Source organism: Serpentinicella sp. ANB-PHB4, from assembly GCF_031432315.1.
In the GTDB taxonomy this organism is placed as follows: domain Bacteria; phylum Bacillota; class Clostridia; order Peptostreptococcales; family Natronincolaceae; genus Serpentinicella.
The window spans coordinates 57,672-115,342 of the sequence record NZ_JAVKGO010000005.1 but is presented as its reverse complement, the minus strand read 5'-3'; the positions used below and the strand labels follow the sequence as shown (position 1 = coordinate 115,342).

Annotated in this window: 67 protein-coding genes (2 of these 67 cut by a window edge); 48 read left to right on the top strand and 19 right to left on the bottom strand. The window is 31.2% G+C overall.

The window, feature by feature from the left end; genetic code table 11:
* On the top strand, positions 1-529 hold the end of the coding sequence (locus RH915_RS06045) for a hypothetical protein (protein WP_310478594.1). 1,172 nt of this gene lie to the left of the window's left edge; only the last 529 of its 1,701 coding nucleotides appear in the window; its start codon lies beyond the left edge, outside the window; it ends in the stop codon at positions 527-529.
* A 62-nt stretch (positions 530-591) separates the two neighbouring features.
* On the opposite strand, the gene RH915_RS06040 is transcribed toward RH915_RS06045, so the two are convergent.
* The 4 genes from RH915_RS06040 to RH915_RS06025 form a co-directional block, all read right to left on the bottom strand.
* Positions 592-1,263, bottom strand: a complete 672-nt coding sequence (locus RH915_RS06040) for a DUF421 domain-containing protein (RefSeq protein ID WP_310478592.1) — start codon at positions 1,261-1,263, stop codon at positions 592-594.
* A gap of 154 nt (positions 1,264-1,417) precedes the next feature.
* Positions 1,418-2,311: a glycine betaine ABC transporter substrate-binding protein gene (locus RH915_RS06035; protein WP_310478591.1), complete on the bottom strand. Its 894-nt coding sequence runs from the start codon at positions 2,309-2,311 to the stop codon at positions 1,418-1,420.
* 22 nt (positions 2,312-2,333) lie between these two features.
* Positions 2,334-3,185 carry an ABC transporter permease gene (locus RH915_RS06030; protein WP_310478590.1) on the bottom strand — a complete coding sequence of 284 codons (852 nt, stop codon included), beginning with the start codon at positions 3,183-3,185 and terminating at the stop codon, positions 2,334-2,336.
* Entirely contained in the window at positions 3,172-4,368 is a 1,197-nt protein-coding gene (locus tag RH915_RS06025; RefSeq protein WP_310478589.1) for a quaternary amine ABC transporter ATP-binding protein, read from the bottom strand. The genes RH915_RS06030 and RH915_RS06025 overlap by 14 nt, the downstream gene beginning before the upstream one ends.
* Before the next feature lie 373 nt (positions 4,369-4,741).
* Between RH915_RS06025 and RH915_RS06020 the strand changes: the two genes are divergently transcribed.
* On the top strand, positions 4,742-5,791 hold the full coding sequence (locus RH915_RS06020; RefSeq protein WP_310478588.1) for a mechanosensitive ion channel family protein: 1,050 nt from the start codon (positions 4,742-4,744) through the stop codon (positions 5,789-5,791).
* Positions 5,792-5,796: 5 nt separating this feature from the next.
* Here RH915_RS06020 and ligD read toward each other — a convergent pair whose 3' ends face one another.
* Genes ligD through RH915_RS06000 form a run of 4 tightly spaced genes read right to left on the bottom strand, consistent with a single transcriptional unit; the run spans position 5,797 to position 9,240 of the window.
* Positions 5,797-6,708: a non-homologous end-joining DNA ligase gene (gene ligD, locus RH915_RS06015; protein ID WP_310478586.1), complete on the bottom strand. Its 912-nt coding sequence runs from the start codon at positions 6,706-6,708 to the stop codon at positions 5,797-5,799.
* Positions 6,709-6,723: 15 nt separating this feature from the next.
* The gene (locus tag RH915_RS06010) at positions 6,724-7,566 is read right to left on the bottom strand and encodes an ATP-dependent DNA ligase (protein WP_310478585.1); all 843 of its coding nucleotides are present in this window, start codon (positions 7,564-7,566) and stop codon (positions 6,724-6,726) included.
* A gap of 4 nt (positions 7,567-7,570) precedes the next feature.
* Positions 7,571-8,398 carry a non-homologous end joining protein Ku gene (gene ku, locus RH915_RS06005; RefSeq protein ID WP_310478584.1) on the bottom strand — a complete coding sequence of 276 codons (828 nt, stop codon included), beginning with the start codon at positions 8,396-8,398 and terminating at the stop codon, positions 7,571-7,573.
* A 32-nt stretch (positions 8,399-8,430) separates the two neighbouring features.
* Positions 8,431-9,240 carry a dimethylarginine dimethylaminohydrolase family protein gene (locus RH915_RS06000; RefSeq protein WP_310478583.1) on the bottom strand — a complete coding sequence of 270 codons (810 nt, stop codon included), beginning with the start codon at positions 9,238-9,240 and terminating at the stop codon, positions 8,431-8,433.
* 164 nt (positions 9,241-9,404) lie between these two features.
* On the opposite strand from RH915_RS06000, the gene RH915_RS05995 reads away from it, so the two are divergent.
* The 10 genes from RH915_RS05995 to RH915_RS05950 all read left to right on the top strand — a co-directional run bounded on the left by RH915_RS05995 (position 9,405) and on the right by RH915_RS05950 (position 15,667).
* Positions 9,405-9,704, top strand: a complete 300-nt coding sequence (locus RH915_RS05995) for an MTH1187 family thiamine-binding protein (RefSeq protein ID WP_310478581.1) — start codon at positions 9,405-9,407, stop codon at positions 9,702-9,704.
* A gap of 32 nt (positions 9,705-9,736) precedes the next feature.
* Positions 9,737-10,426: a DNA/RNA nuclease SfsA gene (sfsA, locus tag RH915_RS05990; protein ID WP_310478580.1), complete on the top strand. Its 690-nt coding sequence runs from the start codon at positions 9,737-9,739 to the stop codon at positions 10,424-10,426.
* Between the two features lie 44 nt (positions 10,427-10,470).
* The gene (locus RH915_RS05985; protein ID WP_310478578.1) at positions 10,471-10,932 is read left to right on the top strand and encodes a hypothetical protein; all 462 of its coding nucleotides are present in this window, start codon (positions 10,471-10,473) and stop codon (positions 10,930-10,932) included.
* Between the two features lie 39 nt (positions 10,933-10,971).
* Positions 10,972-11,688 (top strand): HAD family hydrolase, encoded by a 717-nt coding sequence (locus RH915_RS05980; RefSeq protein ID WP_310478577.1) that lies wholly within the window; start codon positions 10,972-10,974, stop codon positions 11,686-11,688.
* Between the two features lie 4 nt (positions 11,689-11,692).
* Positions 11,693-12,187, top strand: coding sequence for a flavodoxin family protein (locus RH915_RS05975; RefSeq protein WP_310478575.1), 495 nt, complete (start codon positions 11,693-11,695; stop codon positions 12,185-12,187).
* A gap of 9 nt (positions 12,188-12,196) precedes the next feature.
* Positions 12,197-13,294 (top strand): tRNA 2-thiouridine(34) synthase MnmA, encoded by a 1,098-nt coding sequence (gene mnmA, locus RH915_RS05970; RefSeq protein WP_310478574.1) that lies wholly within the window; start codon positions 12,197-12,199, stop codon positions 13,292-13,294.
* Between the two features lie 201 nt (positions 13,295-13,495).
* Positions 13,496-14,065: a hypothetical protein gene (locus tag RH915_RS05965; RefSeq protein WP_310478572.1), complete on the top strand. Its 570-nt coding sequence runs from the start codon at positions 13,496-13,498 to the stop codon at positions 14,063-14,065.
* 520 nt (positions 14,066-14,585) lie between these two features.
* Complete coding sequence (locus RH915_RS05960; RefSeq protein ID WP_310478570.1) at positions 14,586-14,813, top strand: spore coat associated protein CotJA; 228 nt, start codon at positions 14,586-14,588, stop codon at positions 14,811-14,813.
* Positions 14,810-15,070 (top strand): spore coat protein CotJB, encoded by a 261-nt coding sequence (locus tag RH915_RS05955; protein ID WP_310478569.1) that lies wholly within the window; start codon positions 14,810-14,812, stop codon positions 15,068-15,070. The genes RH915_RS05960 and RH915_RS05955 overlap by 4 nt, the downstream gene beginning before the upstream one ends.
* Before the next feature lie 24 nt (positions 15,071-15,094).
* On the top strand, positions 15,095-15,667 hold the full coding sequence (locus tag RH915_RS05950; RefSeq protein WP_310478568.1) for a manganese catalase family protein: 573 nt from the start codon (positions 15,095-15,097) through the stop codon (positions 15,665-15,667).
* 354 nt (positions 15,668-16,021) lie between these two features.
* Here RH915_RS05950 and RH915_RS05945 read toward each other — a convergent pair whose 3' ends face one another.
* From RH915_RS05945 to RH915_RS05920, 6 genes are all read right to left on the bottom strand, one after another.
* Entirely contained in the window at positions 16,022-16,606 is a 585-nt protein-coding gene (locus RH915_RS05945; protein ID WP_310478567.1) for a hypothetical protein, read from the bottom strand.
* A gap of 194 nt (positions 16,607-16,800) precedes the next feature.
* Positions 16,801-16,959 (bottom strand): hypothetical protein, encoded by a 159-nt coding sequence (locus RH915_RS05940; protein WP_310478566.1) that lies wholly within the window; start codon positions 16,957-16,959, stop codon positions 16,801-16,803.
* A 119-nt stretch (positions 16,960-17,078) separates the two neighbouring features.
* Positions 17,079-17,255 carry a hypothetical protein gene (locus RH915_RS05935; protein ID WP_310478565.1) on the bottom strand — a complete coding sequence of 59 codons (177 nt, stop codon included), beginning with the start codon at positions 17,253-17,255 and terminating at the stop codon, positions 17,079-17,081.
* A 307-nt stretch (positions 17,256-17,562) separates the two neighbouring features.
* Positions 17,563-18,297 carry a hypothetical protein gene (locus RH915_RS05930; RefSeq protein WP_310478564.1) on the bottom strand — a complete coding sequence of 245 codons (735 nt, stop codon included), beginning with the start codon at positions 18,295-18,297 and terminating at the stop codon, positions 17,563-17,565.
* 236 nt (positions 18,298-18,533) lie between these two features.
* On the bottom strand, positions 18,534-19,154 hold the full coding sequence (locus RH915_RS05925) for a hypothetical protein (protein ID WP_310478563.1): 621 nt from the start codon (positions 19,152-19,154) through the stop codon (positions 18,534-18,536).
* A gap of 744 nt (positions 19,155-19,898) precedes the next feature.
* Positions 19,899-20,264 carry a hypothetical protein gene (locus RH915_RS05920; protein WP_310478561.1) on the bottom strand — a complete coding sequence of 122 codons (366 nt, stop codon included), beginning with the start codon at positions 20,262-20,264 and terminating at the stop codon, positions 19,899-19,901.
* A gap of 67 nt (positions 20,265-20,331) precedes the next feature.
* Between RH915_RS05920 and RH915_RS05915 the strand changes: the two genes are divergently transcribed.
* The 9 genes from RH915_RS05915 to RH915_RS05880 all read left to right on the top strand — a co-directional run bounded on the left by RH915_RS05915 (position 20,332) and on the right by RH915_RS05880 (position 25,498).
* Positions 20,332-20,745, top strand: coding sequence for a hypothetical protein (locus tag RH915_RS05915; RefSeq protein ID WP_310478560.1), 414 nt, complete (start codon positions 20,332-20,334; stop codon positions 20,743-20,745).
* A 331-nt stretch (positions 20,746-21,076) separates the two neighbouring features.
* Positions 21,077-21,427, top strand: coding sequence for a hypothetical protein (locus RH915_RS05910; protein WP_310478559.1), 351 nt, complete (start codon positions 21,077-21,079; stop codon positions 21,425-21,427).
* Between the two features lie 339 nt (positions 21,428-21,766).
* Entirely contained in the window at positions 21,767-22,762 is a 996-nt protein-coding gene (locus tag RH915_RS05905) for a DUF6731 family protein (protein WP_310478557.1), read from the top strand.
* A 26-nt stretch (positions 22,763-22,788) separates the two neighbouring features.
* The gene (locus tag RH915_RS05900; RefSeq protein WP_310478555.1) at positions 22,789-23,442 is read left to right on the top strand and encodes a hypothetical protein; all 654 of its coding nucleotides are present in this window, start codon (positions 22,789-22,791) and stop codon (positions 23,440-23,442) included.
* 32 nt (positions 23,443-23,474) lie between these two features.
* The gene (locus RH915_RS05895; RefSeq protein ID WP_310478554.1) at positions 23,475-23,600 is read left to right on the top strand and encodes a hypothetical protein; all 126 of its coding nucleotides are present in this window, start codon (positions 23,475-23,477) and stop codon (positions 23,598-23,600) included.
* Between the two features lie 58 nt (positions 23,601-23,658).
* On the top strand, positions 23,659-23,970 hold the full coding sequence (locus RH915_RS05890; protein WP_310478553.1) for an HNH endonuclease: 312 nt from the start codon (positions 23,659-23,661) through the stop codon (positions 23,968-23,970).
* A gap of 124 nt (positions 23,971-24,094) precedes the next feature.
* The gene (locus RH915_RS11510; protein ID WP_442985501.1) at positions 24,095-24,310 is read left to right on the top strand and encodes a P27 family phage terminase small subunit; all 216 of its coding nucleotides are present in this window, start codon (positions 24,095-24,097) and stop codon (positions 24,308-24,310) included.
* 292 nt (positions 24,311-24,602) lie between these two features.
* Entirely contained in the window at positions 24,603-25,130 is a 528-nt protein-coding gene (locus tag RH915_RS05885; protein WP_310478552.1) for a DUF4352 domain-containing protein, read from the top strand.
* 113 nt (positions 25,131-25,243) lie between these two features.
* A complete protein-coding gene (locus tag RH915_RS05880) occupies positions 25,244-25,498 on the top strand; it encodes a manganese catalase family protein (RefSeq protein ID WP_310478551.1) in 255 nt (84 codons plus the stop codon).
* A 123-nt stretch (positions 25,499-25,621) separates the two neighbouring features.
* Here RH915_RS05880 and RH915_RS05875 read toward each other — a convergent pair whose 3' ends face one another.
* On the bottom strand, positions 25,622-26,518 hold the full coding sequence (locus tag RH915_RS05875) for an HNH endonuclease (protein ID WP_310478549.1): 897 nt from the start codon (positions 26,516-26,518) through the stop codon (positions 25,622-25,624).
* A gap of 784 nt (positions 26,519-27,302) precedes the next feature.
* Between RH915_RS05875 and RH915_RS05870 the strand changes: the two genes are divergently transcribed.
* The 3 genes from RH915_RS05870 to RH915_RS05860 all read left to right on the top strand — a co-directional run bounded on the left by RH915_RS05870 (position 27,303) and on the right by RH915_RS05860 (position 28,732).
* Positions 27,303-27,440 (top strand): hypothetical protein, encoded by a 138-nt coding sequence (locus tag RH915_RS05870; protein WP_310478547.1) that lies wholly within the window; start codon positions 27,303-27,305, stop codon positions 27,438-27,440.
* 76 nt (positions 27,441-27,516) lie between these two features.
* Positions 27,517-27,762: a hypothetical protein gene (locus RH915_RS05865; RefSeq protein WP_310478546.1), complete on the top strand. Its 246-nt coding sequence runs from the start codon at positions 27,517-27,519 to the stop codon at positions 27,760-27,762.
* A 259-nt stretch (positions 27,763-28,021) separates the two neighbouring features.
* A complete protein-coding gene (locus tag RH915_RS05860) occupies positions 28,022-28,732 on the top strand; it encodes a PrsW family intramembrane metalloprotease (RefSeq protein ID WP_310478545.1) in 711 nt (236 codons plus the stop codon).
* A 17-nt stretch (positions 28,733-28,749) separates the two neighbouring features.
* On the opposite strand, the gene RH915_RS05855 is transcribed toward RH915_RS05860, so the two are convergent.
* Positions 28,750-29,157 carry a hypothetical protein gene (locus RH915_RS05855; RefSeq protein WP_310478544.1) on the bottom strand — a complete coding sequence of 136 codons (408 nt, stop codon included), beginning with the start codon at positions 29,155-29,157 and terminating at the stop codon, positions 28,750-28,752.
* Positions 29,158-29,429: 272 nt separating this feature from the next.
* Between RH915_RS05855 and RH915_RS05850 the strand changes: the two genes are divergently transcribed.
* From RH915_RS05850 to RH915_RS05770, 17 genes are all read left to right on the top strand, one after another.
* Positions 29,430-29,786: a monothiol bacilliredoxin BrxC family protein gene (locus tag RH915_RS05850; protein WP_310478542.1), complete on the top strand. Its 357-nt coding sequence runs from the start codon at positions 29,430-29,432 to the stop codon at positions 29,784-29,786.
* Between the two features lie 81 nt (positions 29,787-29,867).
* Complete coding sequence (gene lepB, locus RH915_RS05845) at positions 29,868-30,392, top strand: signal peptidase I (protein WP_310478540.1); 525 nt, start codon at positions 29,868-29,870, stop codon at positions 30,390-30,392.
* A gap of 125 nt (positions 30,393-30,517) precedes the next feature.
* Positions 30,518-30,946: a CBS domain-containing protein gene (locus tag RH915_RS05840; protein ID WP_310478538.1), complete on the top strand. Its 429-nt coding sequence runs from the start codon at positions 30,518-30,520 to the stop codon at positions 30,944-30,946.
* A gap of 131 nt (positions 30,947-31,077) precedes the next feature.
* Positions 31,078-32,748 (top strand): nucleoside kinase, encoded by a 1,671-nt coding sequence (locus tag RH915_RS05835; protein ID WP_310478537.1) that lies wholly within the window; start codon positions 31,078-31,080, stop codon positions 32,746-32,748.
* 118 nt (positions 32,749-32,866) lie between these two features.
* Positions 32,867-33,343, top strand: a complete 477-nt coding sequence (locus RH915_RS05830; RefSeq protein ID WP_310478536.1) for a DUF456 domain-containing protein — start codon at positions 32,867-32,869, stop codon at positions 33,341-33,343.
* Between the two features lie 69 nt (positions 33,344-33,412).
* Positions 33,413-35,713 carry a Lon protease family protein gene (locus RH915_RS05825; protein WP_310478535.1) on the top strand — a complete coding sequence of 767 codons (2,301 nt, stop codon included), beginning with the start codon at positions 33,413-33,415 and terminating at the stop codon, positions 35,711-35,713.
* Positions 35,714-35,738: 25 nt separating this feature from the next.
* Positions 35,739-36,926, top strand: a complete 1,188-nt coding sequence (locus RH915_RS05820) for a glycine C-acetyltransferase (protein WP_310478534.1) — start codon at positions 35,739-35,741, stop codon at positions 36,924-36,926.
* Positions 36,927-36,954: 28 nt separating this feature from the next.
* Positions 36,955-38,139 carry an MFS transporter gene (locus RH915_RS05815; RefSeq protein WP_310478533.1) on the top strand — a complete coding sequence of 395 codons (1,185 nt, stop codon included), beginning with the start codon at positions 36,955-36,957 and terminating at the stop codon, positions 38,137-38,139.
* A 162-nt stretch (positions 38,140-38,301) separates the two neighbouring features.
* Entirely contained in the window at positions 38,302-39,432 is a 1,131-nt protein-coding gene (locus tag RH915_RS05810) for an efflux RND transporter periplasmic adaptor subunit (protein WP_310478532.1), read from the top strand.
* On the top strand, positions 39,419-42,502 hold the full coding sequence (locus RH915_RS05805) for an efflux RND transporter permease subunit (protein WP_310478531.1): 3,084 nt from the start codon (positions 39,419-39,421) through the stop codon (positions 42,500-42,502). The genes RH915_RS05810 and RH915_RS05805 overlap by 14 nt, the downstream gene beginning before the upstream one ends.
* Before the next feature lie 16 nt (positions 42,503-42,518).
* Entirely contained in the window at positions 42,519-42,800 is a 282-nt protein-coding gene (locus tag RH915_RS05800) for a DUF503 domain-containing protein (RefSeq protein ID WP_310478530.1), read from the top strand.
* Positions 42,801-42,829: 29 nt separating this feature from the next.
* Positions 42,830-43,468 carry an endonuclease III gene (nth, locus tag RH915_RS05795; RefSeq protein ID WP_310478528.1) on the top strand — a complete coding sequence of 213 codons (639 nt, stop codon included), beginning with the start codon at positions 42,830-42,832 and terminating at the stop codon, positions 43,466-43,468.
* A gap of 66 nt (positions 43,469-43,534) precedes the next feature.
* Entirely contained in the window at positions 43,535-45,541 is a 2,007-nt protein-coding gene (locus RH915_RS05790) for a cell division protein FtsA (RefSeq protein WP_310478527.1), read from the top strand.
* Positions 45,542-45,763: 222 nt separating this feature from the next.
* Positions 45,764-47,356, top strand: coding sequence for a VanW family protein (locus tag RH915_RS05785; protein ID WP_310478525.1), 1,593 nt, complete (start codon positions 45,764-45,766; stop codon positions 47,354-47,356).
* Between the two features lie 140 nt (positions 47,357-47,496).
* On the top strand, positions 47,497-48,177 hold the full coding sequence (locus RH915_RS05780; protein ID WP_310478524.1) for a DUF2225 domain-containing protein: 681 nt from the start codon (positions 47,497-47,499) through the stop codon (positions 48,175-48,177).
* Positions 48,177-48,680: a methylated-DNA--[protein]-cysteine S-methyltransferase gene (locus tag RH915_RS05775; RefSeq protein ID WP_310478523.1), complete on the top strand. Its 504-nt coding sequence runs from the start codon at positions 48,177-48,179 to the stop codon at positions 48,678-48,680. Before RH915_RS05780 ends, RH915_RS05775 begins: the two co-directional genes overlap by 1 nt.
* 85 nt (positions 48,681-48,765) lie before the next feature.
* Positions 48,766-50,076, top strand: a complete 1,311-nt coding sequence (locus RH915_RS05770) for a lipase family alpha/beta hydrolase (protein ID WP_310478522.1) — start codon at positions 48,766-48,768, stop codon at positions 50,074-50,076.
* Here the strand turns inward: RH915_RS05770 and RH915_RS05765 are convergent.
* The gene (locus RH915_RS05765; protein ID WP_310478521.1) at positions 50,073-50,516 is read right to left on the bottom strand and encodes a Fur family transcriptional regulator; all 444 of its coding nucleotides are present in this window, start codon (positions 50,514-50,516) and stop codon (positions 50,073-50,075) included. The two genes, RH915_RS05770 and RH915_RS05765, sit on opposite strands and share 4 nt — an antisense overlap.
* Positions 50,517-50,880: 364 nt before the next feature.
* Between RH915_RS05765 and RH915_RS05760 the strand changes: the two genes are divergently transcribed.
* The 3 genes from RH915_RS05760 (at position 50,881) to RH915_RS05750 (ending at position 53,132) form a co-directional block, all read left to right on the top strand.
* Positions 50,881-51,660, top strand: coding sequence for an ABC transporter substrate-binding protein (locus RH915_RS05760; RefSeq protein WP_310478520.1), 780 nt, complete (start codon positions 50,881-50,883; stop codon positions 51,658-51,660).
* A gap of 79 nt (positions 51,661-51,739) precedes the next feature.
* Positions 51,740-52,402, top strand: a complete 663-nt coding sequence (locus tag RH915_RS05755) for an amino acid ABC transporter permease (protein WP_310478519.1) — start codon at positions 51,740-51,742, stop codon at positions 52,400-52,402.
* A gap of 4 nt (positions 52,403-52,406) precedes the next feature.
* Positions 52,407-53,132: an amino acid ABC transporter ATP-binding protein gene (locus RH915_RS05750; RefSeq protein WP_310478518.1), complete on the top strand. Its 726-nt coding sequence runs from the start codon at positions 52,407-52,409 to the stop codon at positions 53,130-53,132.
* Positions 53,133-53,202: 70 nt separating this feature from the next.
* Here the strand turns inward: RH915_RS05750 and RH915_RS05745 are convergent, their stop codons facing one another.
* Positions 53,203-54,054 (bottom strand): DegV family protein, encoded by an 852-nt coding sequence (locus RH915_RS05745; protein WP_310478517.1) that lies wholly within the window; start codon positions 54,052-54,054, stop codon positions 53,203-53,205.
* A gap of 91 nt (positions 54,055-54,145) precedes the next feature.
* Entirely contained in the window at positions 54,146-54,898 is a 753-nt protein-coding gene (locus RH915_RS05740; protein WP_310478665.1) for an NRDE family protein, read from the bottom strand.
* 135 nt (positions 54,899-55,033) lie between these two features.
* Here RH915_RS05740 and RH915_RS05735 point away from each other — a divergent pair, with 135 nt between their 5' ends.
* From RH915_RS05735 to RH915_RS05720, 4 genes are all read left to right on the top strand, one after another.
* On the top strand, positions 55,034-55,498 hold the full coding sequence (locus tag RH915_RS05735) for a hypothetical protein (RefSeq protein WP_310478516.1): 465 nt from the start codon (positions 55,034-55,036) through the stop codon (positions 55,496-55,498).
* A 231-nt stretch (positions 55,499-55,729) separates the two neighbouring features.
* On the top strand, positions 55,730-56,629 hold the full coding sequence (locus RH915_RS05730; protein ID WP_310478514.1) for a diacylglycerol/lipid kinase family protein: 900 nt from the start codon (positions 55,730-55,732) through the stop codon (positions 56,627-56,629).
* 36 nt (positions 56,630-56,665) lie between these two features.
* The gene (gene trmL, locus RH915_RS05725; protein WP_310478513.1) at positions 56,666-57,136 is read left to right on the top strand and encodes a tRNA (uridine(34)/cytosine(34)/5-carboxymethylaminomethyluridine(34)-2'-O)-methyltransferase TrmL; all 471 of its coding nucleotides are present in this window, start codon (positions 56,666-56,668) and stop codon (positions 57,134-57,136) included.
* Positions 57,137-57,190: 54 nt separating this feature from the next.
* A protein-coding gene (locus RH915_RS05720) for a DegV family protein (RefSeq protein WP_310478511.1) crosses the window boundary here: on the top strand, positions 57,191-57,671 show its 5' portion. 368 nt of this gene lie beyond the right edge of the window; 481 of the gene's 849 nt are visible here — the first part of the coding sequence; the start codon lies at positions 57,191-57,193; its stop codon lies beyond the right edge, outside the window.

The window sequence follows — 57,671 nt, the reverse complement described above, 5'->3', positions numbered from 1 at the left end:
ATTAATGGATTTCTCATATCTTGAACCAAGATTGCCTGGGAAAAACAAAAAATTTGTTGAATCTAAACCTTTAAACATAACGAAAGAAATGGGTAGGGAAGATATTATCGCTTATTTAGAATCAATTAAAGAGGAAAATATAACAGCAGATTTAGCTTTTTATGCATATCGAGACTTTTCACGAATGTCTTGGGAACCTTTTATTAAGGCAGCATTTGAAAGAAACCCTGTTGCAATAGAAGAGACTAAGGATTATTCTATTAATGAGATTATACAAAAATTAGAATCAATGTCAGATAAGTCTATTTACAGTGAAAAAAGAATTGCACAACCGGATGAAGTATGGAATTTTCAACGAGGAGATGGTCTTGAGAAAGCCATATGTCTGGCTAATATTTATAAAAACAGATCTGAAAATGTTGAGGGTGAAATTATTGTGCAGCAAAATAAAGTAATAATTAAATTAAATGAAATGACTATAGAGTGGCCTTCAAGTAAGGGTCTAAATGGTAAAATTATAATAAAGTAAATATTAAATAAAATAATGAGCTATAGAATTAAATATTCTATAGCTCATTATTTTACAAAGTTTTATTCTTTAAAACTTGGGATAATTCTTAAAGTCAGTGTAGAGTCGTTTATGGAAGCATAAAGCACCTCTTTAAAGTTAGAATAACCTAAGTATGTAAGCTCATTTTTTAACCATTGTATATCTTTACCTAATGACTTCAAATTTTTGTGTTGAACAACGCCCTCTACAATTATGGCGACTGGTTGACCCATATTTGTTGTTTCAATATTTAAATGTTTGGGTGTAAGGGGAGCCACATCTTTTTTAGGTAAAATACTTAGTTCCCCATTAGGTTCTAATATAGCATAATGAATGTCCTTTAAATCAGGATAACCGAGAACCCTAGCAGCAGATAAAAGTTCTATTAAGGGGTATCTGGCTTTTTTTAGGTTATTATAAAGTATTTCCCCATTTTTTATAATAATAGTTGCTTCACCAACAATAAGTTTATTAAATGTTGGAATTGTACTTATCTTAGAAATAATTATATAAATACACGCAATAACTACCATTCCAGTAATAGACTGATGTATTCCTTGAATGTCTATTGGTGAAAAAGCTAAGTAAGCCAAAAAAACAATTGTTAGAAAATCGTGGGGTGTAAGTTGCGCCAATAATGATTTTCCTAAAAGACGAATAATAATAATTAAAAGGAGAAACATGAAAGTTAATGTGGTTAAGAAGATGACCATCTAAACACCTCATGACATTTTTGTAACGAATAGTCTATAATATAATCTTAACCAATTTTAATAGATCTTATCAGAGAAGATACGTAGATCAAAAAGAAAAGGTAGGAACATTTTTTGTTCCTACCTTTTTAAAAAGTTTGCTTATTTAGCTATTTTAGTTTAACCACTCAGCAACTTTATCTTGATTTTCATCAACCCATATACGTGCAGATTCATTAGGGTCCATACCTTCTGAATTCATATCCATTACAGTTGCAATGTCAGTATCTTCCCAGTGGAAGTTGTTGATAATGCTATATGCCTCAGGCATATCTTCTGCTAATCCTTGTCTTGCTAAAGTATGAATATCTTCGATTGCACCAAGAGACTCTTTTGGATCTTCTAACATTTTTAGATCCCAACGTCCGAATTTCCAGTGTGGAGACCATCCAGTAACAACGATTTCTTCTTCATTGTCGATAGCATCACTTAAAGCAGCGGCCATTACAGCGTCACTACCTTCTAGCAACTCATAATCTAGCCCATAGTCTTCAATAAGTGCTTCTGTAGCACCCATGATACCAGCACCAGGATCTATTCCAGTAATTACGCCATCTGCAATATCTCCATCTAGATCTTCAATTGAATCAATATCCATGTATTCAGGAACAACTAGTGCAAGTACTGCATCTCCACCAAAGTTAGAACCTAAGTCATCAATTTGGTCACCGTATTGCTCCATATAGTTACCATGTGTAAATGGTAACCATGCTGTTGTAATAAAGTCTATGTCATCTTCTGCAAGACCTTGATATAAAAGAGCTGCACTAGGATCTAATAGGTTTACTGTATAACCTGCATCCTCAAGTACTGTTTTCATAACATGTGTACTTGCAATAGCACAATCCCATGGCACATAACCAATTGTTATTTCTTTACTTTCTTCTGCGCCTCCAGTTGTTTCTTCAGCGTCTCCATTAGTGTCTGTTCCACCACAACCTACAAGAAATATCATTGCGGCTACTAACAATAAAGCTAGTACGCTTTTACTTTTCAAACTACTAAACATCAAAAAACCTCCCATAAAAATTTTATTTATTTTTAGCTATGTTCTGTGTAAGTTTATCAAGAATCATAGCAAGAATAACAACAGCTAAACCAGCTTCAAAAGCTGTTCCAACTTGTAGTCTTTGTATACCATTCCAAACCTCTCTACCTAGACCTCCAGCTGCAATCATAGCTGCAATAACTACCATTGATAAAGATAGCATGATAGTCTGATTAATACCAGCCATAATCGTTTCTTTTGCTAAAGGAATTTGAACCTTAACAAGTTTTTGAGTACCAGTTGAGCCAAATGAGTCTGCTGCCTCAATTAGTTCAGTAGGTACCTGCTTAATTCCTAAAGTAGTGAAGCGAATAGCAGGTGGTATGGAAAAAATAACAGTAGCGATTACACCAGGCACTTTACCTAAACCAAAGAACGAAACTGCTGGTATTAAGTATACAAATGCTGGCATCGTTTGCATAAAATCAAGTATAGGCATAATAATTTTATTTGCTATTTTGCTTTTAGCAGCAAGAATACCAAGTGGTACGCCAAAAATGATAGATACTATTGTAGCTGTTAACACCATTGATAAAGTAGTCATTGTAGCTGACCACAGTTCTAAATTGTTAATTAATAGTAAACCTATTAAAGTAAATAATCCACTTCGCTTGCCAACAAAATAGAAGGATAAAGCAGCTAAAATTAAAATAAGAATTAGTGGCGGTATAAACTCTAAGAAGTCTTCAAGATTTTCTAGACCAAAATCAAGTATGCTTGAGATTTGACGAAAAACAGGCCTAAAGTTCACCTTAAGAAAGTCTACTACCGCATCAACTGCTTCTGCTAAAGGAATTTTATTTCCAATAAAGCCTAATAAATTAAGATTCAACATTTGCCAATTCACCCCCTGCTAGCCCAGCTAATACAGCTCCACGTATAATAACACCTTGAAGCTTACCGTTTTCAACCACAGCAACAGGCACTTTGGCATCTGCTATAATAGCTAAAATTTCATTTATTGATGTATCAGGAGCAACCTGAAGATCATGTGGTTTTAAGATAGGTGTTAAACTCGTTTCTTTAGCTTCAACAGATTCTACTGCATCCTCTGCAGTTACAACACCTTGTAAGACTTTATTACGATCAACTACGAAAATAGATGAGATACTTTCTTCTTTCATTTTACGAAGCGCAACTCTTGGGCCATCTTTTAAAGATGCAACAGCACTTGGTTTAATCATAACATCTGAAGCTGTTAAAACCCTACTACGATCAACGTTCTCTACAAATTTAGCAACATAATCGTTTGCTGGATTTGTAAGTATACCTTCAGGCGTATCAATCTGTACGATTTCTCCATCTTTCATTAATGCAACTCGATCGCCTAATTTTAATGCTTCATTTAAATCGTGGGTAATAAAAATAATTGTTTTGTTCATTGAGCTATGTAAGTCTAAAAGCTCATCTTGCATTTCTTTTTTAATTAATGGATCTAGTGCACTAAAGGCTTCATCCATAAGTAAAATATCTGGTTCAATGGCTAAGGCTCTTGCTAATCCAACTCTTTGCTGCATTCCACCACTAAGTTGATTTGTTTTACTGTCTGCCCAACCTTTAAGGCCAACTAATTCTAGTGCTTCTCTAGATTTTTTTTCTTGTTCAGATTTATCTAGTCCTTGAATTTCAAGACCATAAGCAACATTTTCTAAAACTGTTTTATGGGGAAAAAGCGCAAAACGCTGAAAAACCATTCCTAGTTTTTTACGTCTAACTTCTCTTAGACTTTCCTTATCCATTTTTGTTATGTCCTCACCGTCTAGATAAATACTTCCTGAAGTGGATTTAATAAGACGATTGATACATCTAATTAATGTAGATTTACCACTACCAGATAAACCCATAATAACAAAGATTTCACCTTCGTTAACTTCAAAATTAGCCTTATTTATTCCTACTGTTTGTTTTGTTTTTTCGTGTATTTCATTTTTGGAGTAACCTTCATCTAAAAGCTTTAATGCTTTTTGTGGGTGGTCACCGAAAATTTTTACTAAATTCTCAACCTTTAACTTTGGCATATATGTCCCCCTATTAATGTTTTACTAACTTCCCACGGTTAATTTTGCATTACTAACTAATATCTTATCATAATGTATTAAACGTGGACAAATAAGTGATCTTTCCATTTAAAAGGAAATTATAGAATATTATAGACTCACAGACGATTAAACATACGTGAGTGGAAATATACTCTTATATAATGAGAAATACGCTTATATACATACAACATTCATCATTTACATGGTAATTAATGGCAAAATACTACCTTTATGTATAAATATCTACATAGAATTTAAATTTACTTTCAATTATTGACTAGTTCTTATAGAATGTATATAAAATTAAAATGTATATAAAATAATTTTTTAAAGTAGATTTGGAGGAAGATCGATGATAACAGATTTATTAGAAAATAACTTGGTAATATTTTTTACTATAATATTAGCAGCAATAATACTACGTAAGATTTTTACAAAGGTAATTTTAAAAATACTTTTAAGCATAACAAATAAGACAAAAACAAATCTTGACACGCAAATTGTAAAAGCTATGGAAAATCCATTGAAATCTTTTTTTATCATATTTGGTTTATTCGTAGCATTAAATTCCTTAGAGCTTGACCCGGAGTACAATCTTTTAACGTTACAAATTTTTCGTTCATCAATTATTATTTTATTAACATGGGGACTTTTTAATGTTTCAGATATCTTATCAACGGTTTTACTGAAAACAATTAACAAATGTGAAGTAGAAATAGAAGGGATATTTATACCATTAGTCTCTAAAGGTGTGAAAGTAGTATTAATTGCACTGTCAGTTAGTATTATTGCAGGGGAATGGGGATTTGATGTAAATGGATTTATTGCTGGACTAGGGATTGGAGGTTTGGCCTTTGCACTAGCAGCCCAGGATACATTATCTAATGTTTTTGGTGGATTCGTTTTAACGATTGATAAACCATTTGCAATTGGAGATTGGATTTGCACACCAAATTTAGAAGGAACAGTAGAAGAAATTTCTTTTAGAAGTACTAAAGTTAGAACTTTTGCTCACGCTATCGTTCACGTTCCAAATTCAACTTTAGTTAATCAACCAATCACAAACTGGAGCAGAATGGGGAAGAGAAGAATTACTTTTAATTTAGGTGTTGAATACGGCACGACAATTAACCAAATTAAAAATTCCATAGAGCAATTAAAAGGGATGTTAGAACAACATCCTGGAATACACAAGGAAACAATCTTTGTAAACTTCGATAAATTTAACGAAAGTAGTTTAGATATTTTTATTTATTGTTTTACAAACACAACAGTCTGGGGAGAATTTTTAGAAGTAAAACAAGATGTTAATTTAAAAATACTCGAAATTCTTAATGAAAATGGCGTATCTGTTGCTTTCCCATCAAGAGCAATTTATATGAAGGAAGAAGAAACTAATTAAAAGTGCTACAGACTTGAAAGGCCTAATATGACTTGAGCGAAAGGTTGTTTTTCTTTTATGTTTTTATAATCTTTAAAAGGACAACCTTTCGTTTTTATTCGTGTTAATATATACTCCATTGTAAATTTCTCTGGAGAAAGTGAAGCGTTAATTTCGTCCCAAAATAAAGGCGTCGCTACTAAAGCCTCTTCATTTCCTCTTAAGGAATAAGGGGCTATAATAGTTTTGCCTTCGGAATGCTGCAAATAATCAATGTATAGACGATCCTTTCTATTTTTTTTGAGACGTTCAACAGTAAATAAGTTTGGTTCTTTATTTATTAAGTATTGGGCAATGAACTCAGTGAATTGCCTTGTTTCATTATAATTAAAAGTATTTTCAGGCAATGGGATATAAACTTGGAGCCCTTTATTACCAGAAGTTTTAATAAGAGATTCAAGTTCGAGCTTATCAAAAATATCCTTAATTAAAAAAGCAGCTTCTAGCGCTAAATGAAAATGATTTCTAGACGGAGGATCTAAATCAAATACAATCTCGGAAGGTTTATTGGTATAAATCGTATTAAAAGGCACATGAAATTCGATAGAATTATGATTGCCCAGCCAAATAAGCGTAGCTAAATTAGAACAAATGATATAATCAATGTCTTGGTCTAGATGTGTTTCTACATAGTTTGGTGCATAGTCAGGACAATTTTTTTGATAAAAAGATTCCTTATCTATTCCATTAGGATAACGTATAACTGTTAATGTACGGTCTTTTAAATAAGGGAGCATAAAATCAGATAATTCAATAAGGTATTTCAAGTAGTCTAACTTAAGAATATTTTTTTTTGACCATATTGTTTTTGTAGGGTGTGTGATGTCTACAATTTTGTTGTCAATATTCAAAGCATATCTGTCTCTAGACTGGGGCATGATTTCTTCCTCCTGCTAATAGATAAAGTCGATAAATATAGGTGAACGCAAAATACCTTTAGAAGTGAAGCCACGACCTTTTAATCTACAATTCAAATGTGGGTCAATATAAACATATTGTGAATCTTCATGATTTTTTAGTTTTTTTGACAGTTTTAAAAATGCTTCTTTTTGAACTGATGTCATTCCATGTAAAACTAGACCTAAGGGTCTACTGTCAAGATGAGCACAAAGAATACTGTAATCAGATTTTCTATAACCAACAATAATAGCATCAGTTTCAATCCAATTTATTATTTTTAACCAGTTGCGGTTACGACTGCCTACATAAGATGAATTAATATTTTTAGCAACAATACCTTCAAGATTATTAGACTGTGCTGTCATAAAATATGCTAAACCATCTTTTTTAATATAGTTAATTTTTTTCATAAAGTCAGACGCTATATCTAAGCCATCTAAAATAGATTTCCTATCAGCTAATGGCATATCTCTTAAATCTTTTCCATCAAAATATAAAATATCAAAAACCATATAAGTTACAGGATATTTTTTTTCATATAAGTTGATTTTAGATTCATTTTTTAATCTGAAGCGTTTCATTACCAATTCAAAATTCTCTTTTTGAGCATTTTCATCAAAACAGACTACTTCACCATCTAAAATTATTTTTTTGTTATAAGGGGTTAACAGCTCAGCAAACGGTTTATTAACGATATTTCCATTACGGGTGTAGAGCATCGGTTTGTCAATATTCGAGTACTCTAGACGGATGCCATCAAATTTAGGTTCAAATATAAATTGCTCCGAGGAAAATGGATTTTTTGCAGTTTCTAATAACATAAGAGGAAAAAACATAATTTTAGGCCTTTTTACGAACTGGTGTTGTTTTTTTACTGTTTGCTTTCTTTTGAGAAGTTTTCTTACTTTTGGTCTTCTTAATACTCTCTTCTAGTGCTTGCATCAAGTCAACAACATTATTAACTTGCTCAGCTTCAACGCCTTTTTCATCCTTCATTTTTTCCTGTATTAATTCCATGAGAGCAGTACGGTAATCATCCGTAAACTTTTCAGGTTCAAATTTTTCTGTAAGCTGATTAATTAATAATGTTGCTGTATTAAGTTCCTTTTTAGATAATTCACTATCTTCTGGAACATTTGGAATATCAGCTATAGACCTAACTTCATCAGGAAAGTGTAAAGTTTCAACTAATAAAATATGCTTATATGGACGAATAACTGCTAGTTTCTCTTTAGATCGCATATGGATCTTTGCAAGTCCTATTTTTTCAGAATCTGTAAGTGAGCTTCTAAGTAGAGAATAAGCTTTTCCTCCACCATCACCGGGGCTTAAGTAATATGATTTATCAAAATATACTGGGTCTATTTCTTCTAATTTAACAAAATTTATAATATCTACAGCCTTTGCCTCTTGATCCTTTTTAAGCTTTTGCAACTCTTCTTGATCTAATTCAATAAACTTATCCATACTATACTCATATGCCATAATAATATCATCAGATGTTATTTCTTCATTGCAGTGTTCACAGCTTTTCTTATAACGAATAGGATGCTTACATTTTTTATGCAATTGCCTAAGCTTTATATCCTTATCTTCAGTTGCTGCATGAAGTTTAACAGGTATATTGACTAATCCAAAACTTATACTTCCTTTCCATACTGTATGCATATAAACGAACCACCTTTCAAAGATATGACTAGCTACTTTCTATATAAAGGGAAGATACAACATCCAAGACTTCCGTTTACTTTAATAAGTTCAGTAAAAGGAATATAAATGGACTTATAACCAAACCCTTGTAGTTTTTCATACAAAGAATAACTACTACAAAGGACTATTTTATTCCCTAAATTTACTATATTAGGGGCCAAATCAACTAGATCGTTGTTGTCAATTTTAATAATGGTATTAAAATGTTTCTCGATGTCTTTAGGATTATAAACTCCTTCAGAGAGAAGACAGGTATTTTCATCTAATATGTTGAAAACACAGTCTAGATGAATTTTAGATTTATCAATCACTACTTTAATAATTTCATAATTTAAGTTTAATTTGTCTATCTGTTCTTGTAGCTCTTTAGTAGCGGCACTGCTTGTACGATCGCTTTGTCCTACGAATATTTTGCTATTACAAGCAATAACATCGCCACCCTCAATTGTATTTTTCATTTGATAATACTTTATGTTATACTTAGTTAAAAATTTTAAAAAAGGACTGAGTTCTGGTTTTCTAATCGGATCAGTCATGTTACATACGAATAAATGATCAGTAAGAATAAAACCAACGTCTCTAGTGAATACTTGGTAGGGTGCGTCGATCAGATCTACTTCATATATTTCAACATCATGCTCCCTTAATGTGTCTAAAAATTTAGCATATTGTTCATGAAGTAATTTTTTATCAACAGTATTTTGAAATTTATTATATTCATTTATTATTTTTGCATGGGTTGGAGAAGCGACTAAACAACTGATCATTGTTGTAAAATCATTTCTACAATATATTTTCATCAATACTACCCCCAAGAAATATTTATTAAGTATCATTACCAAAATCACTATAAAAAATGACAATATATTTATTTACAACACAAAAAGAGGAAAGGATATTATGTTGTAGAAATAATAATAAGGGTATACATAGATAAAACAAAAAAATAAGAGAGGTGTATAACATGGCAATTGTAGAAGTGACAATTATCCCAATTGGGACTGAGACGCCTAGCATTAGTAATTATGTTGCCGCATGTCATAAAGTTTTAAAAGAAACGGATCTTAAGTATCAATTAACACCAATGGGAACAATCATAGAAGGAGAATTAAAGGCGATTTTAAAATGTATTGAAGATATGCATGAAGTACCTTTTAATAACGGTGCAATGCGAGTTGCCACGACAATTAAAATCGATGACCGTAGAGATCGGACTACAACTATGGAGAATAAGATGAAATCCGTTCATGAAAAATTATTATAAAAAATAGATATAGATAAAGAAAGGGTATTGCAATGAAGCTGGAGTACAACATGGTTTTTGGTAAGTTTGTCAAAAGAATAAATCGTTTTATTGCGCATGTTCAGATTAATAGCAAGATAGAAGTTGTACATGTTATGAATACTGGTCGATTAAAGGAATTACTAACCTTAGATGCTGATGTAATGTTATCATATGAACCATCAGCAAAGAGAAAAACTGCATATGACTTACGTATGGTAAAAAAAGATGGCGCGTGGATATCGATAGATTCACAACTGCCAAACAAAATTGTTGAAGAAGGTTTAAGGTTAAATACGATTAAAGAGTTAGCAGGTTATAATGATATCAAAAGAGAGTGTACATATAGAAAAAGCAGGTTTGACTTTAAAATATCAAAACAAGATAAACATTGTTTTATTGAGGTAAAAGGCGTAACTTTAGAGAAAAATGGTTGGGGCTATTTTCCCGATGCGCCAACTACGAGAGGACAAAAGCATATAGAAGAAATGATTGAAGCTGTAAAAGAAGGATATAGAGGGGTTATACTATTTTTAATACAGCATCCTCATATAAAGGGTTTTAGTCCAAATAAAGAAATGGATCCTCATTTTTCAAGTACATTAATAAAAGCACAAAGTGAAGGGGTAGAACTATTGGCTTATGGATGTAAAGTAGCAATAGATGAGATTAGCATTAGTAATAAAGTTGCTATAAAACTATAGGTAATACAAATTAACCTATACTAATAGGGGGAGGATGTGTTAAATTGGCATATACTTTAGTAGATATTTTAGACAAGTTCATATCAATTGAGGTTTATTTACAACAAATGTATACAGATATTGCTAACTCCAGTGTTGATCAAAAAATTAAAAATATCGCTTCAGTTTTCGCACTTGAAGAAAAACGACATGTAACTACATATATTAGCCTTAAAAGAGATATTGAAGGGAAACAACAAGTGGAAATAGACTTTGACTTGTATGACAGGATATCTAAAATAACAAATGAATTTAGTAATAATATTTTAAAGCCAGAAACAGATAATATCAAAGATCTGATACAATTTATGCTATATATAGAAAAGGAAAATCTAGCGTTAATTATTAGAATTCAAGATGTCCTATCCAGCAATTCCAAACGAATTGATTTTGGGGAAAGTGTTTTAGAAGACCTCTTAAGAGAAGAAGAAAAGCATATAAAAAATCTAGAGATGTTTGTTAAATAAACCTATATAATAAAAATCTATAAATGGAGAGTGAAGATTATGGTTACAACAATATTATTTGACTTAGATGGCACTTTGTTGCCATTAGATTTAGATATATTTATCGAAAATTATTTTAAGCACCTAAGTATAAAGCTTAAAGATCACTTTGAACCTAAATTATTAACAAAGCTAGTATGGGACTCTACTAGATCTATGATTGAAAGTAATGATAACTTAAAAACAAATGAAGAAGTATTTTTTGAAAACTTTTATAAGCACACCGACATTGAATCTAATGTATTAAATCCTATTTTTGATGAATTTTATACTAAAGACTTCAATGAGTTAAAAAAGATTTCGGATAGAAGCGATATAATGATAGATGCCATAGAAATATTAAAGGAAAAAGGTTACAATTTGGTAGTAGCTACAAATCCTATTTTTCCAGAAAAGGCAATAATCCATAGGATTAACTGGGCCGGATTAAATTATAAAGACTTTAAATTTATAACTACTTTTGAAAAAATGCATTACTGTAAGCCTAACCTTAACTATTATAAAGAGATATTAGAAAACATAAATACATCGCCTAATGAGTGTATAATGGTTGGAAATGATGTAGAAGAAGATATGGTAGCAAAAAAATTAGGGTTAGAAACATATTTAATTGAAGATCATATTATTCAACGATCAGGTGACTTAAGCAATGTTGATCACAAAGGTAATTATGAAGATTTTTTAAATTTTGCAAAGCACTTACCAAATAGGAGTTGAAGCCATGAAAGCACTAGTAATTTATTATTCATATGATGGGAACACAAAACTTATTGCAGAAAGTATTGCAGAAAGTATTAATGGTGATGTGATACAACTTAAACCTAAAAAAGAAGGCACTGCTAAGAAAAAAATTACAAAATATTTATGGGGCGGAAGTCAAGTATTAATGAATAAAACACCTGAATTGTTACCGTTAAATTTAGATATAAATGAATATGATATAATATTTATTGGCAGTCCCGTTTGGGCATGGACTTTTGCGCCGCCCATTCGAACATTTTTCAATAATTATGTAATAAAAAACAAGCACATTGCACTATTTAGTTGTCATGGTGGACAACTTGGTAAAACCTTTGTTAATATGAAAAAACAACTATCCGAAAATAATTTTGTTGGTGAAATTGATGTTTTTGAACCATTAAAAAAGGATACTAAAATTAGTACTGATAGAGTAAAAAACTGGGCAGAAGAAATAATGAATAATGTCAAAAAGTGAGGTTGAGCAATGAAAGATAATAGTGAAATCCATGTTGTTGTTGGTATGTCAGGAGGGGTAGATTCATCTGTTGCTGCATATTTACTAAAAGAACAGGGTTATAAAGTTACTGGTATATTTATGAAGAACTGGGATGAAACAGATGAGTTTGGTTATTGTACCGCTGCAGAAGATTTTGAAGATGTAAGAAGAGTATGTGAACAAATTGGCATACCATATTATACTGTTAATTTCGAGAAAGAGTACTGGGATAGGGTGTTTGTATATTTTTTAGATGAATATAAAAAAGGCCGAACACCGAACCCGGATGTAATGTGTAATAGAGAGATAAAATTCAAAGAATTTCTTGAACATGCATTAAAGCTTGGAGCAGATTATCTAGCTACTGGACATTACGCCCGTATAGGTAATGAAGATGGAGAATATCAATTGCTAAAAGGGATTGATAGTAACAAAGATCAGACATATTTTCTAAATACATTAGGACAATATGAGCTATCTAAAGCAATGTTTCCAATTGGGGATTTACCCAAGAATAAAGTGCGTCAAATTGCAGAAGAGCAAGGATTTATAACAGCAAAGAAAAAAGATAGTACAGGAATTTGCTTCATAGGAGAGCGGGACTTTAAAGATTTCCTTAGTAAATACATACCCGCAAAGCCAGGTAAAATAAAAACATTTGAAGGAGATATCAAAGGTCAGCATGAAGGGCTTATGTTCTATACATTAGGACAACGAAAAGGACTTGGTATCGGTGGGTCAGGTTCAGGAGAACCTTGGTTTGTTGCAGATAAAGACCTTAAAAATAATGTGCTATATGTAGTACAAGGTGAAAAACACCCCGCTTTATTTTCTGATGGACTGCTAGCAACAGATGTTCATTGGGTCAGTGAAAAAAATCAATATGAGAAGTTTAGTTGTACAGCAAAATTCAGATATCGACAACCTGATCAAGAAGTAAGTGTAGAAAAAGTGGATCAACAGACCTATAGAGTATACTTTAAAGAACCACAAAAAGCAGTGACACCTGGACAGGCAGTAGTATTTTACAATGGAGACGAATGTTTAGGCGGCGGTATTATTGATAAAACAATAGTTTATAAATAATTAAATGAAGTACCAAACCAATAGTAGTGTCTTTTGACACTGCTATTTTTATTTTATCAATCACCAAGAAATATGAAAAAGAAAAAGTGACGAAACATATTTATTGACATAAATATACAAACATTATAGCATTAATAGATGTACTTGGATGATTTGGTAAATAAGCATTTAGTCCTAAGTAGCTACAGGAGGAGTATAAAAATGGAAAATAGAAGAAAAATTAATAGAACAATTGCCTTACTAGTGGCTCTGTCAATTAGTGGTATAATACTTTATCATAATATACCAATGAAAAGCACTAATTTTAATTATGCATCGAAAATTACAACTTTTGATACTTTAGAACAAGTTATTGCATACTCAGATAAAATCATTTTAGGCACAGTTACAGATGTGGAAGACTTCAATCAAACCGTGTCGAAGTATACGTTATTAATAGACAAAAATCTTAAATCTGACACCAATGAAGAGAAAATAGAAGTATATGAATCCCAAGAAAAGTTATTAAAAGGTAATAGCTATATTTTATTCCTTGAAAACTTGGATCATCCTTTATACTCTGAACATTCATATACTTCCTTTGAAAAAAATTTGATTTTAGAGGTCGTAGAGAATGAAACAGTTACAAAAAGCAAAATATTTAATAATGAAACTGATTTAAATAAGATTATGAAGAAAATTAATAAATCAGATTATACAGTTGTGGAACAAAATAAAGACTATAAAGTTATAAATAAGCTTGATTCAATAAAAGACTTAGCTGAAGAATAGGATTACATTCTACATATAAAACCCAGAAAAATAACGAGACATAATAAAAATACTACAGAAGTAGAGGCTAATATTATAGAACAGCACAAAGGGATTCAATTAGGAAATGAAATAAATATTTTCTTACCTAGTGAAGTTGAAAATCAAAAAGAATACATAATATTCTTAAAGGATTATGAAGGTGGCATGTTACCAACTACAAGAAAGGGGAGTATTATCCCAAAAGGGCATGTAGAATTTAAAGAAGTATTAAAATTTTTGAGAAATTAAAAATAAGTTTTAGAATTAACATCTAGCTTTACGATATAAATAAGAACAGTAGTATTTTACAATGGAGACGAATGTTTAAGTGGCGGCATTATTGACAAAACAATAGTTTATAAATAATTAAATAAAGTACCAAACCAATAGCAGTGTCTTTTGACACTGCTATTTTTATTTTATTAATCACCAAAAAATATGAAAAAGAATAATATAATAGCACAGGTTTTTTTAATAAAAATTTAAGGAGGAGAGATTTATGAGTTATCAGGCTACTAATAATCAAGAGCAAATGACAAGCGCGCATTATCATATATACCCAATTCCTTTTATGCCTTTATATCCAAAGCTTGCAAATGCATATGTACCATATCAAAGATTTGTTTCTGCATTTCCTTTAAGTGAGGCTTTAGAAAAGGGAACATTATTTCCTGAACTTTATGACCCTTATGTACCAGAGAATAAAAAGTGGGGTGAAGTAAAATGAAACATCATGACAGAGAAGCATTACTAAGACAAATACAAGAGGTTGAGTTTGCAACCCTAGAATTAAATCTATATTTAGATACGCATCCAACTGATAACAATGCGCTTATTCAATATAATCAGTTATCGAATCAACTTTTGATGTTAAAACAACAGTATGACATGTGTTATGGACCATTATTGAATTTTGGATTCTCACCAAGTCAATATCCATTTAGATGGATCGAAGGGCCTTGGCCATGGGAAAGACAATATTAGAGGGTAAAGGAGGATAATTAAATTATGTGGATTTATGAAAAAAAGCTACAACATCCAGTAAGAATAGAGAAATGTGATTTAAGAATGGCTAAATACCTATATACTCAGTATGGCGGGCCAGATGGAGAGTTGTCAGCAGCAATCAGGTATTTAAATCAGAGATATACCATACCAACCAAAGAAGCAAAAGCATTATTAACTGATATAGGCACAGAAGAACTTGCCCATGTTGAAATGATAGCTACAATGATTTATCAGTTAACAGAAGGCGCAAGTGTAGAAGAACTTGAAGCAGCAGGGCTAGGTTCAAATTATGCAATTAGAGAAAGAGCATTATTCCCAGCAGATGCCAATGGGGTACCATGGACAGCAGCATATATTCAAGCCCATGCTGATCCAGTAGCAGATTTACATGAAGATATGGCTGCTGAACAAAAAGCAAGAACAGTATATGAAAATTTACTAGACTTAACCGACGACCCTGGTATGAAAGATGCCCTAAGATTTTTAAGAGAAAGAGAAGTTGTTCACTTCCAAAGATTTGGTGAAGCATTAAGAATTGTTCAAGAGTATAAAGAATCTAAAAAAATATTTTAATAAATAGTAAAAGGGGTGTAAATTTTATTTTACCCCCTTTTTAATTATGGAAATTTATGCTTTTTTAAAAAGGATATAAGTTCCGTTAATAATTATATTAATAACTCTAAAAACCCCTCATAAAATTCATTAGAGGGATTTTAATCTTTCATATGTGTAATAATCTTAGTGTTAATTGTAATAGAATTTTTTATTTACTTGTTGTATTGTCTTTCTATACACTGGTTTCTCTCTTTACATTTCTTTATCATAGTAATCCTCCAAAATTTAGAGGGTTTAACATAATGTTCCTAGGCCTACCGACGTCGAGCTTCTCTAAAAAACCACCTTACGATGTCCGTTAGATGATCGTTACTATATTTGTATCAAGGACATTATCCCAAATATAAATGTTAGTATTATTCCTATGATAGCTATTGGGATTGAATATTTATTTGCTTTTTTTAATTTTTCAACTGTTTCTTCTCTTAAATAAATCATGTTTGATAAAGAATATAGTTTTTCTTTAGCTTTTTCACTATCCTTATTTTGTATAAAGCTTAAAATATCATTACATATTATTTTTTCATTCTGTGGAAGTTTTTCAAAGGGTGAAAATATCTCTAAGTTCTTAATATATTCTTTAAAATTACTAATAGTATTGTTTAAATCATCTACTTCCTGAGGAAAAGCAATTTCCTCGCAAATTACTTCAACCACATAGTCTTGCATATATTTTTTGAATTTAAAATTATTTCTTTTCTTGTTAACCGAATTAAAAATTAACTCAATATCTTCAATTGATGTTAATTGATCATTTGTAATTGCTTTACTTATGGCTTCCTTAAAATTATAATAATTTTTATCTTCTCTTATATAAATATATCTTAAAAATGCAAAAAATCCTCCAGCAATAATACCTACATAAGTCATCATAAGAAATATTACGAATTTATTCATATAATCATCCTTTTAGAGTGTAATGTTATGTAAAGATCCCGTATTTGCGACATCGATGAACCGGACTCACTTGACCCTTCCCACTGGATGGACCTTTGCTCCCGGTGAAGGGATGTGGTGTGCTGGCCTATCCTTCAACCCGCACCTCCTGTAAACATGCTGTTAGGCGGCGTTCATTGTAGCCACTTCTTAATTTACTTTTTAGCAACTGCTAATTTTTTTATTTTAAGCATTCGTTGGTCTCGTTCATACCTGTTTATATACCATTCTTGTAATAATGTTTCAATAAGACTAATAAGAAGTTCAGCCTCTTTGTTATCTACATCAACAATTACATTAATGTCTTTTTCCATATGAGCTCCTATGTTCCCAATTTTCTTAAGAATCTATTGCCTCCCACGTTATAGGATCTACTTTATCCCTAATTGCATCTATCTCGTAAATGGGTCTATCTTTAGAAATATTCCAAAAATTACATATCATGCCCTGAAGACATCTTCTTGCTAGTGTTGCTTGCTGCAGCCCTGGGTGATTTATCAACAATTAGGCATGCCTCATCGTAATCAGTAATAATAGCTTTATGTATATAATCTGGAAAAACTCTTGCAGTTGATTCCGGTATCAGTCTCCATTCTTTTTTTAAAACCATATTCTTACCTTCACAATCATTTAGAGATATTAATAAAGTATACTTCTGACATTCTAAATAAGAGCAACCTATTACTGATCCATGTAGTATTTGCGGTGGATATTTATTTCCAAGATGAATCTTATGTTTAAAAAAGCTTTGATTCTCACCGTCCTGAATTATAGAATTGTGTCCACAAAAAAGGACATCTCCAGTTATTACTCATTTATATTCCCCTATAGGAGTTTCCTCCCAGTGAGAGGTGGTGCTGAACCTTCCTTTGGCAAAGCATCTTTATGCAAATCTATTGTTAAGAAGAAGTAAGCTATTAACTTTTCAAATCATTTAAATATTCATTGATTTTTTGATCTAAATCTATTTGCATTGACTTTTTATAGTATTTTACAGTTGAAACTAAACAAAATATTAGAGAAGTAGCAGCAATTCCTTTATAAATATCTCCTGAAAAATATATACCTTTGAATTCTGTTGTTAATAATGTAATCAACAATGTAATACTAATTGCTAGTGGACTTTTCCAATCACTAATGTTTAAGGATTCATTTTTAAGAGTATTTAACATAATTTCAATTTTCGAAATGTTAATTTTGATTATAGTATCTCTCTTATCAAGTTCCTGTGGTTTTATTTCTTCCATCATACTTGTATCATCGTCTATATTTGGTATTTGTTGATTTAATAATTCTTCTTTTATATGATCATCTTTTGTTTCAGTATCAATTTCAAAATCTTGAGCTAATTCACTAAAAGTTTCAACTCGAAAAAGTGAGTTTTTGTCGTTAGAATATTTATCCCAACCTTTACCTTTGTAAAGATAACTAGAAAACCAAGAGATATGCCGTGTTGTAACATCTAAGGTTGGATCAACTTCAAAATATAATTCTAATGTTTCCTTAGCACTCTTCAAATACAAGAAACGTTTACCTTTAAATCTTTTATTATACATTATAATTGCATCATTTATTTCATGTATCAACTCATTAAAGTTCTTGAATTCACTAGTTTTTGATTTTAGTACTAATTTCAAATAATATTTCTTCATAACTTGCGCTCCTCATACTTAAAATATATTTTGTCTAACGGTTAAGTGTTTGCGAGATCCCGGAACAGTACCTCAAAGTAGACCGTTTTGGCGTAGCTTCACTCCCGGTGAGGGTATGTGGTGCCTGATCCTGTCCCCCAATTGTGCCCGCTCGCACCCTTTGTGTAAACATAGTGTTAGCTGATGCCAGAAATCCCGTTGCAAAAATGAATTTTGCTTTTATAAAAAGATTTATTTTAGAATAGGATCAACTGAGTAAATGATAATAAGCCGAAGAATAAAGTTAATATCAATCCAAGAACGGATAAAATATAAGAATATGTATTATGTCTAGATTGTTTTCTAAGTCCCTCTTCTAAAATTACGATGTCATCAGCCAGTTGCTCTAAGCTATTAAGAGCAAGTTCTTTGTTTTGCGTTTCAATACCTTTCTTTAAAACATTCAACAAATTAGCTTCTTTACTAGATATTGAAGAAAATGGTTGGAGTTGTCTCATAATGTTTATGCAGTTCACGATTCTATCTCTAAAATTATCTTTGATTTCTAAGCCATAAAGTTCTTTGAAATTGTGTGTAGTGTCAATATTAATTAAAAATTCTTCCATTAAATCAATGGCAGATCTCATTTCCTGTGCTGGAATATTGTACCTTGAAGAAACCCTTTTGTATAAGACGTTAAGCTGGTTAACACAATATTTATCATCTGTACAATTATCAAATACTGAAATTACTCCTCTAAAAAATTTTTTCTTTCCAAGTTTCATTTCTATCCTTTTTAATGTAATAACAAATAGTGGTAAATAAACTACAAATATTATTAAAAGAAATAATATTATTAAATTATGATCAGTACGCATAGAATATCAGCCTCCTTTGTATATGTATTATTTTAAAATAGTAGAAGCACTCTGTGTTTGATTTCAGCTAACTATTAGTATTTCTGGCATTCTTATGTACAGTATTTTATCTCGATACTCTATCTCTTGGGCTTGTACTTAGCAGGCACAATTATTTATACAACACTATTTAATAGATCCGTCCTCCTTCAACGCAATTAAAACAAAGACAATTGACGCCTAATTTTTACACATAAATACACTATATCAAAAACCTTATGTCGAATTTTAGAAAATCTTGTCGTATTCTCCATAATAAACGGGAACGGCATAAAAATTATTGTGATAAGCGTAAAATGAGTAGTGAATGTAATGTCGAATAGGAAGTTTTGTCATAACTAAATAATAAATAAGATTGGTACTAAAATTTATTGTAAGAAATATAAAAAGATGATACTATAAAAAGAACACATGTTCGCCTTGCCGCTGAACATATCGACTGAGGGGATATAACTATGTAACAAAAGATAACTTACATATTTATAGATGTGTTAAATACGAATATAAAAAAACAACCATTAGAAATTAAGGTTGCTTTCTGCGAAGGGATGTGTTGTTCTTACCTTTTCCTTGAAACGGTCTGCTAGACCTTTTGTAAATACATTGTTATGCAATAGAGCATATTTCCTATGAGGCTTGCAATAAAAATTTACGATATTACTGGAATACCAACGATATAAGGTGACAAACCATTATCATACCTTTTCATATAGTTAGAGTAATTATTAATGTAATTTTCAGTTTTTTAGCATCTTTAAGCCTTGTTTCTACTGCATTTAAAATATCTTCATAGAAAATTCTTACATCAATATTTAATGCATTATTTAAGACGTTACAGTGAAGTATATTTCCACTTGTTTCTGAAGGTTCAGTAAAAATGTATCTTTCATATATATTTTTAGGGTGTTGAGAACTACCTTGATGTAGAAGAGAGCATCGAAAATAGTAATAGTCTTCACCATCTAGTACTTCTTTATATTTCTTTCCAACATACTTATTAAACCATTCTTTATACTTCTCTCTAGATGCTTGTCCGTTTTCGGAACTAAGAGCACCACATATATCTGGCAAAGTTAAAGCACATACAAGAATAAAGACATAACTCCTTTAATTGCTCATGGGTTCCTGGAGGAGAAATTTGAGAAAGGAATTAAAAGCATACATAGAAGTAGAATTAAAGAATTATCATCAAAGCAAAAGGGATCTAGAAGAAATAAGAGAAAGCATTATCGAAGGGTTCAGCTCAGAAGATAATATGGGCATCCGTGGAAGTAGGACAAGTTATGCGACAGGTAGCAAGGCAATGAAACTGATTACTAACAAGAGAATGAAGAAGCTGGAAGAGACAATAGCAGTTATAGATAATGTAATTGGTGAGTTAGACGAAGAAAAATACAAATTAATTGAATTGAAGTATTGGACAAGACCGAGTAAATTAACAGATGAAGGAATAGCCAGTGAATTATCTGTAGGGAGAGCAACATTTTACAGATGGAAAGACGGAATATTATTAGCTATTGCTAGTGAAATGTGTTTAGTCCATAATATTTGAGACAAATATGATACTTTTGAGTGTAAAATGGTAACAAGTAATATATTAAGTACCTTCAACGATGTTGGGGGTATTTTACTTTAAGAGGTAGATATGATTAGAAAAATAGATGTTAAAAACTGTAAAAAGTGCGTATGAAGCAAATGGACAGGACTAAAATATGTTTGTATGTTTACTAAGTGTGTTAGAGACAAATTTAAAGATTAAGTTTTAATATTTAAATATTCCTTATTATAAAAAGATTAATGCTAGAATGAAGTAGAGTAGAATACTTGACACTTTGTCCTCATATGCTGGTATAAGAGTAACTATACTGAATGGGGGAAAGTATATGAACAAAAAAGAAATAAAGAAAGTAATAAGTGAATTAAGAATTAACAGTGAATTACTAAACGAATTAGAAGTAAAGGCGAATGATTATAGACATCGAAGTATTAAACATGATTTAGATGGAAATATATTGTTTGAACTAGAATTACTTCAAGAGAAGTTAACTTGTATTCTTTATAACTTTTATTTAGGTGATGTTGAAAAAGATTGGCGCGAAGGAAAAATATCCTCTGAAGAGCGTGAAGAACAAATTATGAGTACTATAGGAAAGAGTAAAGTTGAAAGTTTACCATTTTTCAACTTCGGTTATATGAATAGTGATTTTTTAATTAAATTACAAAAGTTAGACTAGAGCCAATAGGACTCTTTTTTTAGTAGAAATAGCGAAATTGAGGTGGTGATATGGCAAAAAAAAGACCAGCAAATCCAATTAAAGATATAGATCGAGTTTATGATATACAAGACTACCTGCAGCGTAAGAACGATTCAATAGTATTAATTCTGTAAATAAAAAAAGAAAGCAGTCGTTAGACTGCATACACTATTTAGTTTTTTTAGATAATTAGAGTTATATAGGGAAGAATGTAGTACTAATAGGTATATTTAGTGCCGTGTCGTAATTTGACGAACGATTGTTGTAGGAAATTGTCTCTCTTTGAAGAATGTAATATAGAATAAGGGGGAGATGGTTTTGAGTAAGACGATTAAATTTTACAACTTAGCATTATTACATAATGGAGAAAAAACTGATGTAGATGTCCTTAAGGTACTAGATAATATTGCAAAACTAGCTTGGAATCAAAAGGTAAAACATATACAAGGAAATTTTTCTGCAATGTTTCCAATGTACCTAAATGAAAGACATAAAGATAAAAGAATAATTCCATTTGGAAAGTTTAGGAGAAACTACAAACCATTTTTAGGTAATATAGCTAATTCTAATTTAAGAGAAATACAGGACGATGTAGATGTTGTAGAGTTAGTTACAATGGTTTATGATCAAAAGCATCGTACAGCTATCTTAGACTATAATAGAGAAGGCCTAAAGGAAAAGGATATAGTAGTATATTTAAATGTTTTTGTACAGAACAGCATGGGAAGTGATTGGGAATTTAAATTTTTCCCTATAATTTCAAGTACTCCAAAAGAGGAAGTTTTAAAATCTTCTGAATTCAGAAGTGTGGAAATAAAATTAAAATTAGATAAGTTTACTGAGAACGTTGTTAATCAAGGTATTCAAGTTAACAGCTCTGACAATGTGATGATTCTTGATGTCTTAAAAATGTTTGAAGCAAATAATACAACGTTAGATGCTACAACTTTAAAGTTTGAGCTAAACGTAGGTAATAAACAAAATGTAACTATGAATTTAGAATCTATAAGACAACTTGTGAATACTCTTAACTTAGACTCAGACTATATCGAAAGTATAAAGTTAAAATATAGAAATATAAGTAATGGAAAATTAGACACGGTAGATTTTAAAAATATCAACAAACAGGTTAAAGAAATAATATTCCAGAATGACGATATTAAAAATCCAGCTTCTGAATATGTCGGAAATACTATATTGGAATTATATCCAAACTTTGAATCTACATTACATAGAAGTCATAGAAATTTTATTAGTGATATGGTAACAATAGACCATTCTACGACAATTAATCCGTCGGAAAGTGCAGTTTAAATGTGAGCAATGAAAGAGTGAGTATTATGAAAGAAAATGAAAAACAGAAAAAAGTAAAACATTGGTTAATTGAGAAAGGAATAAGCATAATTCCCGTAGTATTTATAATGTTTTTTTTTACTGTCAAAATTTTATCAAATCAAAGTGAATTAATGCTCAATATTATTAATCATAGTAAGTTATTTCTAAATAAAATATTTTGTCAAGAAACAATTAACTCCTTGGGTACTATATCTGCAATATTAATTGGATTTAATGTAACAATTATGTCTGTTTTTGGAACAAGTTATTCGCAAGCAGTAGTTACTATTTCTGATAAAAAATTAACTAGTACTTTTACTTCATATGCTAAGATGTCATTATGGTCTTCATTCATATTCTTCCTGGCTACAATCTTTCACGAAACAGTATTTTCATTTAGCTTCTCTATTTTTATATACACTTTTATTTTTTTATGGGTATTAACATCGTTTGTTAGATTTGCAATTATTGTATTAAGAATGTATGAAGTAAATATTGAAAATACATCTAAAAGTTCTAAAGAGAAAAAAGAAGAAAGTCACGAAATAACTATTATTTTACGCGAGATTAGAGAACAATTGAAAAATGAAAAAAATTTATCTGATGATGATTATTTTCAAAATATAAAGAAAATGTCTGATGATCAACGAAAAGAATAAGAGGAAAACTAAAAACAAAAGGAGGGTTTATAGTGGGAAGTCATAAAGATGAACTAATAAAAAGCATTCATAATACAGAAAGTTATTGTGAAAGATGTGGTGAAGAACTAGAAGACAAATCAGAAGAAATCTGTGACGATTGTCTAGAAAATATTTAGTTAACAATTTTTTTAAAATGATAGGGGCCAATCGGCTCTTTTTATTTTGGAGAAAAACATGATAAAAAAGCTATTAGATCATATATTAATCGGACAATATATAAAATTCTACAAAAGCAAAGAGTGGAGACAAACTAGACAAGATGTAATGAAGCGTGATAACTATGAGTGTCAACACTGTAAGAAGCTAGTTAAGTACTTTAAGGGAGAATGTGTAAATCATATAGAACATCTTAAGGATAATCCTATGAGGGCATTGGATAAAGATAACTTAGTAACGCTATGTAATTTTTGTCACAATAAAGAACATCCAGAAAAGCTAGAAAAAGTGGATAAAAAGGGTAAAATTGATATACCTGAGCGTTGGTAATACCCTCGGGTAGAAAAATTCCAAATCCCCTCGGGGACTGGAAACGGGAGGGGGAGCTCGCAAAAGAAATAAATTGTATTTCTGATATGATGTGGGGGTGTGGGGTTATGGCTAAAAAACTGATATAAAAAGAGATCTCATTGATCAGCTTGAGAGAAATGGAGTCTATGGTAGGCATTATATAGATCTGATAGATGACTATATGGCACTATGGGATATTAAAAATAAACTTATAAAAGATATCAAAGCAAGAGGTGTTACAATTAAATATCAAAATGGGTTAAATCAATGGGGGTACAAGAAAAACGATTCTATATCGGAGCAAAAGGGGGTGTGTTAATTGGTAGATGAGAAGTTGTTTCTCTTTGTGATTTTGAAGGTAATACAAGTCGCTTAAATTCAGGGTTATAGAAAACCAAGAGAGCCGAATCATAAAGGTAGATAGAGTTTTATCTAAAAATATTAATAAATCCCTTACTTTTAGCCCCAAGTATACAGGTGTGAAAGTATAGTAGGAGATTAACGAAAAGTAGAATTATTATATTTTAAGGATATTTTCAAATTTTGATAAAATTCTACAACATATATATTGTATAATCATTTAGATTAACTAAAAGAAAGGATGAATTGAATTGAAAAAAGTTCTATTAGCACTACTATTAGTATTAAGTATGACATTTATCGTAGCTTGTGAGGATTCTACACCAACGAAAGTAGATGATAACGATCAATCACAGGAAACTTCCAGTGAAGAAGAAACACCAGCAGCAGAGAATTTTGAAATTGGCGACAAAGTAGAAATTGGTGGAATTAATATAACTGTTAATTCTGTTAGATGGGATGAAGGAGCAGAGTTCTTTGGTCCAGATGAAGGAGAGAAATGGTTGGCTATTGATGTAACGCTAGAAAATACGAAAGACGAATCAGCAAATGTTTCTAGTATGTTAATGTTTGATCTATACGATGAAGATAACTACAAAAGAGATCTAGCACTAAGCACAACAACGGAAGGAAGTTTAGATGGGGAATTAGGTGCAGGAAGAAGCATGAGAGGTGAGATTGCTTTTTCAGTTAAAGAAGGTCAAAACAATTTTGAATTTATATTTGAGCCTAACGTATTCGGAAATGGACAAGCAATATTTGATATAGAGATAGAGTAAGAAGAAAGCAGGGAAATTAAATCCCTGCTTTTCTTATGTTCAAATTGCAACGTTACATATTACCGATAACATGGCGGAACAGAGAACTTGCACATGTTGAAATGATAGCTGCAATGAATTATCAGTTAACAGAAGGCGCAAGTGTAGAAGAACTTGAAGCAGCAGGACTAGGCTCAAATTATGCAATTAGAGAAAGGGCATTATTTCCAGCAGATGCCAATGGCGTACCATGGACAGCAGCATATATTCAAGCTCATGCTGATCCAGTAGCAGAATTACATGAAGATATGGCAGCTGAACAAAAAGCAAGAACAGTATATGAAAATTTACTAGACTTAACCGACGACCTTGGTATGAAGATGCACTAAGATTTTTAAGAGAAAGAGAAGTTGTTCACTTAGTGAGAACGGGTCATTCCATGATCTTGCTTCATGAGGGTGTTTCTTGCACCCTTAGGAAATGACTAATTAGACGTTGCCAATATATATAACTTATTTAAACATAGCTTCTTTAACTTCATCTATAGTAAAACAATCTTTTTTTCTATGTATCATACTGTGGCAATTTGAACAAAGCATAGCGATATCTTCTATTTTCATTTCAATTTCTTTTCCGTCTAGTAGAGATATAGGTTTTTTGTGATGGCCTTCTATAAAATCTTTACCTAGAGAATTATACTTTACACTAAAATCAAATTCGCATATTTCACAAAATAATTTTCCATGATTCTTTTTAAACTCTTTTTTTGCTTCCTTTATCAGACTCTGGTTACGTTCAATTGTTATATGTTTTTTTAAATTCTTTTTACCTTCTAAAAAGCCTCTCTGTTTCTGAGAGTCGTCATAGTTACCTTTACTTTCTCTAACTGCATTCGTAAATGCGTCTTCATTTGAAATTATTTTATAAACATAACCACAAGCATATTGTGATTTTAATTTACTTTTTAGTAATTCATCATTTGATATTAAATAATAATCACTTATGTCTACTTCTTGATTAGATGAGTCTATTTCTATAAAATTAGCTAATTTAAGCCAAGTTTTATGCTTATCTTTCATATAATATTCTGGTCTCCAATCATCACTTGGAAAACTTGGACTTGTATATTTTTCAGCATCTAAAATATCTGCGATATACCTAATGTTATCATTTCCTCCTTGAGAACTTGGTATTACTATTAAAGCTTGAGGCTTTTGCCCTGCCATAAAAAAATCTGATAATTTTTCAGGACTAAAAGGTTGATTGTTTCCCCACCATGTATAACCACTCGGATTTCGTTTTGTAACTTTTATATGTTCGTAAATAATATCAAAAATGTTTTTATGTTCTTGAGCCTTTACTTTTAAAAAAATGTCCACTTTTATATTTTCATCTGTTATATCTATCATATTGACCCTCATCCCCCTATTATAATTAATCGTAATTTACTGATTTACGTACTATAGATTATATGCTATTTTCAAATAACGTTTAAATATTGAATTTCCAACTCACAAACACCATCACACTGAAATGTTTTGTGACCTGTGAAGTACTCTCTTATCTATGTTGTTTTATTTCAGTATTAAATGGGCTTGCACTTGGAAAATACGATTTGATATATCAGTTTTCATAGATCGCCTCCCTTAACCTAATTAAAATCAAGACATTAACACTTAATTTCTACAATTATATACACTATACCAAAAAGCTTATGTTGAATTTTAGCAAGCCTTGTCGAATTTTACGAAATAAACGGGATTGGCATAAAAATCATTGCAAGAAGCATAAAATGAGGAGTAAATGCAATATTGTTTTGAGTAAGTTTTATCATATTCTCTATAATAAACAAAGTTAGTACTAAAACTTGTTGTAAGAAATATAAAAAGATGATATTATAAAAAAAGAACATATGTTCGGCTTGTCATTGAACATATCAACTGTGTGGACATACTATGTAACAAAAGATCATATACATAGTAATAGACGGGGTTAAATATAAAAAAAGATTTTAAAAGTACAACTTAGATTTTTATAAATTTATAGCGGTCTATAGCAAGTTAGCATAGTACAAGTTTGGTAATACAGCGTTCAAAATACATGATAATGCAATGTGAAAAAACAATAAGAAATAGATAGAATTTTAGAAATATCAAATACAATGTCTGAAATTTACTACGAGGAGGAACAGCAATGATTGAAATGTGGAAACAAGCGGATATAGTAGCGAAAGTTTTTATATTAATAATGTGTACAAGCCCGATTTTATTTTCCGCAGTAGGTTATAAAGTATCAAAAACAGAAAAAGCCCCATCAGCTGCAACTGAGTAAGGGCAATAACAAAAAAATATCAATACTATTGTACCACAATTTTTTATTATTACAGGATAAAATGGGAGGTTGCTAATTGGTTGAAATAGAAGTTGTTTCTCTTTGTGACCTTGAAGGTCACACAAAACCACTTAGATTCAGGGTCATAGAAAACAAAGAAAGCAAAATCATAAAGGTTGATAAAGTTCTATTTGTAGACATTAATAAGTATCTTTCTTTTAGTCCACAAGTCTATAAGTGTGAGAGTGTTATTAGGGATCAACGAAAGGTATATGAATTACTGTATTTCAAAGATGAAAATAAGTGGAAGTTGAAAAGGTAGCTTAATGGCTACTTATTTTTTTGTTCTTATAATATCCATAAGTTGATCATTTTCAAAGATGTGGTGAAGCATTAAGCATTGTGCAAGAATATAAGGAATCTAAAAAATATTTTAATAAATAGTAAAAGGGGCGTAAATTTTATTTTACCCCCTTTTTTTAAAGATGGAAATTTAATGTATTTTTTAAAAATAGGATATATGCTTGGTTAATAATTATAATAATAGTAAATCACAGTCCGTTTAGTAGAAAGGAGATAACATGTTTACTAGACTAGTTATTATTGCTATTACACCAACAATTGCATTAGGGACAGCTATGTATTTAATTGATCGATACGAAAGAGAGCCGCCGACGCTATTACTTAAAGTATTTTTTTTAGGAGCATTATCCGTAATACCTGTTGCAATTATACAAAGGTTTTTAATCGGTATTGATGTATTTACTGGTTTGATTTCAATAGCCTATACTGCCTTTATTATTGCAGGATTAACGGAGGAGTACTTTAAGAGAGCGGTTGTTATGTATAGTCTATATAATAATAAGAACTATAATGAAAAACTTGATGGAATTGTCTATTGTGTTTTTTCAGCCCTAGGATTTGCAACAGTAGAAAACATTATGTATGTTGTATTTAGATTTCCTGAAAATTATCATGTAGGTCTAATGCGAGGACTTTTGTCTGTACCTGCTCACGTGTTGTTTGGTGTTACGATGGGTTATTATCTATCAAAAGCAAAATATACAGACGATTCGTATAAGAAACGAAGATATTTTACAAAGTCATTAACGATACCAGTAATCTTTCACGGGATTTTTAATTTTATTTTAATGTCCCAGATTCCTTTGCTAATGTTTTTCTTCATTCCCTTTGTTATATACCTTTGGATCATAAATGTTAGACGTATAAATGAATATAGTATTCTCAGTAAAGAAAATAATAAAATAATAAAAGAGGATAGGGATGAATGAACATCCGTATCCTCTAATTATCTCATTTGTCGAGAAATAATCTTAACTAAGTCCTCAGTAGTTGAATCCGTTGATACAGTAAAACTACCCGATTGTAATTGTGTAGATAAATTTAAATCTTCTGCAGTAGTTAAAAATTCATTTACATCAGTAATTAAGTTATGATCTCTTAAAATTCTTGCTATACCTAGTCCGTGAGTACCAGGTGGTATAGTAATAGTTATATTTTCAACGCTTTCTGATTCATTTGATGGAGTTTCATCACTTTCTTCAGGGGCTACTTCTGTAGAAGGATCAGTTGATACGGTATCACTAGGCGTTGTATCGGTTTCAGCAATAGGTGTATCTGCTTGTTCTTCAGTTGAGGAATTATTTACATTAGTTGTAAGCCAAGAACCGAGATACCAATTTACAACAAAGAACATAGTACAAATTATAATGATTGCTAAAATTATGTCGGTTGAGTCATGAATCAGATCTTTAATTTTTTCCATATCAAGTTCCTTTCTTTCTGTAGGCTTATATAGTATAAGAATACCATAGTTAATATCAGTATATCAACAATTATAGCAAAAGATAAATTAGTAATTTATTCATTAAGAAATCTGCATAATTACATAATTATTTTTTTTGAAGTTATAATATCATTAAAAGGTTAATATACAATAAATAACTATGGATGTGGGGAGGTAGTATGATGAGTACTAAAGTAAAAAGGATAAGTACTATGGAGGAATTAAAGGATTCAATTAAATATTCAAAAAAGAAGCCTGTATTTATTTTTAAACATGATGATACTTTGGAAGAAAGTCAGAAAGCCTTAGAGGAGTATATGAGCTTTATTGAAGAAAATGAAGAAGAGGTTGATTTTACAGTTATTGATGTACGTGAATATATTGAAGTTTCTGAAGCGGTAGAAGACATTTTAGAAGTAAGCCATGTTGCACCTCAATTAATATTTATAATGGATGAAGAAGTGGTGTGGGATGACAGAGGTGCTAATATTAATTCCGATAATATTTTAGAAGTACTTAACGAGTTTCTAGTAATATAATTATAAACCCTTATATTTACTTAGTAATGCTATTATGGTATTATAACAGATAATGTGTCGCTTAAAGACAGGGGGACCCAAATGAAAAAAGAGTTACTAGAGTGGATAAAAGTTATAGCAATATCCTGTATAATAGCATTGGTGATCACTGCATTTGTAAAACCTACAATCGTAAAAAATCACTCAATGAGTCCAACGTTAGAAGATAATGACTTTTTACTTATCAATCGTTTTTTCTATAATAGAGGGACACCACAAAGAGGAGATATTGTAGTTTTTCAAACAGATCTAAAAACAAATAATGGAACAGATAAATTACTAATTAAACGAATCATCGCTTTGCCAGGCGAAAATTTAGTGATTGAGGAAGGCAATGTTTATGTTGATGATGTAGAGTTAGAGGAAATTTATCTAGCTGAAAATGCTGTTACATTAGATACTATAGATCTTGTAGTACCTGAAGGTAAAATATTCACAATGGGTGATAATCGTTTATATAGCTTAGATAGTAGAGATCCGTCTTTAGGATTAATTGATATGGACGATATTTTAGGGAAAGCTTTTGTAAGATTATACCCTTTTAGTAGAATTAGTACAGTAAAATAAAATATTATATGAAAACTATCTTATGTAAAAGTAAGATAGTTTTTTTACTTATAAAATAAAAAAAATTGCAAAAGATAATACTTGAAAGTAAGTTTAATAATAAGTTAATAAGGAGGGTTACACTTATGAAAGTAAGAGAAATTATGACGCAACATGTATCTTCTGTAAGTTCTCAAAGCGCAATTCAAGATGTAGCTAAGCAAATGAAAGACTTAAATGTTGGATCTATACCAGTTTGCGATAACCAAAATCAACCTGTGGGGATTGTGACAGATAGAGATATTGTCGTAAGAGGAATTGTTGAAAATCTTGATACAACAACAAGTGTTGACAATGTTATGTCTAAAGAATTAATTTATGTAAGTCCAGAAGCCCATGTACATGAGGCTGCAAGGCTTATGTCGGAAAACCAGATTAGAAGGTTGCCAGTCGTAGAAAATGGACAGATAGTTGGTATTGTAGCAATAGGAGATTTAGCTGTTAGAAACATTTATGTAGACGATGCTGGAAAAGCATTAAGTGATATTTCTACACCGAGTAGACCAATGAAATAAATAAAAAATTCTTAAAAGTTCCTGTATATCGCAGGAACTTTTCATTTACATATAGAATCTTACTAAGGTATATTATGGGTTTATTACAATAGAATACATAATGAGGATAAGTATAATAGGGGGGCTTGTGTATGGCAAAAAAACTACAAAGAATGATAAATATAAAAATTAATGAAAAAAGTTATGAATTTACAAGAGGGATAACATTAGAAGAAATTCTAATGAGCTTAAATAAACCCGACAAAAAAATAATAGTCGCTGCAAAAGTAGATAATAATCTTAAAGAACTAAACTATATAATTGATGAAGACTGTGATGTAGAATTTATTGATTTAACTACTTCTATAGGAACACGTATATACCAAAGAAGTTTAGCATTCGTATTTATTCGAGCGTGTATGGAGTTGTTTTCAGGATCTAAGGTATCCGTTGAACATTCACTAAGTAAGGGGTTATATTGTGAAGTTCATTATAATAGAGAAATGAATGAAGATGACGTAGTAAAGATTGAAGAAAGAATGAAACAAATTATTAATGCAGATGTTCCATTCAAAAAAAGTAGAGTTCCTGTAGATGAGGCAAAGGAAATTTTTAAAAGTTATGAACAGCATGGTAAAGTTAAGTTATTAAAATATAGAGAAAAGCCATACATAAATATATACGAATGTGACTGGTTAAAAAACTATTTTTATGGTTACATGGTACCTTCTACAAAATATTTAAAACAATTTAAGTTGCAATTTTATTCACCGGGAATAGTAATTCAATTTCCAAGGGCCGAAGATGGTGGGGAAATTCCAGAATTTGAAAAGCATCCTAAGCTATTTAAGGTGTTCAGAGAGACGGAAAAATGGGGAGAAATTCTAGAAATCGATTATGTTGCTGCCCTTAACGAAATGGTCAAAGCAGGAAAAGAAGGCGAGTTTATACGCATTGCAGAAGCATTACATGAGAAAAAAATTGCTGAAATAGCTGACAAACTACATGAAAATATAAAAGAAAAACGATTAATTTTAATTGCTGGACCAACCTCATCAGGAAAAACAACTTTTGCTGAAAGACTTACAATTCAATTAAAAGTAAATGGGATAAAACCAGTATCAATCTCATTGGATGATTACTTTGTAAATAGGGAAGACACGCCGAGGGATGAAATCGGTGAGTATGATTTTGAGTCACTTTATGCAATTGATATAGAACTTTTTAATAAACATTTACAGATGCTGTTAAATGAAGAAGAAGTAGAGATACCTACATTTAATTTTCATAAAGGTAAAAGAGAGTATAATGGTCACAAAATAAAGATTAACAAAGATCAACCAATTATTTTAGAAGGAATTCACGCATTAAATGATGAGCTAACAAAATCAATACCTCGAGAACAAAAATATAAGATTTATATTAGTGCATTAACGCAATTGAACATAGATGAACATAACAGAATCCCTACTACGGATAGCCGACTAATAAGACGATTGGTAAGAGATAGTAAATTTCGTTCAAATGATGCGAATCGTACATTGTTTTTATGGCCTTCTGTAAGACGTGGAGAGGAAAAAAATATATTCCCATTCCAAGAAGAAGCAGATATTATGTTTAACTCCGCATTGTTTTATGAACTAAGTGTTCTTAAAAAATATGCAGAGCCCTTATTGAGACAAGTAGAAAGTAACAGTCCTTTTTATATTGAAGCAAAAAGATTGTTAAAGTTCTTAAGTTATTTTGTTTCATTAGAAAACGAAGAGGATATACCAAAAACATCAATCATGAGAGAGTTTATAGGAAAAAGTAGTTTTATGTAAAAATAATGGATATTAAAAGCGCGTGGTCATAAACCACGCCTTTTTTTGCAAAATAGGTATAAATAATAGTGCATCACATAAAAATAGCATGTATATTATTATTGGACAGGTGATCCAAATGCATAACGTTAATCTAGTCATATTAGTCTATATTATATTATCTTTAATAGGAATATTGATACCCGCTATACCTAGTTTAATATTAGTTTTAGCAGGTTTTTTTTACTATGCATATACAATTAATTTCACTTTAATTTCGATGCAAACGATTATCTTTTTTAGCTTGTTAATCATAATAACAATTTTTTTGGATTATATAACCATTCTTCTATTCGAAAGAAGATTTGATTTATCCAAAATAGGTATATTTTTATTGGTGGTAGGTGGTGTAGTAGGCTATATACTATTTAATATCACAGGACTAGTCGTTGCACAAGTAATTGCAATGATTTCTGGAGAATTAATTGAGTGGAACAAAAGGGCAATAAATACTTTGGAGAATAAATTTTTTATAATTTACTTATTAAATGTAATGATTAAATCTAGCATAGTTTTAATTATGGTAATAACCTTTGCATATAAAGTTTTATTATAAAAGTGTGTAACAATAACTTCCTACTGAATAGGATATTAATATATTCATAATTAGTAGGGGGGATATATTGTGAAGAATAAAAAGGCGCTTTCTTATAAATCACTAAAAAGATATTGTGATATTTCAAATTTAAAATTTACTTCTACTAATGAAATATCAAAATTAGATGGAATGCTCGGTCAAAAAGATGGAGAAGAAGCAATGGAGTTTGGATTACAAATAGATCATCATAATTATAATATTTTTTTAAGTGGAGATACGGGAACAGGAAAAACTAATTATTCCAATTATATCGTAAGAAAAATAAGTAAAAATAAAGCTACACCTGATGACTGGTGTTACGTATACAGCTTCGATACACCTAGAACAGCGATTGCACTGAGTTTACCAGCAGGTCAGGGCAAAATATTTCAAAAAGAAATAGACAAACTACTTGACGAATTACTAGTCGAAATCCCCAAAGCATTTAATAGTGAAGCATTTGACCGACAAAAAAATGAAGTGGTAAAGCAATACCAAGAAGCAAAGAATGAGTTATTGCATACTCTATCTGAATTTGCTAAAAGCAAAAACTTTGAACTAAAAAATACAAGCACAGGATTTGCATTTACACCTATTGACGATTCAGTAACAAATGAGCTAGAAAAAGATCATGATGAAGTACAAGAAGAGGCTTTAAGCATCATGTTAAAAATTAAGAACTTAGAACGTAGAGCTAAGAAGCAACTATCCGACCTTGAAAATGGATGTGCATCTTTTGTTATTAAGCCCTTAATAGAAGAGCTTAAAGAAAAGTATAAAAAGTACGAAAAAGTGGTAAATCATTTGAAGAATATTAAAAAAAATATGATTGAAAATGTCTATCAATTTATACCAGATGAAGATGAAAATCCTAATACAATTATTAAATTAGAGGAAGATCCAATATTAAAAAAATATAGAGTAAACTTATTTGTAGATCATAGTAGTACCGAAGGTGCCCCAGTAGTAATAGCCCACAACCCAAGTTTAAGTCAACTTACTGGTGTTATGGAATATGAAAATATTAATGGTTCCTTAAAGACCGATATTTTAATGTTAAAATCTGGAGCTATACAACAAGCTAACGGAGGGTATTTAATCGTTGAAGCGAAAAGATTACTATCAAATCCATACGCTTGGGAAACATTAAAGCGTATGTTGCAAACAAAAGAAATAACAGTAGAGTCTATAGGCAATCAGCTAGGCGTGGATGTTTCGTCGTTAAAACTTGAGCCAATACCAGTTAAACTAAAAATAATATTGATTGGAAACGAATATTTATATCATTTACTTTACCAATATGATGAAGATTTTCAAAAATACTTTAAAATATTTGTTGATTTTGATAATGAAATGAAAAGAACCGTAGAAACCGAGTATCTGATGGCTCGCTATGTAAGTACTTATACACAAAAAGAGAATATACTTCCCTTTGATGCTACTGGTGTCTCGAAATTAGTTGAATACAGTTCTAGGTTAACAGGGAGACAGGATCGATTATCAACTAGATTCAATAAAATAATTGAAATAATACTAGAAGCAAATCAGTGGGCTAAAATTGATAATAAACTACTTGTAACTGAACAACATGTAAAAAAAGCGATAATAAAAAAATTGGATAGATTAAATAAGTACCAAAACAAAATAGAAGAGATGTATGACAATGAGAAAGTATTAATTGACGTTGAAGGTGAAAAAGTAGGAATTGTGAACGGACTGTCTGTTATTAGTATAGGTGAGTATTCCTTTGGAAAACCTAGTGTTATATCCGTAACAACAAGTGCAGGTAAAGAAGGGATCATTAATATTGAGAGAGAGGTTAACCAAAGTGGTGATATATATGACAAAGGAATAATGATTCTGACTGGGTTTATCATGGAGAAGTTTGGACAGGAAAAAAGCTTAAGTTTTACATCCCGTATTTGTTTTGAACAATCTTATGGGGGAATAGATGGAGATAGTGCATCAAGCGCAGAATTATATGCCTTGTGTTCTAGTATTGGAAAAATACCTATAACACAATCAATTGCAGTAACAGGTTCTGTAAACCAAAAAGGTTTTATACAACCAATCGGTGGAGTAACAGAGAAAATAGAAGGTTTCTATGATTTATGTAAAAAAAGAGGTTTGAATAAACAACAAGGAGTAATTATACCGTTCCAAAACGTAGATAATTTAATGTTAAAAGATGAAGTGATAGAATCAGTAAGAAAAGGAGAGTTTTATATATATGCTATTAAACATATAGATGAAGGCATAGAAATTATGACTGGAGTGACTGCGGATAAGGTTTACAAAATAGTAGAAGAAAATTTAATTAACTATTCAAATAATACTAATAGCAAATAGTTTTACTAACCATAGGAGGAGAGTTATGTCTGATGTACATGAGTTAAATTATCTTGTTGATAAAATTAATCAATTAAAGAAAGAAGGCGTCTATAGAGAACTACCAATTCTACAGAGTCCTAATGAGGCAATCATTACACTAAATAATCGTAAAGTAGTTAATTTATCCTCGAATAATTATTTAGGATTTGCCAATCACCCAGAACTAAAAAAAGCAGCAATTCAAGCAGTAGAAAAATATGGTGTAGGAACAGGATCAGTTAGAACAATCATCGGTAATTTAGATATTCATGAAGAGATGGAAAATATATTAGCAACGTTTAAAAAAGAAGAAGCAGTAATGGTATTTCAATCTGGATTTAACTGTAATGCAGGAACGATTCAATCCGTTACTGAAAAAGGAGACTTGATTATATCTGATGAATTAAATCATGCTAGTATAATCGATGGCTCTCGACTTAGTAGGGCTGATCGTATGGTATTTAACCATGGTGATGTCAATCATCTAGAAACACTACTAAAAGAAAATAGAGATAAATACAACAATGTTTTAATAATAACTGATGGCGTTTTTAGTATGGATGGAGATATTGCACCATTACCTGATATAGTTTCAGTAGCTGAAAAATTCAGAGCAATGACCTATGTGGATGATGCTCACGGTTCAGGTGTACTTGGAAAAAATGGGAGAGGAACAATCGACCATTTTAATTTACATGGAAGAGTTGATTTTACCATAGGGACACTATCAAAAGCAATTGGAGTAGTTGGTGGGTATGTAGCGGGAAGAAAAGTGATGAAAGATTGGCTTAGTCATCGAGGAAGACCTCTACTTTTTAGCACTTATCTTCCCCCTGCTAATGTAGGAGCTATTATAAAAGCAGTGGAAATATTAATGTCAACATCGGAATATACCGATAAACTATGGAGCAATTCAAAGTATTTTAAGGACAAAATGTCTAGTATAGGATATAATATTGGAAATAGCAAAACACCAATAACACCTGTAATGATTGGTGATGAAGAGAAAACGATGAAATTTAGTAAAAGGCTGCTAGAAGAAGATATTTTTGTATCAGGGATCATATTTCCTACAGTACCAAAGGGAACTGGAAGAGTAAGGTGTATGGTAACTGCCGCGCATACAAAAGAGCATCTTGACAAAGCGATAAATGTGTTTGAAAAAGTAGGACAAGAAATGGGTGTAATTTAGGGCTTCTAACTAAAAAAGGGGGACAATAATGTTTAATAATTTTACCCAGGAAAACCGACGGAATTACATACTTATATCTATGGTTGTGGCTCTAAAGTTTGCTGCTTATTCCTTTTTGTTTTTATTGCCACTTTATATTAAAGACTTAGGTGGCGATCCAATTGCAATAGGAAACATTTTAGGAATAGTAGTATTACCTGTAGTAATCATTAGTCCACTAATTGGAAACCTTTTAAACAAATATGGTCCCAAAAAGCTAATTATTATAGGGTTACATATCGTTCTCACGTCTTTTATAATTGGGTTATTTGTTAGGAATTATAAATTTTTCTATTTAACGCAACTAATACAAGGTGTTGGGCATACTTTAGTATTTATGCCAGCAATTCCCTATTTAATAACGATAATCCCTGAAAAAAATAGAGTGCAAGGTTTAGCTTTTTTTACTGCATTTCTCCAACTGGGAAATGCAATAGGTCCCTTTGTTGGAGAAAGAGCAATTGCAAAGTACGGTAGCTTTTCCACTTTATTTATTGGGGCAATTGTTTTTACGCTGATTAGTCGTATACTTATACATTTTGTAAAAGATAAAAAAGTTTCTGAAGAAAAAGCAGAAGAAAATCTACAACCAAAGCCATTTAAGTTATTCAAAATGTTAAAAGATAGACAAACCACTGTTTACTTTATGCTTACATTTGTATTGGGAAGCTGTTTTGGTTTAATAATGAATTTTCAAGCGGTATTTGTAGAGCAAAAAGGGTTAAATGTAGGCTTATATATATCGGTTTCTATGCTAGCCGTTGCGTTTAGTAGAATATTTTTATCCAATCTAGCTGATCGGCTAAATAAAAAAGTGGTAGTAATAGTTACATTTTTAGTTATGATCGCAAGTATCGTATACTTTAGTAATATTACAACTACGATGGATATGATTATTTCAGGAATTTTATTTGGACTTAGTTTTAGTTGTATTTTTCCAACAATTACTGCAATACTTGTTGATCATTTAAAGCTGGAATATCGTAGTAAGGGCATAAGTATAAATAATATGCTATACGATGCTGGTTTTTATATCCCTAATTTCATAGGAGGAATCATAGCCCAATATTTTGGATATGAAAGACTTTTCCTATGGATGGCAGGAATTGCATTCTTAACCCTAATTTTATTTGCGGTAAGTGGACATAAAAGAAAAGTTGTTGAGAATTATTAAAATTGATAAACCACATAAAAGAAACAGTGATGAGTATTTTATTTATTCATCACTGTTTCTTTTATAATTTACCAAAGAAATATAACTGAATAGCTGGTTATTATAATTGGGAATTGGAAACGTTAAAAATGAAGATATTAATTGCTTAGGAGGTGGGATTTCTTGATTAAAAATAAGCTGATATTATTTCTTATAGCATTAGTATTAACATTGACTATAAGTGGATGTACAACAAATAATCAAGCAGCCGACCAAAGAGCTGTAGTAGAAACAACTCCTGTAATACATCGTAATATAACGCAGTGGGTTACTTTAACATCACAGCTTCAGGCCTATAAAAATGCAATGATCATACCTAAACAACCTGGTTTAGATGTTACTAATATACATGTAGATATTGGAGATGAAGTAAAGGAAGGGAGATTACTTTTCGAGTTAGATAAAACTTTGGTAAGGGAACAGATTAATCAAACCAAACTATCATACGATTTAGCCAGAGAGAATTATAATAAGCAGAGTAAAATAATACAAGAACAAGAAGTATTATTAGAAGCTTATGAAACAATGTCTAAAAATAGTGGTTTTTTTCAAAAGAAATTACCTGAGTCGGCAATGTCGATAGATGAAGAACCACGGGAATCATTAGCGTTAGCCCAGTCTCAAGTAGATAAAGCTCAAATGGCTTACGCTAGTGCATTAAGACAATTAAGTGAACTGGAGTATCATGCCCCAATAAATGGTGTAGTCTCTCAAATAAATATTCATGAAAACCAACCATTGTTGAATCAACAGCCGGCAATGGTGATAACAAATTCTGAAAAAATAAGAATACCACTGCATGTTTCAAATACCTTTATAGACGTTTTAGAACTTAATCAGGAAGTGGTGGTTAAAGTTAACGAAGAAGAAGTACAAGGGACTATAACACTAATTAATTCTGTTCCGGAGTATCCTTCTAACTTACATCTAGTTCATATAGAGGTAGACAACGGGGATGAAAAATTAAAAGTAGGGGATTTTTGCAAAGTAAAAATAGAACGAGATAAAAGTGAAAACACTTTAACAATTAGAAAAGATACTATTTTATATGAAGGTAATGACACATACGTATTTATTGAAAATAATGAAGTGGTTTACAAGCAGAAAGTAAGGTTAGGTATTTCAAATGAAGACCATGTAGAAGTTTTGGATGGGATAGAAGAAGGGCAAAAAGTTGTTACAAGAGGACACCAATACTTAAAAGATCAAATGTCAGTAAATGTTATAAGAGGTGCAAATAATGAAGATATCTAGTTGGTCAGTAAGAAGACCTGTTTCAGTTTTTATGCTAATAGGTGTAATATTACTTCTAGGAAGTGTATCTATATTTAGGTTGCCTATGGATTTGCTCCCGCAGATGAATGTGCCAGTGGCCTCGGTATTGGTTAGATATCCAGGTGCTGGTCCACAAGAAGTTGAAAGTATGATTACAAAACCTCTAGAGGAAGTTTTAGCAACTGTACATAATGTCAATCGTATTGGTTCTTCATCTTCAGAAGGAACATCAAGTGTAACAGTGGAGTTTAATAATGGTACGGATATGGATTTCGCAACGTTACAAATGAGAGAAAAAATAGAGATGATTCAACATTATTTACCCGATGATGCCACAGCACCAATGATAGTCAAAGTGGATCCAAATCAACTTCCGATTATGATTTTAGCATTAAAAGGGGAAGATGACTTAAGTTTGTTACAGAATATTGCAGAAAACAATGTGAAGCCAAGGTTAGAAAGATTAGAAGGAATCGCAGCTGTTGAGGTAACTGGAGGTTATGATCAAATTGTAGAAATACAATATGACCCGAATATATTAAGTACTTATGAGCTTACGATTGATCACTTAATAAGCTACCTTAGGTATGAAAATATAAGTATGCCAGGTGGAGAGATCCCCGAGGGAAGTCGCAGTATTTTAGTGCGTACAGTAGGAGAGTTTGAAAATGTAGAAGAGATAGGCAGCTTACCCATTCCACTTCCAACAGGTATGGTTGTTCCTTTAGATGAACTAGTTAATATAGAACTGACGAATAGGGATATAACTCAAATTGCGAAAATAAACGGTGAGCAGTCTATTCGTATATCGATACAAAAACAACCTATTTCCAATACAGTGCAGTTAGCAAATATGGTAAACGGTGAACTTAGAAAGTTAGAGGATGAGCTAGACGTAAAGATTGAAACAGTAATTGATCAATCTTTATTTATTACTCGTTCTGTTAATAATGTAGCACTAACTGCTTTAGTTGGAGCAGTTTTAGCAATACTCATTTTATACTTATTTATGAAAAATCTGAAAGTAACGCTGATCATTGCTGCAGCAATACCCATATCAATTATTGCTACTTTTACATTAATGTATTTTTCTGGAGTAACACTTAATCTATTATCTTTAGGTGGATTTGCATTAGGCGTAGGAATGTTAGTTGACAATGCAATTGTAGTGCTAGAAAATATATTTAGGTTTAAAGAAGAAGGTTATTCAGCAAAAAGAGCTTCTGTAAAAGGTGCCAGTGAAGTTGCAATGGCTGTTGCTACGTCAACGTTTACAACTGTGGCGGTTTTTTTACCCTTAGTTTTTGTAGAGGGGATAACAGCAGAACTTTTTAGAGAGCTAGCGCTAACAGTAACTTTTGCTTTACTAGCCTCTTTACTTGTGTCATTAACACTTGTACCAATGCTTTGTTCCAAGGTTTTAAAAGATCAAAAGCGTATACAAAACAAAGACTTAGTAAGTAAATATACCTTTTTTGATAATTTGTTTTTTAAAATTCGAAAATTATATGAAAAACTACTTAGAAAAAGTCTATTAAAAAGAAAAATAACAGTTGCTATAACACTAACAATATTTGTATTAACAATGTTTCTAGGACTATTTATCGGATCAGAATTTTTTCCTGACTTTGATGATGGCATGTTTATGATCAATATTAGACTACCCCATGGTGCAACACTAGAAGAAACTTCAAAAATAGTAAATGAAGTAGAAAGCATACTTTATTCAAATGATGATGTTGATATTGTATTTTCTAATATAGGTGGAACTGGAAGCATGTTTAATCAATCTAGTAGCAGTTCAAACCGAGCAACGATTAATGGTAGGTTGGTACAAAAAAACCAGAGAAAGAATGCTACAGAGGTTACATTAGATAAAATACGCCGAGATACAAACAACATTATAGGTGCTGAAATATCAATTTCAGGAATATCATCACTAATGGGAATAGGTATAGGGGGAACATCTGTTGAACTAGAAGTAAAAGGTGACGATCTTAACATGCTAAAAGATATATCCAATGATTTTATAGAAATAATTGATAATATAGAAGGAACAAGAGAAGTAACATCTAATTATATGGAAGGTAGGCCACAAGTAGAAGTGAAGTTAAAAAGAGATGTGGCTTCAACTTATGGGTTGCAAACAGCACAAGTTGCAAATGCAGTACATAATATTTTAACAGGTCAAAGGGCTACAAAATTAAGCGTAGAAGGAAAGGAAATAGATGTAATTACAAAAGGAGTAATACACCTAAGAGAAGATTTAGATAGTCTTTTACTAATACCGATTTCGACAATGTCAGGGATAAATGTTCCCCTTGAGCAGGTGGCTACATTAAGAAATGCACAAGGACCAAGCGTTATTAGACGCGGTGATCAGGTGCGTACGGTTACAGTAAGTGCTACTTTATTTAATAGAGATCTTAATAGTGTGATTAGAGATATTACACAGGAGTTAGACACGTACAATTTACCTGCAGGGTATAGCTATCAATTTAGAGGGCAAAGGGAACTTTATGAAGAGGCAATGGATAGTTTAACTTTAGCGGTTATTTTAGCAGTTATATTGGTATATATGATATTAGCTTCACAATTCCAGTCATTTCTATATCCTTTTGTAATTATATTGTCAGTGCCTTTAGCTTTTTCAGGCGGGATATTAGGATTATTCGTTACAGGTCGACCATTAAGCGTACCAGCAGCCATAGGTGCTATAGTACTAGCAGGAATAGTTGTAAACAATGGAATAGTTTTAATCGACTATATCAATACATTAAGACAAAATAAAATAGAACGTACGGATGCTATAATTGAAGCAGGAACCACAAGATTACGTCCAATTTTAATGACAACCCTAACAACAATATTAGGACTATTTCCTCTAGCATTGGGAATTGGAGAAGGCGCAGAAGTACAGGCACCTTTAGCTACTGTGGTAATAGGTGGGTTAATCTTGGCAACAATGCTCACCCTTATAGCAATGCCTGTAATCTACTCAATATTTGACGACATTTCAAGGAAGATAAGAAAAAATGATATTAATTAAAAAAGGGGTTATTTATATGTTAGTAGGAATATGTAATGTAACTGTAAGGATGTATGAAACAAATTCTTTAAAATCTAAAAGACAAATTATAAAAAGTTTAATTGAAAGAATTAAAGCAAGATATAATGTTTCTATAGCAGAAGTTGGGGAACAAGAAAAGTGGCAACTAGCAGAAATAGGATTTTGTTGTGTAAGTAATACCAATAAACACGCAGACTCAATGATACAATCTGTAATAAAGTTTATTGAGCAAGATGGTAGAGTAGATATTACTAATTGTAGCACAGAGATTATATAAGAAAGGACCTAAAAAACATGGGGGAAAAAATGTTATCAAAACAAAAAATTAAAAAGGTTTTAGGAACCCTTGAGGAGCTATACCCTAATGCAGAAAGCGAACTAGTTTATAACAATCCTTTTGAACTCTTAATTTCTACAATTTTAGCTGCGCAATGCACAGATAAAAGGGTGAATCAAGTAACAAAAGGATTATATGAAAAATATAAAACACCTGAGGATTTTTTGGTGCTACCACAAGAAGAATTAGAAAGACTGGTAATGAGTTGTGGTTTTTATAAAAATAAAAGTAAAAATATATTAGAAACATGTAAAATACTAGTTCATAAATATAATGGGACTGTTCCTAAAAAATTAGAAGAACTTGTTGAATTACCCGGTGTGGGAAGAAAAACAGCCAATGTTGTAATTAGCAATGTTTTTAATCAGCCTGCTATTCCTGTAGATACCCATGTCTTTAGAGTGTCTAACCGATTAGGCTTAGCTAAAAGTGACAATGTATTAGAAACAGAAAAGCAACTAATGGCCAATATTCCAAAAAAACTGTGGTCAGATGCACACCATTGGTTGATCTATCATGGAAGAAGGATATGTAAGTCAAGAGTTCCCCAATGTGAGAGATGTCCATTGTCGGAAATTTGTCAGTACTATAGAGAAAAACAAAAATAAAAAGAGGAAATTGACAATACTTGAAGAAATATGTACTAGAAACTGATGTTTTGAAAGGGTGGCATTATGAGCAATAATCTTGAGGATGAAAAATCACTTATTTTTGCACTAGATATAGGGACTCGAAGTGTAGTGGGTTTGCTAGGTACAATGAAAGAAGATAAAATACTTATTAAACACTCAACGATGGAGTTTCATAAAGAAAGAGTGATGTATGATGGTCAAATTCATGATATCGAGGGCGTTTCAAAAATAGTTCAAAAAGTAAAAGATAGTCTAGAAGACGCATCTGGAACAAAGTTAGAAGAAGTTGCAGTTGCAGCTGCTGGACGATCATTAAAGACACATCAATTAACAATAGAGAAAAAAATAGATCCAATCAAAACAATAGATAAACATTTAATCAATAGTATTGAGATTGAAGGATTACAAAACGCACAACAAATAATAGAAGAACAATCAGAAGATACCACAGAATATTTTTGTGTAGGACATACGGTTGTAAACTATTATTTAAACGGAAGTATTATTACTAATCCAGAAGGACATAGGGGAGAGACGATTAGCATTGAAATTATTGCTACTTTTTTACCTCAAATAGTAATCGAAAGTTTACATACAGTTATGAGAAAAGTTGGTTTGGAAATTAATTACATGACATTAGAGCCTATTGCAGCTATAGAAGTTGCAGTCCCTAAAAATGTACGTTTGTTAAATGTGGCTTTAGTTGACATAGGAGCAGGCACATCTGATATTGCTATAACAAAAGAAGGATCCATTGTAGCGTATGCCATGACTTCTACAGCTGGAGATGAGATAACTGAGACGATATCTAAAAATTACTTAATGGATTTTGATAGTGCGGAAGCGTTAAAGTGTAACTTATGCAAACTAGAAAATCAAAACTTTACAGACATTTTAGGCATGAACTATGAACTACGAACAGAAGAAATATTAGAAAGTATACATCCATCAATTGAATCAGTAGGCAAAGATATTGCAAATAGTATTTTAGAACAGAACGGCAAAGCACCAAGTGCTGTATTTTTAATTGGTGGAGGAAGTCAGATTCCGGGACTAACCAACGTCATATCAAATAACTTGAACTTACCTAATGAAAGAGTTGCAGTTAGAGGAATAGAAACTGTACAGAATGTCATACATGATAATACAGTCCTAACTGGACCAGAAGGAATAACACCAGCAGGTATACTAACAAAGGCAATAAACAATAAGTTAACTGATTTTTTAAGTATTACTGTCAATGAACAAAAAGTAAGGTTATTTCAATCGAAAAAACTAAAAGTAAGTGATGCCCTAGTTTTAATCGGATTTAATCCAAGGGATCTTATTCCTAAAAAAGGGAAAGCATTAAAAATATTTATTAATGGGAAACAAAAAACGATTTTTGGAGAATACGGACAACCTGCCATAGTAAAAGTTAATGGACATAGCGCAAGTCTTGATACAGCAATAAAAAATAACGATGATATAAAGATACAGCCAGCGGAACCAGGAAAAAGTGCTAGATGTTTTGTAGAAGAAGCGGTTAAAAATGAGTTTGGATTTTCAGTTAATGGCCAATTTACTGATGGCATATTCAATATAAAGATAAATGGAGATGAACCAACTAAAGAACAGATACTTAATGATGGAGATAAGATTGACTATAAACAAGTCATTACAATAGAAGACTTATGTAACCTAAAGTCAATTTCTTTTAATCAGTATGATATCTACAAAAATGGGAAGCTTTCTGAAATTAATGAAACCATAAACAATAATGATAAAATTATTATAACGGAAAAGCAGGAAGTTTTTACAAGGAAAGACGAAAATAATAAAGTTGATTATTCCAAAGGATACAAAGAATATATTAATGTAACTTACAATAATCAACCCCTAAAAATACCTCTGATTAAAGATAATATGCTTTTTGTAGATATATTTAACTTTGTTGATTTTGATCGTACAAAAGCACAAGGCCGATTAGTTTTAAAACATAATGGAAAAAACGCAAGCTATACAGAAGCACTATATGATGGTGATGATATTGAAGTATATTGGGAATAACAGCTTATAGCAAATAAAATTAATGTCTGTATCTAATGGTTATTATGGTAGTACAAAATATGATATAAGATAAGGTTTCTTAGTAAAAGTGGCGTAGCCACTTTTTTTAATTTTTTGAAAAAAAATACAAGCATATTAAGCTGATATTGCAATAAACATTAATAAGTTTAAAGATTTTGGAAATTATAAACTAAGAATATCAAATATAGAGGGGTGCTACTGTTGCAGATAAATACCTTGGACAGAAAGAAGCTATTATTTATAATTAGTATTATTGGAGCAGTCGGTTTATTAATAGGAATTGTAACATCAACATTTTTAATATTGAATAAGGACACTATTTATTCAAATGTATATGTTGAGGATGTGGATGTAAGCAATTTAAAAAAGGAGGATGCTGTAGAAAAAATAGAAAAACATTTTAGTGAGCAATTAAAAACTTTTGAATTGAATTTAACCTATGACGATGAACAATGGATTATTAGGCCAGATGATATTGAATTTAGTTATTTGTATGATGAAGCTATTGATAAGGCATATAACGCTGTAAGAGACGAAAGTTTCTTCAAAAGATTGAGCGTTATAATAGGACTAAGAAGGTCAACCTATATTATCAATTTAGTTGAGAGATATGATCAAGCTGCTTTAGATAAATTTGTTAACACGATAGATGAAGAACTAGGATGGGAAGCAACTGATGCAAAAATAAAACGTAAAAGGGATGGTTTTGAAGTAATAGAAGAAAAACCTGGCGTAAAAGTTAATACAGAGCTTTTAAGTGAAAAAATAATAGATAATATTAAAAACTTAAGTCAAAAGGATATAAGCGTTACAGTTGACTATATTGAGCCTAAAATTACAAAGGAGCTCTTAAGTAGCATTGAAGATATTATGGGTGATTTTACAACTAGTTTTAACTCGAGCACACGAGGTCGAGTAAATAACATACAGTTAGCAGCAAATAAAGTAGATGGCATTATATTAATGCCAAATGATATTTTTTCATTTGTAGAATCAGCGGGTCCATTTAATAGGAGTTCTGGTTATGGAGAAGCTCCAGTAATTGTTAATGGCATACTACAGCCTGGTATTGCAGGTGGTGTATGTCAGGTATCAACAACTTTATATAATGCAGTTTTGAGAGCAAATTTAGAAATTGTAGAAAGAAGGAATCATTCTTTACCTGTTAGTTATGTACCATTAGGACATGACGCTACAATTGCCGAAGGGTTTATAGACTTTAGATTTAAAAATAATTCTAAATATCCAGTATATGTTGAAAGTTTTGTAGAGTCTAATAAGTTATATGTCAATATATATGGAAAAGTAAGTGACCCGGTATCTATTGCCCTACACTCTGAAATTGTAGAAGTAATTCCAGGAAAAACTGAGGTAAAAAAAGACCAAAACTTACCTGAGGGGCAAAGAGAAGTAAAAATCGAAACCAAAACTGGGTACAGAGTTAACACATATAAATTGTACTATAAGGATGGAAATGAAATAAAGAGAGAACGAATATCTAGAGATTACTATCCACCAAGAAATGGAGTTGTTATAGAAGGGACAAAAGTGATCAAGAAAAATGAAACAAATAAAAGCAATTCAGATAAAGAGCAAGACATAAAAAAAGAGCATACAAATGAAGATGAGAGTGAAAAGATAGATGAAACTGAAAGTGTTGAACAAAATGATGAAAATATGCAAGATGAAGCTATTGTAGATGAAGAGAATACATCGGAAACAGAAATAGTGAATGAGGATAAAGAGGAAGATAAAGAGGAAGATAAAGAGGAAGATGAAGATAAAGAATTATAAAAAGCGCTAATCTTTTTATAATAGTACAGTTATATAATAAAAAGTCACAATCTAAAAAAAGATTGTGACTTTATTATTTAGCATGGTTAAAGCAGTATTAATTTGTTATAATTATACAGTATAAGAAGGGGGAACATATTATGGAAAAATTCTTATATGATAAAGAAGTAGAATGCCCAATTTGTAAAAATAATTTCAGTACAAAAAAAGTAAGAACTAGAGCATTAAGAGTACAGAAAAGAGATGAAGACTTCTGTGTTACGTATAAAGACATTAACCCAATATATTATCATATGTGGATCTGTCCAGAATGTGGTTATAGTGCATCCGAAAGTGAATTTAATAATGTATCAAAGGAACAAAAAGAAGTTTTCGATGATCGTGTGAGAAAACGTTGGAAGAAAAGAGCGTTTGGAAGTGATCGGTCATTTGAAGAAGCAGAAGAAAGCTATAAACTTGCAATATTAACAGGACAAATACTTAAAAAATCTCAAGGATATATAGCAAGTCTGTGCTTGAAACTTGCATGGCTTTATCGAGAGCAGAACCATGAGAAGGAGAGAGATTTTCTAAAGTATGCACTTAGTTATTTTGAAGATGCATATCAAAATGAACGTTTTCCTATTGGAGGGTTAGATGAAGTTTCCCTTGCATACCTAGTGGGAGAATTAAATAGACGTGTGGGCGATCCAAAAGAGTCTATTAGTTGGTATGCAAAAGCATTAGACCACCCGGATATAAAAAAACATAGACAAATACAGTTAAAAGCTAGGGAACAATGGAGATTAGCCAGAGAACAACATCAGAAGAAGGTAGATTAATGTCTAAATTATACTATTGTCATATGCAATTTAATAATATCCTATTGTGGGTAGCAACCAGTGATAAAGGCATTAATACAATTTTAATAGATAAAAGTAAAGAAGTCTTTATGGAAAATATGAAAAAGCGATTTTCGAATGATGAACTAGAAGAAAATTATCTATATAATAAGGAATATATCCTACAGCTATATCAATATTTATTAGGTGAACGAAGGAAATTTAGTTTGAAAGTAGACTTAGTAGGAACGGATTTTCAAAAACTAGTATGGAAAATGCTTATTGAAATACCTTATGGAAGTACGTCTTCTTACAAAGATATTGCTGCTAAAATTGGAAATGAGAAGGCAGCTAGGGCTGTAGGGAATGCAAATAATAAAAATAATATACCGATTATCATACCTTGCCATAGGGTAGTAGGAATTAATAACAAAATATTAGGGTATTCGTATGGAGAGCATATTCAAAAGAAATTGTTGAATATAGAAGGTGTAGAATTATAAAAATTTAATATAGAAAATGTATTCCTCTTCTAAATTTATGCATAAATATAATTATGCATGCATTAATTTAGAAGGGGGATTTTTATTGTCTGATTATAATATAAAAAGACCAGTTATATTCATACCCGGACTTATGGGTTCAATGGGAAAAGAAATAATTCCAATAACTGGTGAATGGGGATTTGGTGCAGCAAGATTCATTTATGAACCTTTTATCAATGGTTTAGAAGCTATGGGGTATCAAAGAGATAAAGATTTATATATATGTTACTATGATTGGAGAAGATCAAATGTTGAAAGTGTAAAAAACGCTTTAATACCATTGATAAAACAAATAAAAAAAAAGCTAAGATGCACTCAAGTAGATATTATTTGTCACAGTATGGGTGGGATTGTTGCAAGAACATATATACAAGGCCCATATTATATGAATGATGTAAACACGTTGGTTATGATTGCCGTACCTAACAAGGGTGCTATTGATGCCTATTATGTGTGGAGCACAGGTAAGCTGCTTGAACGTAAAGGGGAAAAAAGAGGATTTCAACAGCTTTTATCTAGAGGGTATATGTGGTTGTTGCAAAAACTAATGGGATTTTCTTTTGGAGAAGAACATGTTGAGGAGTTTCGTGCTATGTTTCCGTCGATTTTAGAGTTAGTCCCCACATATAATTACGAAGGAAGCTTACGTTATTATCAACACAAGTATTTAATTAGTGTTCCATGGGAGCGTATGAGAATAAAGAATAAATTAGTAAATTATTTAAATGCTTACCAACATAAACTGTACTATAGATTAAAAGAGAGTTACTGCATTATTGGAAATGGTTATAAAACAGCTGAATATCTAGAGATAAACCCCCATAAGTTTTGCCAACACAATAAAAATGATAATTATATTATAAAAGCAGCGTATACAACAAAAGGAGATGGTACGGTAACAAGTCGAAGTGCACAATTATATCCCCATTCTAATTTTATATTAAATTTTAATCATCACGGGATTGTGGAAGGGTCTTTACATCCAATTAGTCAGTTATTAAAATTAGATAATAAGTACTTGAGAGGCGTATTAGCAGACTCACCTAAAACTGTACACATATTAATGGATGGGTCACTGAATATGAATTTAAGCGTTGTTGAAAAAGCATATAATCAAAAAATAATGGTTTTTCGTAATGGAAAAGTGGAATCAAACTATGAATATATATATGAGGAATTTACGGAAAAATATAGATGGATTATATTGAAAGATATTCAAGCCGGTTCGTATACAGTCAAAATTATCGACAGCGAAAAAGATACAAAAATAAACATAATGACTGAAGACCAGGACATAGAATTACAAGTAGAGAATCCTAGTCAGCAGATTTTGTCAGCAGATTTTGTGATTTAAGATGATGTAGTTAAAGTACTGCTTGATTCCAATTCTAAACAATCGGGGCAAATACCAAAAAAACATAGCTGTTGCCTGGTAATTTTATACTTTGTACTACTCTCAACTGATGAAGTTAGTGAGGGAAAAAGTGTTTCATCTAAATCTAGTACAGTCAAACATGAAGTGCACACAAGATGCGGATGGCTTTTAGGATTCGCATCGTATCGAAAGCTATTCTCCCCTACATTAATAACCTGCACTAACCCTAGTTGAGCAAATAATTCTAATGATTTATATACTGTAGCTAAACTAATAGTAGGATAGTCAGAAGCTAGCTTTTTGTATATTGCATCAACATTTAGGTGATCGTGACTATTTTTAATGATGTTATAGATAGCTAATCTCTGAGGTGTAATCTTACATTTTTTAGATTTTAATGTCTTGACTAAATTTTTCATAATAAATCACCATTGCCTTTGTCTAATTTTATTCAAGTATATTATAATTCTTGATAAATAAACTGTCAAATAAATATTAGAAAATTCAGACATATTTATAATAAAATCAAACTAATTTTTAGAAAATAGGGATATATTATATTGACCTAAGGTGTATACAAAAGAATAAGTCAGTATTTATAAGTATTTACTGTATGAGTACAATGAGGTTCCGGCTCAAGTTGTGAGTTGTAAAAATTTAGTGGCTGACTAACTTTGACTTTCCTAGCAAATATAATATAAGATTATTTTGTAAGTAAGATTGTTTATTCACGTGAACATAAAGCTGTCGATGGCTCAAAAATATTTTGGAGGTTGTCAATAAATGAATAAAAAATTAAGTATTATCTTTTTAGTTGCAATTATGATTTTTATGGTTGGGTGTAGTGGCCAGACAAATACACTAGAAGCAATTAATGAAAAAGGAACATTAACATTTGCGATGACAGGTGCTTATCCACCTTTTAATTTTATTAATGATGATGGAGATTTAGTTGGTTTTGATATTGATATTGCTAATGCAATTGCTGAAAAAATGGGTGTAGAAGCAGATCCTATGACAGTTCAGTGGGATGGGATTATTACTGGATTAACTAGTGGTCGTTTCGATATGATTATAGGTAGTATGGCAATAACAGAAGAGAGATTAGAACAAGTAAATTTCTCTGATCCTTATTACTATGACGGAGCTCAATTCTTTGGGCATAAAGACATAGATGCCAATGATATTACTGATATCGAAGATGCTGTTGTTGGTGTTGTAACAGGAACCACCTTCCTAGACTACTTAGAGGAAAATGTTGACAATGTTAAGGACATTATGCAATTTGATAGTGATGTAGATAATATGAGAGCAGTTGAGCGTGGTCAAGCCGATGGACTTGTTACAGGACTTTTAGTTGGACTAAATGGTATCGATAGCTACGATATGCCTCTAGAAGCTGTTGGAGATCCACTGTATGTTGAAGAAATTGGAATCGCTATCCGTAAAGACGATACCGATTTAGTAGATGCAGTAAACAGTGCACTACAAGAAATTATAGAAGATGGAACATATGCACAATTAAGTGAAAAATGGTTTGGAGTAAACATATTAGAAAATTAATTTAGTGATAAAAGAAAATTTGTACTAGAAGATGGGTAATAGATCATATTGCCCATTTTCGTATTAAGGGGGAAATAAGTTGTTATTAGATTTTTTTAGTGTAGTCATAGAATATGCACCAAGGTTTATACCAGGTGTAATTATGACGTTACAGCTTTCGGTTTTATCAATATTACTAGGAACTGTATTTGGCTTTTTTGCAACGATGTTAAAAATGAGTAAGATTAAGCCATTAACCAAAGCAACAGATATTTATATTACCATAGTTCGAGGAACGCCATTATTACTTCAACTTTTCTTTATATTTTACGCTTTACCTGATTTGGGAATAAACATAGGCCGCTTTACTTCTGCCGTTTTAGGTTTAGCCTTCCATAATGGTGCATATATTAGTGAAATTTTTAGGGGAGCAATTGAGTCTATAGATTATGGGCAAAAAGAAGCTGCTAGATCCCTTGGTATGACAAGTTGGCAAGCAATGAAAAGGGTTATATTGCCTCAAGCATTTAAGCGTTCGGTTCCTGCTTTAGGAAATCAGTTTATTATTGCTGTAAAGGACTCATCTTTGGCAAGTGTAATTACAATTACAGAAATTATTATGTTGACTAGACAATATTCTGCGGCGACTTTTAATGCATGGCCAATGTATTTTATAGCTGGTTGTTATTATTTAATTATAACAACGAGTCTTTCAAAGGCTTTATTGATGCTTGAAAAGAGACTGAAAGTTAATGAGAGGTGATAAAATGGTTACAATAAAGAATTTACACAAATATTACGGTGACTTAGAAGTTTTAAAAGGAATTGATATGGAAGTTTTAGAAGGTGAAGTTGTTTGCATGATAGGATCAAGTGGATCTGGTAAAAGTACCCTTTTAAGATGTATTAATTTTTTAGAAAAGAAAAATGAAGGTGAAATATGGATTGATGGTAAACAAGTATTTAATAAAGGAAAAGATATTAACGAAATAAGACAAAAAGTTAGTATGGTATTTCAAAGGTTTAATCTATTTCCTCATATGACTGCAGTTCAAAATGTAATGGAGGGACCTTTAACTGTATTAGATGCAGATAAAGAAGAAACAAAAAAACAAGCATTAGAACTATTGGAGAAAGTGGGACTTGCAGACAAAGCAGATGAGTACCCAGCCATGTTATCTGGAGGACAGCAACAACGGGTTGCAATAGCAAGAACGCTAGCGATGAGTCCAAAGGTTGTACTTTTTGATGAACCTACATCAGCCCTTGATCCAGAGACTGTTGGAGAAGTGTTAACAGTTATGAAAGACCTAGCTAAAGAAGGAATGACAATGATAGTAGTTACTCACGAAATGAGCTTTGCTAAAGAGGTGTCAGATCGTGTTATATTCTTGAACGAAGGCGTAATTGCTGAACAAGGCACACCAGAGGAAATATTCGGAAATCCAAAGCATGAAAGGTTAAAAGCATTTCTAGGTCAATTGGCATTTTAATAAAAAACGAGCTCATCATGATTTAATTCATGTTGGGCTCATTTTATATTTAGGATTAAACTACGTTGAATTAATCAATGCAATATACAATAGAAAAAGTATTAGGACCACAATGACTTGATATAACACATCCTGCTTTAACTGTTATAATCTGTTCGCACTTAATTAATTGCGATATTTGACTGCGTAAATATTCAGCGTCTTCTTCACACATAGAGTGATTAATTATTATTTTATTAGTATTGATTTGATTTTTATCAGTATTTAGAATTTCTAACATAGAGTCTAATAGTTTTTTTCTTTTTCCTCTTATTTTTTGGTGGACATGTATTCTACCTTCAGCTAGGTGAAGAATAGGCCTTATTTTTAACATTGATCCAAAAAAGTTTTCTACAGAAGAACATCTACCGCCTTTATATAAATACTCCAGTGTATCTATAGCAAAGAAAGTCTTAACCTTTGGAACTAATTGAACAATATCATTAGAAATAGTTTTTATATCTAGTCCTTTATTCGCAAGGTCAACTGCTTTTAGAACTAAGTAACCAATACCTGCAGAGAGATTCTGTGAATCAATAACTTTAACCCTACCCTCAGGAAACTCACATGCAGCAATTTTTGCATTTTGAATAGTAGAAGATATTTGAGAAGAAAGACCTATGTAAATTATATCTTGACCTTTATCAATACAAGGTCTAAATACTTCGCAAAAATCTGCAGGAGATGGAGCGGCAGTCTTTGGTGTTTGACCTAATACCTTAACCTCTTCATATAATTTTGCGGGTGTAATATCTACACCGTCTTTATAAGTCATATTTTCATTAAACGTTACGTATAATGGAACTACTTTTATACTATTATCCCGAATAATATCTGGGGTGAGATCACAAGTACTATCAGTAATAATTTGAACATTACCCACTAAAAAAAACCCCCTTATTTAATTTGTCTATTAAAAGTTTACCATATATATATTACTAAATAAATTAAAGTCATAAAAGAATAATTTTAAATTATTTCAAATAAAAATGATAAAAGGACTCTATCCACTTATCCCTCTCTTGAAGAAGACTTTTTTCAATAAAAGTTACTTTATTGTCTTTGCTATATGATAATACAGTCATAGCACGAGTGCCATATTCATGGCTTTTTATATAAATTGAGGAAAGAAGGCGTTCCCATTTTAGTCCTACATCGGTGTTAGGAAGGTTAATATCTGGTGGGCGCTCATCATTCTTCAATATATCAAAAAGTTTACTATGAATTTGACTGTCATATGTAATAGCTTCTGATATCAGCTTTTTCCCTAATGTAACTTTGGGCCAAGGAGTATCTAAGGAATGATTACTCAGACCATATATACCCGGTGCTAATTTAAAGGCCTTATTATCTAACTTTGAGTAATAATGCAATTCATGAACATTTCCAACTAAAAGATTGAAACCTTGGTAAAGATGATGTGATTTTTTTATATCATCTAAATATTTTTCAGGTAAAGTAGAGGATTTTAAAAATGAACTAACTAATTCGCCCCGGGATCTAGAATTAATGAGTACTTTATTAGGATCTCTAAAATTTGTTAATGCTGCAAATCTACCTTCCTTAGTTATACCTAACCATGTTCCGTTTTTTTCAAGATCACGTCCGGCCAAGATTTGAGGATGATCATCCCAAAATGTGGCATGTTTTGTTGGACGATTATAAAACTCATCCCGATTACCAATAAGTAATAATGGATACTTAGGATGCACTTTGTATGCAAAAATAATAGTGCAAATATGAATCGCCTCCTAGAGCCTTATTTAATATTAAAATTATATCAGATATTTACTTTCTTTCATATTTTAATTATGATATTAATATTATATGAAAGAAAATAAATTACAAAAGGGTGTTTTAATATGATAGATAAAATAATAATAACACTTTCAAAATTTCAAGCTTACCAATGGGTAATTTTATTTTTTGCGGGATTATTAGTGATATTCTTTTTTAATATTATACATAATGCAATATTAAGCAGAAAAAAAACAAATATATATAAGAAGATTGAAATAACAAATGATCATATGACAGATTTTGAAATTGATAAATTAATTAACAAAAAGATGATTGAGTTTATAAAACCAGACAAACTTTTTTGGGAAATTGATGAAATATTTAAAGTTAAACTAAATGATAAAATCTCTTTTAATTCTAATATATATGGCTTTATCCAAGGGTATTTTCTAGGATTAAAAAGTAACGATAAAAATAAAAAGTTTCTCCTAATAAGAGTTTCAAACAATCAATCACGGAAAAAAAGAGGAGACATTTTATCAATCCCATTAGAGATGATAGACATACAAACTTTAAATATTTGGTAGTTTTATAAGTAATAATAAAAAAACTAGAGAAATATAAAAATAAAATATTTGTTTAAATTAAGGGCACATTAACATTGTGCCCATTTTATTTGTAATTTTGAGGTTATTAAATACATAAAAAACTTTTCAAAAAGCTATACTTACCACTTTTTTTAGTTCTAAAAGAGGATTTATTTCTTATATTATAGAAATATAGGGGTAGCGTACTAATAATTTAATTGGTGGTGTAGTATGGAAAAAGTAATGATTATTTATAATCCTTCCTCTGGAAAACAGATTTATAATGAAAAAATAAATAAAATTGCTAATATTTTATTAGATAATGGATATATTGTTGGAAAATTTATAACCGAAAAAGAGTACGATGCATGCGAAAAAACAATATCCTGTTGTAAAGAAGATTGGGATATAATTATTGCATGTGGCGGGGACGGCACACTTAATGAAGTTGCCAATGGAATTATACGAGGAGGAAGAAAAATTCCAGTAGCAATACTAGGAACAGGAACTGTAAATGATTTTGCTAGATCGTTAAATATACCGAAAGAACCGAAAGCTTTTTGCGATATGATTATTAAAGGAACAACAATGGATATAGATTTAGGAAAGGCTAACAATAAATATTTTGTAAATGTATCCGCTTTTGGACTTTTAAGTTCTGTAGCCCATGAAACAAAAAAAGAGAGTAAAGCAATACTCGGGCGTATTGCTTACTTTATCGAGGGGATAAAGGTATTACCAAAAGAGATAACAAACCCTATAGAAGTTTCAATAGAAAGTAAAGAATTTAATACAGAAGAAAAGATACAGATGTTTATTATTTCTAATGGCAATTCAGTTGGTGGGTTTAAAAATTTTATGCCTAAAGCAAAATTTGATGATGGTTACTTAGATTGTTTGATTATTAAAGAAACATCTATTGATTCAGTAGTATCTATTCTAAATGCTTTTTCACGCTCTGAGCACATAAATTGTAAAGAGATTGAATATTTTCAAACGAAAAAAATAACAGTATTATCAGATAGCGAAGCAGTAGTGGATGTTGACGGAGAAAAAGGTGGGACTTTACCAATGGATTATGAAGTGATTGAAAAAGGCATGAAAATATTTGTACGAAAGTACCCGTATTAAACATATATATTATTTATTAGGAGGCTTTATCAGTAAATGAAACTTAATATCGTATTACTAGAACCAGAAATACCACAAAATACAGGTAACATAGCTCGTACATGTGTTATAACTAACACAGCACTACATATAATTGGTCCAATGGGTTTTTCTTTAGACGAGAAGCAAGTAAAACGAGCAGGACTCGATTATTGGGATTTATTAGAATTTAAATATTATGATAGCTATGAAGAATTTGTTAGTAAAAATCCAGATGCAACAATATATTATGCAACTACAAAAGCCAAAAAAAAGTTTACAGATGTACAATATGAAGAAAATTGCTTCATTATGTTTGGAAAGGAAACCGCAGGGATCCCTAAAGCAATTCTTGATGCAAATCAGGAAAATTGCATAAGAATTCCTATGCTTCATATTGAAAAAGCACGATCATTAAATCTCTCTAACTCGGTAGCAATCTCTGTTTACGAAGCGCTAAGACAGTGGGATTTTCCAGGGATGATTTAAAAAGGTACTTTTGGGAAAGGGATTTTAAGATATATATCTAAAAGGAGGGAGAATATGAGTAAAATACAAATTATAACTGACAGTATGACAGACGTACCAAAAACAATAATTGATAAATATAACATAATTGTGATTCCACTTACAATTAATTTTGAGGGGGAACAGTTTTTAGATGGAGTAGAGATTAGCTATGAAGATTTTTATAATAAATTATCTCTATCAAACGAATTACCAAGTACATCACAAATTCCCCCTAATACATTTATAAAAGTATTTAAAGATGTGTTAGACCAAGGCAGAGAAATTATTTGTATTAATGGATCTTCAAAAGCAAGTGGCACACATCAATCTGCTGTACTTGCAAAAAGTGAGATTGGGTCAGACAAAATTGATGTATACGATTCATTAGGCTTATGCTTTGGGGCAGGAAATTTAGTGTATGAAGCAGCTAAAATGGCAGCTGAAGGATTAGATCGATCAAAAATCGTTGAAAAACTTAATGAACTTAAGCCACTTTCAGACCATATATTCACTG

Excerpts from the sequence above, each read along its gene's own strand:
- RH915_RS06040 (WP_310478592.1), bottom strand. The coding sequence starts at position 1,263 with ATGGTCATCTTCTTAACCACATTAACTTTCATGTTTCTCCTTTTAATT.
- RH915_RS06035 (WP_310478591.1), bottom strand. The coding sequence starts at position 2,311 with ATGTTTAGTAGTTTGAAAAGTAAAAGCGTACTAGCTTTATTGTTAGTA.
- RH915_RS06030 (WP_310478590.1), bottom strand. The coding sequence starts at position 3,185 with ATGTTGAATCTTAATTTATTAGGCTTTATTGGAAATAAAATTCCTTTA.
- RH915_RS06025 (WP_310478589.1), bottom strand. The coding sequence starts at position 4,368 with ATGCCAAAGTTAAAGGTTGAGAATTTAGTAAAAATTTTCGGTGACCAC.
- RH915_RS06020 (WP_310478588.1), top strand. The coding sequence starts at position 4,742 with ATGATAACAGATTTATTAGAAAATAACTTGGTAATATTTTTTACTATA.
- ligD (WP_310478586.1), bottom strand. The coding sequence starts at position 6,708 with ATGCCCCAGTCTAGAGACAGATATGCTTTGAATATTGACAACAAAATT.
- RH915_RS06010 (WP_310478585.1), bottom strand. The coding sequence starts at position 7,566 with ATGTTTTTTCCTCTTATGTTATTAGAAACTGCAAAAAATCCATTTTCC.
- ku (WP_310478584.1), bottom strand. The coding sequence starts at position 8,398 with ATGCATACAGTATGGAAAGGAAGTATAAGTTTTGGATTAGTCAATATA.
- RH915_RS06000 (WP_310478583.1), bottom strand. The coding sequence starts at position 9,240 with ATGAAAATATATTGTAGAAATGATTTTACAACAATGATCAGTTGTTTA.
- RH915_RS05995 (WP_310478581.1), top strand. The coding sequence starts at position 9,405 with ATGGCAATTGTAGAAGTGACAATTATCCCAATTGGGACTGAGACGCCT.
- sfsA (WP_310478580.1), top strand. The coding sequence starts at position 9,737 with ATGAAGCTGGAGTACAACATGGTTTTTGGTAAGTTTGTCAAAAGAATA.
- RH915_RS05980 (WP_310478577.1), top strand. The coding sequence starts at position 10,972 with ATGGTTACAACAATATTATTTGACTTAGATGGCACTTTGTTGCCATTA.
- RH915_RS05975 (WP_310478575.1), top strand. The coding sequence starts at position 11,693 with ATGAAAGCACTAGTAATTTATTATTCATATGATGGGAACACAAAACTT.
- mnmA (WP_310478574.1), top strand. The coding sequence starts at position 12,197 with ATGAAAGATAATAGTGAAATCCATGTTGTTGTTGGTATGTCAGGAGGG.
- RH915_RS05965 (WP_310478572.1), top strand. The coding sequence starts at position 13,496 with ATGGAAAATAGAAGAAAAATTAATAGAACAATTGCCTTACTAGTGGCT.
- RH915_RS05960 (WP_310478570.1), top strand. The coding sequence starts at position 14,586 with ATGAGTTATCAGGCTACTAATAATCAAGAGCAAATGACAAGCGCGCAT.
- RH915_RS05955 (WP_310478569.1), top strand. The coding sequence starts at position 14,810 with ATGAAACATCATGACAGAGAAGCATTACTAAGACAAATACAAGAGGTT.
- RH915_RS05950 (WP_310478568.1), top strand. The coding sequence starts at position 15,095 with ATGTGGATTTATGAAAAAAAGCTACAACATCCAGTAAGAATAGAGAAA.
- RH915_RS05945 (WP_310478567.1), bottom strand. The coding sequence starts at position 16,606 with ATGAATAAATTCGTAATATTTCTTATGATGACTTATGTAGGTATTATT.
- RH915_RS05940 (WP_310478566.1), bottom strand. The coding sequence starts at position 16,959 with ATGGAAAAAGACATTAATGTAATTGTTGATGTAGATAACAAAGAGGCT.
- RH915_RS05935 (WP_310478565.1), bottom strand. The coding sequence starts at position 17,255 with ATGGTTTTAAAAAAAGAATGGAGACTGATACCGGAATCAACTGCAAGA.
- RH915_RS05930 (WP_310478564.1), bottom strand. The coding sequence starts at position 18,297 with ATGAAGAAATATTATTTGAAATTAGTACTAAAATCAAAAACTAGTGAA.
- RH915_RS05925 (WP_310478563.1), bottom strand. The coding sequence starts at position 19,154 with ATGCGTACTGATCATAATTTAATAATATTATTTCTTTTAATAATATTT.
- RH915_RS05910 (WP_310478559.1), top strand. The coding sequence starts at position 21,077 with ATGAACAAAAAAGAAATAAAGAAAGTAATAAGTGAATTAAGAATTAAC.
- RH915_RS05900 (WP_310478555.1), top strand. The coding sequence starts at position 22,789 with ATGAAAGAAAATGAAAAACAGAAAAAAGTAAAACATTGGTTAATTGAG.
- RH915_RS05890 (WP_310478553.1), top strand. The coding sequence starts at position 23,659 with ATGATAAAAAAGCTATTAGATCATATATTAATCGGACAATATATAAAA.
- RH915_RS05880 (WP_310478551.1), top strand. The coding sequence starts at position 25,244 with ATGAATTATCAGTTAACAGAAGGCGCAAGTGTAGAAGAACTTGAAGCA.
- RH915_RS05875 (WP_310478549.1), bottom strand. The coding sequence starts at position 26,518 with ATGATAGATATAACAGATGAAAATATAAAAGTGGACATTTTTTTAAAA.
- RH915_RS05870 (WP_310478547.1), top strand. The coding sequence starts at position 27,303 with ATGATTGAAATGTGGAAACAAGCGGATATAGTAGCGAAAGTTTTTATA.
- RH915_RS05860 (WP_310478545.1), top strand. The coding sequence starts at position 28,022 with ATGTTTACTAGACTAGTTATTATTGCTATTACACCAACAATTGCATTA.
- RH915_RS05855 (WP_310478544.1), bottom strand. The coding sequence starts at position 29,157 with ATGTTCTTTGTTGTAAATTGGTATCTCGGTTCTTGGCTTACAACTAAT.
- RH915_RS05850 (WP_310478542.1), top strand. The coding sequence starts at position 29,430 with ATGAGTACTAAAGTAAAAAGGATAAGTACTATGGAGGAATTAAAGGAT.
- lepB (WP_310478540.1), top strand. The coding sequence starts at position 29,868 with ATGAAAAAAGAGTTACTAGAGTGGATAAAAGTTATAGCAATATCCTGT.
- RH915_RS05840 (WP_310478538.1), top strand. The coding sequence starts at position 30,518 with ATGAAAGTAAGAGAAATTATGACGCAACATGTATCTTCTGTAAGTTCT.
- RH915_RS05835 (WP_310478537.1), top strand. The coding sequence starts at position 31,078 with ATGGCAAAAAAACTACAAAGAATGATAAATATAAAAATTAATGAAAAA.
- RH915_RS05830 (WP_310478536.1), top strand. The coding sequence starts at position 32,867 with ATGCATAACGTTAATCTAGTCATATTAGTCTATATTATATTATCTTTA.
- RH915_RS05820 (WP_310478534.1), top strand. The coding sequence starts at position 35,739 with ATGTCTGATGTACATGAGTTAAATTATCTTGTTGATAAAATTAATCAA.
- RH915_RS05815 (WP_310478533.1), top strand. The coding sequence starts at position 36,955 with ATGTTTAATAATTTTACCCAGGAAAACCGACGGAATTACATACTTATA.
- RH915_RS05805 (WP_310478531.1), top strand. The coding sequence starts at position 39,419 with ATGAAGATATCTAGTTGGTCAGTAAGAAGACCTGTTTCAGTTTTTATG.
- RH915_RS05800 (WP_310478530.1), top strand. The coding sequence starts at position 42,519 with ATGTTAGTAGGAATATGTAATGTAACTGTAAGGATGTATGAAACAAAT.
- nth (WP_310478528.1), top strand. The coding sequence starts at position 42,830 with ATGTTATCAAAACAAAAAATTAAAAAGGTTTTAGGAACCCTTGAGGAG.
- RH915_RS05790 (WP_310478527.1), top strand. The coding sequence starts at position 43,535 with ATGAGCAATAATCTTGAGGATGAAAAATCACTTATTTTTGCACTAGAT.
- RH915_RS05780 (WP_310478524.1), top strand. The coding sequence starts at position 47,497 with ATGGAAAAATTCTTATATGATAAAGAAGTAGAATGCCCAATTTGTAAA.
- RH915_RS05775 (WP_310478523.1), top strand. The coding sequence starts at position 48,177 with ATGTCTAAATTATACTATTGTCATATGCAATTTAATAATATCCTATTG.
- RH915_RS05765 (WP_310478521.1), bottom strand. The coding sequence starts at position 50,516 with ATGAAAAATTTAGTCAAGACATTAAAATCTAAAAAATGTAAGATTACA.
- RH915_RS05760 (WP_310478520.1), top strand. The coding sequence starts at position 50,881 with ATGAATAAAAAATTAAGTATTATCTTTTTAGTTGCAATTATGATTTTT.
- RH915_RS05750 (WP_310478518.1), top strand. The coding sequence starts at position 52,407 with ATGGTTACAATAAAGAATTTACACAAATATTACGGTGACTTAGAAGTT.
- RH915_RS05735 (WP_310478516.1), top strand. The coding sequence starts at position 55,034 with ATGATAGATAAAATAATAATAACACTTTCAAAATTTCAAGCTTACCAA.
- RH915_RS05730 (WP_310478514.1), top strand. The coding sequence starts at position 55,730 with ATGGAAAAAGTAATGATTATTTATAATCCTTCCTCTGGAAAACAGATT.
- trmL (WP_310478513.1), top strand. The coding sequence starts at position 56,666 with ATGAAACTTAATATCGTATTACTAGAACCAGAAATACCACAAAATACA.